This window comes from Pseudomonas sp. FSL R10-1350 (assembly GCF_009600525.1).
GTDB classification, from domain to species: domain Bacteria; phylum Pseudomonadota; class Gammaproteobacteria; order Pseudomonadales; family Pseudomonadaceae; genus Aquipseudomonas; species Aquipseudomonas helleri.
In genome coordinates this window covers 1-57,671 of the sequence record NZ_WIVR01000011.1, presented here as the reverse complement: position 1 = coordinate 57,671, position 57,671 = coordinate 1, and the positions used below count along the sequence as shown (strand labels likewise).

Annotated in this window: 45 protein-coding genes (1 of these 45 running past the window's edge); 27 read left to right on the top strand and 18 right to left on the bottom strand. The window is 57.3% G+C overall.

All coding sequences use genetic code 11. The features are described 5' to 3' along the window. Both GHO25_RS07950 and xthA read right to left on the bottom strand, forming a co-directional pair. Window positions 1–1,051: the 5' portion of a substrate-binding domain-containing protein gene (locus GHO25_RS07950; protein ID WP_153390491.1), read on the bottom strand. 266 nt of this gene lie to the left of the window's left edge; 1,051 of the gene's 1,317 nt are visible here — the first part of the coding sequence; it begins with the start codon at window positions 1,049–1,051; its stop codon lies beyond the left edge, outside the window. Window positions 1,052–1,204: 153 nt separating this feature from the next. Next, window positions 1,205–2,017 carry an exodeoxyribonuclease III gene (gene xthA / locus GHO25_RS07945; protein ID WP_048373109.1) on the bottom strand — a complete coding sequence of 271 codons (813 nt, stop codon included), beginning with the start codon at window positions 2,015–2,017 and terminating at the stop codon, window positions 1,205–1,207. Window positions 2,018–2,184: 167 nt separating this feature from the next. Between xthA and GHO25_RS07940 the strand changes: the two genes are divergently transcribed. From GHO25_RS07940 to GHO25_RS07930, 3 genes are all read left to right on the top strand, one after another. Beyond that, on the top strand, window positions 2,185–2,835 hold the full coding sequence (locus GHO25_RS07940) for an N-acetyltransferase (protein WP_048387349.1): 651 nt from the start codon (window positions 2,185–2,187) through the stop codon (window positions 2,833–2,835). Between the two features lie 63 nt (window positions 2,836–2,898). Continuing rightward, complete coding sequence (locus GHO25_RS07935; protein ID WP_048373113.1) at window positions 2,899–4,626, top strand: autotransporter assembly complex family protein; 1,728 nt, start codon at window positions 2,899–2,901, stop codon at window positions 4,624–4,626. Beyond that, window positions 4,623–8,306, top strand: coding sequence for a translocation/assembly module TamB domain-containing protein (locus GHO25_RS07930; RefSeq protein WP_178110028.1), 3,684 nt, complete (start codon window positions 4,623–4,625; stop codon window positions 8,304–8,306). Before GHO25_RS07935 ends, GHO25_RS07930 begins: the two co-directional genes overlap by 4 nt. 136 nt (window positions 8,307–8,442) lie before the next feature. Here GHO25_RS07930 and GHO25_RS07925 read toward each other — a convergent pair whose 3' ends face one another. Beyond that, complete coding sequence (locus tag GHO25_RS07925; RefSeq protein ID WP_153327739.1) at window positions 8,443–9,438, bottom strand: aldo/keto reductase; 996 nt, start codon at window positions 9,436–9,438, stop codon at window positions 8,443–8,445. Window positions 9,439–9,548: 110 nt separating this feature from the next. Here GHO25_RS07925 and GHO25_RS07920 point away from each other — a divergent pair, with 110 nt between their 5' ends. Further along, window positions 9,549–10,454: a LysR family transcriptional regulator gene (locus GHO25_RS07920; protein WP_123750108.1), complete on the top strand. Its 906-nt coding sequence runs from the start codon at window positions 9,549–9,551 to the stop codon at window positions 10,452–10,454. A gap of 96 nt (window positions 10,455–10,550) precedes the next feature. Here GHO25_RS07920 and GHO25_RS26500 read toward each other — a convergent pair whose 3' ends face one another. Continuing rightward, entirely contained in the window at window positions 10,551–10,685 is a 135-nt protein-coding gene (locus GHO25_RS26500; RefSeq protein WP_256677180.1) for a hypothetical protein, read from the bottom strand. Window positions 10,686–10,801: 116 nt separating this feature from the next. On the opposite strand from GHO25_RS26500, the gene GHO25_RS07915 reads away from it, so the two are divergent. Next, complete coding sequence (locus GHO25_RS07915; protein ID WP_048373123.1) at window positions 10,802–10,990, top strand: hypothetical protein; 189 nt, start codon at window positions 10,802–10,804, stop codon at window positions 10,988–10,990. Here GHO25_RS07915 and GHO25_RS07910 read toward each other — a convergent pair. Beyond that, window positions 10,987–11,373, bottom strand: a complete 387-nt coding sequence (locus tag GHO25_RS07910; protein ID WP_048373124.1) for a fe2+ zn2+ uptake regulation protein — start codon at window positions 11,371–11,373, stop codon at window positions 10,987–10,989. The genes GHO25_RS07915 and GHO25_RS07910 overlap by 4 nt on opposite strands. A 268-nt stretch (window positions 11,374–11,641) precedes the next feature. On the opposite strand from GHO25_RS07910, the gene GHO25_RS07905 reads away from it, so the two are divergent. Further along, the gene (locus GHO25_RS07905; protein WP_178110027.1) at window positions 11,642–13,933 is read left to right on the top strand and encodes an acylase; all 2,292 of its coding nucleotides are present in this window, start codon (window positions 11,642–11,644) and stop codon (window positions 13,931–13,933) included. A gap of 12 nt (window positions 13,934–13,945) precedes the next feature. Here GHO25_RS07905 and GHO25_RS07900 read toward each other — a convergent pair whose 3' ends face one another. Then, a complete protein-coding gene (locus tag GHO25_RS07900; protein ID WP_048373128.1) occupies window positions 13,946–14,947 on the bottom strand; it encodes a FecR family protein in 1,002 nt (333 codons plus the stop codon). A 162-nt stretch (window positions 14,948–15,109) separates the two neighbouring features. Here GHO25_RS07900 and GHO25_RS07895 point away from each other — a divergent pair, with 162 nt between their 5' ends. Further along, complete coding sequence (locus GHO25_RS07895; protein ID WP_048373129.1) at window positions 15,110–15,388, top strand: PepSY domain-containing protein; 279 nt, start codon at window positions 15,110–15,112, stop codon at window positions 15,386–15,388. Between the two features lie 75 nt (window positions 15,389–15,463). Here the strand turns inward: GHO25_RS07895 and GHO25_RS07890 are convergent, their stop codons facing one another. Continuing rightward, window positions 15,464–16,018 carry a GNAT family N-acetyltransferase gene (locus GHO25_RS07890; RefSeq protein ID WP_048373130.1) on the bottom strand — a complete coding sequence of 185 codons (555 nt, stop codon included), beginning with the start codon at window positions 16,016–16,018 and terminating at the stop codon, window positions 15,464–15,466. A gap of 341 nt (window positions 16,019–16,359) precedes the next feature. Between GHO25_RS07890 and GHO25_RS07885 the strand changes: the two genes are divergently transcribed. Further along, a complete protein-coding gene (locus tag GHO25_RS07885; RefSeq protein WP_256677179.1) occupies window positions 16,360–20,007 on the top strand; it encodes a toxin VasX in 3,648 nt (1,215 codons plus the stop codon). 365 nt (window positions 20,008–20,372) lie between these two features. After that, window positions 20,373–21,134, top strand: coding sequence for a hypothetical protein (locus GHO25_RS07880; protein ID WP_256677178.1), 762 nt, complete (start codon window positions 20,373–20,375; stop codon window positions 21,132–21,134). Between the two features lie 122 nt (window positions 21,135–21,256). Here the strand turns inward: GHO25_RS07880 and GHO25_RS07875 are convergent, their stop codons facing one another. After that, the gene (locus GHO25_RS07875; protein WP_178110029.1) at window positions 21,257–21,409 is read right to left on the bottom strand and encodes a DUF2790 domain-containing protein; all 153 of its coding nucleotides are present in this window, start codon (window positions 21,407–21,409) and stop codon (window positions 21,257–21,259) included. 18 nt (window positions 21,410–21,427) lie between these two features. Between GHO25_RS07875 and GHO25_RS07870 the strand changes: the two genes are divergently transcribed. Together GHO25_RS07870 and GHO25_RS07865 are read left to right on the top strand one after the other, a co-directional pair. Then, on the top strand, window positions 21,428–21,796 hold the full coding sequence (locus GHO25_RS07870; RefSeq protein ID WP_153390490.1) for a hypothetical protein: 369 nt from the start codon (window positions 21,428–21,430) through the stop codon (window positions 21,794–21,796). A gap of 386 nt (window positions 21,797–22,182) precedes the next feature. Further along, window positions 22,183–22,941 carry a hypothetical protein gene (locus GHO25_RS07865; protein WP_256677177.1) on the top strand — a complete coding sequence of 253 codons (759 nt, stop codon included), beginning with the start codon at window positions 22,183–22,185 and terminating at the stop codon, window positions 22,939–22,941. A gap of 20 nt (window positions 22,942–22,961) precedes the next feature. Here the strand turns inward: GHO25_RS07865 and GHO25_RS07860 are convergent, their stop codons facing one another. Then, window positions 22,962–23,219 carry a DUF2790 domain-containing protein gene (locus GHO25_RS07860; protein ID WP_153333633.1) on the bottom strand — a complete coding sequence of 86 codons (258 nt, stop codon included), beginning with the start codon at window positions 23,217–23,219 and terminating at the stop codon, window positions 22,962–22,964. 367 nt (window positions 23,220–23,586) lie between these two features. Here GHO25_RS07860 and zapE point away from each other — a divergent pair, with 367 nt between their 5' ends. After that, window positions 23,587–24,705, top strand: a complete 1,119-nt coding sequence (gene zapE, locus GHO25_RS07855) for a cell division protein ZapE (RefSeq protein ID WP_153390488.1) — start codon at window positions 23,587–23,589, stop codon at window positions 24,703–24,705. A 44-nt stretch (window positions 24,706–24,749) separates the two neighbouring features. Here the strand turns inward: zapE and dkgB are convergent, their stop codons facing one another. Further along, on the bottom strand, window positions 24,750–25,553 hold the full coding sequence (gene dkgB, locus GHO25_RS07850) for a 2,5-didehydrogluconate reductase DkgB (protein ID WP_153390487.1): 804 nt from the start codon (window positions 25,551–25,553) through the stop codon (window positions 24,750–24,752). A gap of 191 nt (window positions 25,554–25,744) precedes the next feature. Here dkgB and GHO25_RS07845 point away from each other — a divergent pair, with 191 nt between their 5' ends. Further along, the gene (locus GHO25_RS07845) at window positions 25,745–27,364 is read left to right on the top strand and encodes a PvdJ/PvdD/PvdP-like protein (protein WP_153390485.1); all 1,620 of its coding nucleotides are present in this window, start codon (window positions 25,745–25,747) and stop codon (window positions 27,362–27,364) included. A gap of 62 nt (window positions 27,365–27,426) precedes the next feature. Here the strand turns inward: GHO25_RS07845 and GHO25_RS07840 are convergent, their stop codons facing one another. Genes GHO25_RS07840 through GHO25_RS07830 form a run of 3 tightly spaced genes read right to left on the bottom strand, consistent with a single transcriptional unit; the run spans window position 27,427 to window position 31,972 of the window. Continuing rightward, window positions 27,427–28,821, bottom strand: a complete 1,395-nt coding sequence (locus GHO25_RS07840) for an efflux transporter outer membrane subunit (RefSeq protein ID WP_153390483.1) — start codon at window positions 28,819–28,821, stop codon at window positions 27,427–27,429. A 7-nt stretch (window positions 28,822–28,828) separates the two neighbouring features. Further along, a complete protein-coding gene (locus tag GHO25_RS07835) occupies window positions 28,829–30,799 on the bottom strand; it encodes a MacB family efflux pump subunit (RefSeq protein WP_153390481.1) in 1,971 nt (656 codons plus the stop codon). Then, complete coding sequence (locus GHO25_RS07830; RefSeq protein ID WP_153390479.1) at window positions 30,800–31,972, bottom strand: efflux RND transporter periplasmic adaptor subunit; 1,173 nt, start codon at window positions 31,970–31,972, stop codon at window positions 30,800–30,802. Between the two features lie 309 nt (window positions 31,973–32,281). Between GHO25_RS07830 and GHO25_RS07825 the strand changes: the two genes are divergently transcribed. The 7 genes from GHO25_RS07825 (at window position 32,282) to GHO25_RS07795 (ending at window position 42,987) form a co-directional block, all read left to right on the top strand. Continuing rightward, the gene (locus GHO25_RS07825; protein WP_048373154.1) at window positions 32,282–32,761 is read left to right on the top strand and encodes a sigma-70 family RNA polymerase sigma factor; all 480 of its coding nucleotides are present in this window, start codon (window positions 32,282–32,284) and stop codon (window positions 32,759–32,761) included. 117 nt (window positions 32,762–32,878) lie between these two features. Continuing rightward, window positions 32,879–34,216, top strand: coding sequence for a lysine N(6)-hydroxylase/L-ornithine N(5)-oxygenase family protein (locus GHO25_RS07820; protein ID WP_153390477.1), 1,338 nt, complete (start codon window positions 32,879–32,881; stop codon window positions 34,214–34,216). A gap of 748 nt (window positions 34,217–34,964) precedes the next feature. Beyond that, entirely contained in the window at window positions 34,965–37,727 is a 2,763-nt protein-coding gene (gene mgtA, locus GHO25_RS07815; RefSeq protein ID WP_153390475.1) for a magnesium-translocating P-type ATPase, read from the top strand. 353 nt (window positions 37,728–38,080) lie between these two features. After that, window positions 38,081–38,707: a response regulator transcription factor gene (locus GHO25_RS07810; RefSeq protein WP_048373160.1), complete on the top strand. Its 627-nt coding sequence runs from the start codon at window positions 38,081–38,083 to the stop codon at window positions 38,705–38,707. Next, complete coding sequence (locus GHO25_RS07805; RefSeq protein WP_153390473.1) at window positions 38,708–41,977, top strand: transporter substrate-binding domain-containing protein; 3,270 nt, start codon at window positions 38,708–38,710, stop codon at window positions 41,975–41,977. A gap of 112 nt (window positions 41,978–42,089) precedes the next feature. Next, on the top strand, window positions 42,090–42,419 hold the full coding sequence (locus GHO25_RS07800; RefSeq protein ID WP_048373162.1) for a hypothetical protein: 330 nt from the start codon (window positions 42,090–42,092) through the stop codon (window positions 42,417–42,419). Window positions 42,420–42,501: 82 nt separating this feature from the next. Continuing rightward, a complete protein-coding gene (locus GHO25_RS07795; protein WP_153330709.1) occupies window positions 42,502–42,987 on the top strand; it encodes a GNAT family N-acetyltransferase in 486 nt (161 codons plus the stop codon). A 151-nt stretch (window positions 42,988–43,138) separates the two neighbouring features. On the opposite strand, the gene GHO25_RS07790 is transcribed toward GHO25_RS07795, so the two are convergent. Next, the gene (locus GHO25_RS07790; RefSeq protein ID WP_153390471.1) at window positions 43,139–44,878 is read right to left on the bottom strand and encodes a phosphoethanolamine transferase CptA; all 1,740 of its coding nucleotides are present in this window, start codon (window positions 44,876–44,878) and stop codon (window positions 43,139–43,141) included. A 425-nt stretch (window positions 44,879–45,303) separates the two neighbouring features. Between GHO25_RS07790 and gnd the strand changes: the two genes are divergently transcribed. The 5 genes from gnd to nudC all read left to right on the top strand — a co-directional run bounded on the left by gnd (window position 45,304) and on the right by nudC (window position 50,428). Further along, entirely contained in the window at window positions 45,304–46,284 is a 981-nt protein-coding gene (gnd, locus tag GHO25_RS07785; protein WP_048373167.1) for a phosphogluconate dehydrogenase (NAD(+)-dependent, decarboxylating), read from the top strand. Next, entirely contained in the window at window positions 46,281–47,804 is a 1,524-nt protein-coding gene (gene zwf, locus GHO25_RS07780; protein ID WP_048391404.1) for a glucose-6-phosphate dehydrogenase, read from the top strand. Before gnd ends, zwf begins: the two co-directional genes overlap by 4 nt. After that, window positions 47,801–48,625 (top strand): Cof-type HAD-IIB family hydrolase, encoded by an 825-nt coding sequence (locus tag GHO25_RS07775; protein WP_153390470.1) that lies wholly within the window; start codon window positions 47,801–47,803, stop codon window positions 48,623–48,625. The genes zwf and GHO25_RS07775 overlap by 4 nt, the downstream gene beginning before the upstream one ends. A gap of 116 nt (window positions 48,626–48,741) precedes the next feature. Beyond that, window positions 48,742–49,554, top strand: a complete 813-nt coding sequence (locus tag GHO25_RS07770; RefSeq protein WP_123750124.1) for a crotonase/enoyl-CoA hydratase family protein — start codon at window positions 48,742–48,744, stop codon at window positions 49,552–49,554. 43 nt (window positions 49,555–49,597) lie between these two features. Continuing rightward, a complete protein-coding gene (gene nudC, locus GHO25_RS07765) occupies window positions 49,598–50,428 on the top strand; it encodes an NAD(+) diphosphatase (RefSeq protein WP_153390468.1) in 831 nt (276 codons plus the stop codon). Here the strand turns inward: nudC and GHO25_RS07760 are convergent. Then, on the bottom strand, window positions 50,396–51,181 hold the full coding sequence (locus GHO25_RS07760; protein ID WP_048373180.1) for a TSUP family transporter: 786 nt from the start codon (window positions 51,179–51,181) through the stop codon (window positions 50,396–50,398). The two genes, nudC and GHO25_RS07760, sit on opposite strands and share 33 nt — an antisense overlap. A gap of 187 nt (window positions 51,182–51,368) precedes the next feature. Further along, a complete protein-coding gene (locus tag GHO25_RS07755) occupies window positions 51,369–52,478 on the bottom strand; it encodes a sigma-54-dependent Fis family transcriptional regulator (protein WP_153390466.1) in 1,110 nt (369 codons plus the stop codon). Window positions 52,479–52,811: 333 nt separating this feature from the next. On the opposite strand from GHO25_RS07755, the gene GHO25_RS07750 reads away from it, so the two are divergent. Together GHO25_RS07750 and GHO25_RS07745 are read left to right on the top strand one after the other, a co-directional pair. After that, entirely contained in the window at window positions 52,812–53,981 is a 1,170-nt protein-coding gene (locus tag GHO25_RS07750) for a cysteine desulfurase family protein (RefSeq protein WP_153390464.1), read from the top strand. A gap of 55 nt (window positions 53,982–54,036) precedes the next feature. Next, a complete protein-coding gene (locus GHO25_RS07745; protein ID WP_153390462.1) occupies window positions 54,037–55,848 on the top strand; it encodes an aminopeptidase P family protein in 1,812 nt (603 codons plus the stop codon). 61 nt (window positions 55,849–55,909) lie between these two features. Here the strand turns inward: GHO25_RS07745 and GHO25_RS07740 are convergent, their stop codons facing one another. Next, the gene (locus GHO25_RS07740; protein WP_048373188.1) at window positions 55,910–56,191 is read right to left on the bottom strand and encodes a hypothetical protein; all 282 of its coding nucleotides are present in this window, start codon (window positions 56,189–56,191) and stop codon (window positions 55,910–55,912) included. A 165-nt stretch (window positions 56,192–56,356) separates the two neighbouring features. Continuing rightward, on the bottom strand, window positions 56,357–57,244 hold the full coding sequence (rhtA, locus tag GHO25_RS07735; protein WP_153330701.1) for a threonine/homoserine exporter RhtA: 888 nt from the start codon (window positions 57,242–57,244) through the stop codon (window positions 56,357–56,359). Window positions 57,245–57,671 lie beyond the last annotated feature (427 nt).

Genomic DNA, 57,671 nt, shown 5'->3' with positions numbered 1-57,671 from the left:
CCTGACGCGCCTTGTTGTCGAGGGTGGCGCTGCCTTCTTCAAACCGGAAATTGACCGACAGGCGCTGGGCTTCGCGGGTCAGTTCCAGGTATTCCTCGGGCATGTGCGCACCGGGCTGCACGTGGCTGGCCTGCACGGTTTGGGCAATAAAACCGTTTTGCGCGACGATGGCCTGGCCTTGGGCACTTTGGGTAAACGCCACCAGCGCCTTGGCCAGCGAGTTTTGGCTGGTGGGCGGCAGGTAAAAAAACAGGCGGCGTGACAGGGGGTAATCTTCACTGGCGATCAGGCTGTTGAGCGGCAGCATGGGCTGCGACGCGCCATCCACAATGGCCAGGGATTTCGCTTCGCGCACGTAGGGCAGGCCGATAAAGCCAATGGCGTGGGGGTCTTTGCTCACCGCATCAGACAGCGCTTCGCTGGACTCGAAACGCTGGGCCGTGCTGCTCAGCGGCCGACCGGCGCGGCTCAAGACCAACTCTTTAAAGGTATCCCAGGTGCCTGACTGATCATCCCGGGCATACAAATTAATCGAACCGCCCACGCCGCCCAGTGCTTCCCACGTGGTGATGTCGCCGTTGAACACTTTGGCCAGTTGCTCGGTGTTGAGTTTTTTCAGCGGGTTATGCGGGTGCACAATAATTGCCAGGCCATCGATGGCGATGACTTGCTCGGCCTCGGGGCTTTTCAGATCGCCGAGGGCTTCCAGTTCGACCAGCTCGCGGTCCTTGATCGGCCGCGACGAGGCCACCATGTCGGCTTGCCCGGCCTTGAGCGCACTAAAACCAGTACCGGAGCCGTGTGCGGACACATCGACACGCACCTGCTGGCCCAAGGTTTTGGTGGCGACGATGCTGTATTCGTTGGGGGGGACGACCGGGATGCTGTGAACATCATGAAAACCTTGCTCGATCAGCATGGCCGTCACCAATGCCGGGCCGAGATTGGCCCCGATGGTGTTAGAACCCTGGATGTGCAAATCCGCCGCAGGCCGTGCAAAGGCCAGAGGGGTGATTACACACAGCAGGATCAGTGACTTAAAGCGCAACATCAGCGGGCACCTTCCTGGAGCCATAGAATTGCCAGCAGTTTAAGTCAGAAACGTTTCAATACAGTTACGCACACTCTGTAGGAGACGAGCTTGTCTCGCGATCTTTTGATCTTTTAAAAGATCGCGAGGCAAGCTCGCTCCTACAAATTTAGATCAGTTCAGTTCGAGCCAGATCGGTGCGTGGTCTGACGGTTTTTCCATGGCGCGCAGGTCGTAATCGACGCCAGCGGCCTTGATGCGCGGTACCAGCGCCTGAGAGGCCAGAATCACGTCAATGCGCAGACCACGTTTAGGCTCGTCTTCAAAGCCGCGGCTGCGGTAGTCGAACCAACTGAAGCGATCCGCCACTTCGGGGTGCAGGTAACGGAAGCTGTCCACCAGGCCCCAGTTTTTGAGGCGCTCAAACCACTCTCGCTCTTCCGGCAGAAAGCTGCATTTGCCGGTTTTCAGCCAGCGCTTGGCGTTGTCCGGGCCAATGCCGATGTCGCAGTCTTGCGGGGAGATGTTGACGTCACCCATCACCACCAGCGGCTGTTCGTTGCTGAACTGGCCTTCCAGCAACTGTTGCAGGTCGCTGTAGAAACGCTGCTTGGCCGGGAATTTTGTCGGGTGGTCGCGGCTTTCTCCCTGTGGGAAATAGCCGTTCATGATGGTCACCGGCTGGCCATTGTCGTCAGCGTAGGTGCCCCAGATAAAGCGTCGTTGCGCGTCTTCTTCGTCGCTGGCAAAGCCCTTGTGCAGCTCCAGCGCGGGCTTGCGTGACAACAGGGCAACGCCGTAATGGCCCTTTTGCCCGTGAAAGTGCACGTGGTAGCCCAGCGCTTCGATATCAGCGAAGGGGAATTGCTCGTCGCTGACCTTGGTTTCTTGCAGGCCAATCACGTCCGGCTGGTGTTTTTCGATCAGCGCTGCCAGCTGATGCGGCCGAGCGCGCAGGCCATTGATGTTGAAAGAAACGATTTTCATGGGCGGGCAGTCCTGAGGAAAACTGCGATGTTAGCGGCCAGCGTGCAGTGGGGCAAATGGACTGCTAACGTAGGAAGCATCCAAGCAGATGGAACTGTTGCGGCCCTCGCGAGCTCGTACTCTCGAGAAGTGCCGCAACCCAAGCGACGCCAGGGAGATTGACCGTCATGACGCAAACGTTGAATGCCACTTGCCAGATCCGCCAGCTCGACAGCGGTTACTCCAAAGAAACCCGGGCTTTGCTGTATGAGGCGTATATGCATGACCCGACCTTCCGTTATGTGTTTGAAGCCCATCGCAAGGGCTACGCGCAGCGGGTGCGGGCCACGGTTCGTGCGCTGGTCAAACAGCATTTTTTCCAGCAGTTACCCGCCTTGGGTTTGCTGGTCGATGACCGCCTCATCGGTGTCGCCCTGATTGCTCCACCGCAACGGCGCCTGGGCATTACTGAGAGTTGGGCGTGGCAACTGCGCATGGTGCTGACGGCGGGCTTGCGCGGTACACGACGCTACCTTGAATACCATCAGGCGGTCTTGGCCTGCGTGCCGGGCGATGCCGTGCATATGCTGCCTTTGTTGGCGATTCATCCTGATTTTCAAGAATTGTCCTATGGCGAACAGTTGCTTGAGGCGGTACATAACTGGTGCGCCGTGGACGAACATTCAGAAGGTGTCGTCCTCGACAGCAGTAACCCGCGCTATCAGGAGTTTTACAAGCGTCATGGTTATGTCGAAATTGGTCAGGTTCCCTTGGGGCCCATCGTTGAGCACGTTTTCTTTCACGCCAACCCTCAGGTGTTACAAGCAGCAACGGCTTAAGGGCAACTTTTTGCCCATTGGCGCGCTCTATGACCCCCTCAGCCCGTGATAGCATCCGCTCCTATGAAGTTTCCAGGAAGATTTACCAGTGGTGTTGTCCTGCTGATCAGCAGCTTTGCGGCGTATGCCCAGAGCGAATTGGTGGTGAAGGTCAAACCGGCAAACGATGCCCTCAAGGCCAACGTGGAAGGCTATATAGGCAGCCTCGGCGATCGCGACGAGGCTGCCTTGTTGCGTTTCAAGCGTGGCGCCGAGGAGCAGGCCCTTAAAGCGTTACAGGCCTTGGGCTATTACCAACCCAAGATCGAAGCCGATGTGCCCGAGGGCGACCCGCCGCGCCTGGTGTTGCACATTGACCCCGGCGAGCCCGTGCACCTGCGTAACGTGACCGTGCGCGTCGAAGGCCCTGCGGCCTCGCTCAAAGCCTTTGAAATCCCGGTCAGTGATGACCTTAAACCTGGCGCCGTGCTCAATCAGGGCAACTACGAAGACGCCAAGCGCATGATCCAGAACCGTGCGCTGCGCTATGGCTTTTTTAACGGCAAGTTCCTCAAGCACGAACTGTTGGTGGACCCTAAAGGCGGGTATGCCGATATCAATCTGGTTTATGAAAGCGGCCCGCGTTACCTGCTGGGCAAAGTCACTTTTGCCGGTGACGCACCGTTTGACCAGACCTTGCTCGACCGTCTGGTGCCCTTCAAGCCCAATACGCCTTATGACTCCGAGCTGGTTGCCGAGTTAAACCAGAACCTGCAATCGAGCGGTTACTTTGAAACCGTGCGCGTTGATGCCGCGCCGAGTACGGCGGTGGGGCAAGTGATCCCGGTGGATGTAGACCTGGATACCCGCAAGCCACGCACCATGACCCTGGGCCTTGGCTACTCGACCGACACCGGCCCGCGCGGCAAAGCCAGCTGGACCCGTCACTGGGACAACCCTCGGGGCGACAGCTACGGTTTTGAGTCTGAAATCTCCCAGCCCAAGCAAAATATCGGGGCCTGGTACGACATCCCGCTCGATCCGCCATTGACTGACAAACTGCGTTTTGCCGCCGGTTATCAGTACGAAGAAATTGCCAACACTGACACCTTGAGTAAATTGCTCACGGTCGGCCCTGAGTGGCACAGCAAACTGGACAACGGCTGGACGCGGATTGTCTCGCTGAGATGGCAGCACGAAGAATATCGCCTGGGTGATGACTCGGGCCTGAGCACCTTGTTGATGCCGGGCCTGTCCTACGCAGTCTTGCGCAGCGATAACCGGATTGACCCCAGCCACGGTTACAGCGTCAACCTGAGCACCCAAGTGGCCAAGCAAGGGCTGATGTCAGACACCAACCTGCTGCACGGCGATATCCAGTTCAAGGCGCTGAAAACTTTGTGGGACAAGCACCGTTTTCTGGGCCGTATCGAGTTTGGCGGCAGCGCCACCAATGGCTACAACTCCATCCCGCCGTCATTGCGCTTTTTTGCCGGTGGTGATCAGAGCGTGCGCGGTTATGACTACCAGAGCCTGTCACCCAAGAACTCCGACGGTGACCGTATCGGCGGGCGCTACTTGCTGGCCGGGAGTGTCGAGTACCAGTATCAATTTGCCGAAAAATGGCGCTGGGCGGCGTTTGTCGACAAAGGTAACGCCTTCAAGACCCTCGACTTCCCCAGCTTGAAAACCGGGGTCGGGGTGGGCATCCGCTGGATCTCGCCGGTAGGCCCCATCCGTCTCGACCTGGCCCATGCGCTGGATGACGATGGCGGCGTTCGTTTGCACTTCTCGATGGGGCCAGAACTGTGATTCGTGGTTTGAAAATAGCGGGCCTGGTGCTGTTGGCATTAGTGCTGCTGGTGGTTGCTAGCGTCGCTGCCATTTTGGGCACGCAAGCGGGTAGCCGCTGGGCGCTGGCGCAAGTGCCCGGCTTGCATATCGACAACTTTGCTGGCCGCCTGGGCGCGCAATGGAGCGCCGATCAATTGGTGTGGGAGCAAGGGGCTGATCGTGTCGAAGTGAGTCGGCCGATTTTCGCCTGGTCGCCTTCGTGCCTGATGCGCATGACTCTGTGCATCGATCAGTTGCAGGCCGACAAGGTCAACCTGCAATTTGCCCCGAGTGAAAAAGACAGCAGCAGCGGGCCGATTGAGTTACCTGATCTGAAGTTGCCAGTGGCGATAGAAGTCGGGGTGGTGAAAGTGGGCAGCATCGTGTTTGACGGTGTTGAGCAACTTAAAGGCGTACAGATTGCCGCCAAGTGGACAGCCCAAGGGCTGCAGATTGACTCGGCGCGCATTGAGCGTGAAGACCTCAACGTCGAGCTGTCGGGTCTGTTGCAACCTGTGGGTGATTGGCCGGTGACCTTGCAGGGTACGGTCAATCTGCCGCAGCAAGACAACAAACCGTGGGCGCTGGCGTTGAAAGTTGACGGGCATGTGCGCAGCTCGATCAATCTGGTCGCTGACAGTACAGGCTACCTGGACGCTCACTTGAGCGGCGCACTGGAGCCGCTGGCCGAAAACCTGCCCGCGCACGTCACCATAACCTCGGCCCAGTTCAAGCCCAGCAGCGAACTGCCCGACACCTTGCAACTGAATCAGTTGGCATTGTCGGCCAAAGGCGATCTCACAGGCGGTTATGAACTTGAAGGCAGCGCCAGTTTGCCTGCCGAGCAGGCCCCGGTGAATCTCTTGCTCAAGGGCCGGGTTGACGCCAAGGGTGCGCAAATCAGCACCCTCGACCTGACCGCTAACGACAAGCAACATTTGAAACTGTCGGGTCAGGTGGATTGGCATTCAGGTTTGAATGCCGAGGCCAAGGTCGACTGGCTGGACTTCCCCTGGCACAACTTGTACCCGGTCATTGCCAAGCCAGACGTGGATTTGCGCACGCTCAATGGCGAAGTTTCTTATACCGACGGCAAGTACCTGGGCAACCTCAAGGCCGACCTTACCGGGCCGGCGGGCGCCTTCAGCGTCAGCAGCCCGTTCAGTGGTGACCTCGAAAAAATCTTCATGCCGCAATTGGAGCTGGTGGCGGGGCAGGGCAAAGCCCGGGGCCACGTCAATGTGCAGTTTGCCGATGGCGTAGCGTGGGATACGGCGCTGGACTTGAGCGCGATCAACCCGGCGTACTGGGTGGCTGAACTGCCGGGCACCCTGGCGGGCCCGCTGCGCAGCACCGGCGAGTTCAAAAATGAACAGCTCAAACTGGACGCCAACCTCGACCTCAAAGGGCGCCTGCGTGGCCAGGCCGCGATGCTTCAGGCTAAAGCCACCGGTGAGGGCGACGCCTGGACAGTCAGCGCTCTGGACATTCGCCTGGGTGATAACCGCATCAATGGCACCGCCAGCTTGCAGCAACAAATCAAGGCGCAACTTGATTTGAACCTGCCGCGTCTGGCCCAACTGTGGCCAGAACTGCGCGGGCAGATTAAGGGCCGGGTTGACGTGGCGGGTACGCTTCAGGCGCCGCAAGGTAAAGTCACCTTGCAAGGCCTGCAAGTGGCCTTTGCCGATAACCATTTGCAAAGCCTCACGCTGGATGCCAGCCTGGATAAGTCCCAGCGCGGGCGCTTCGACCTTAAAGGCAGCGGGATCCAGGCCGGTGATACGCAGTTTGGTGTGTTGACGGCCACGGGCAGCGGTGACATCAAGCGCCAGCAACTGCAATTGGCCTTGCAGGGGCCGATGTTGCAACTCGCTCTGGCACTGGACGGCGGCCTCGATAAAGACAACTGGCGTGGGCGCCTGCTCAGCGCTGACATCAAGTACGGCCCGCAGCAATGGATCCTGCAAAACCCGGCACGGCTTGAGCGTTTGGCTGATGGCCGGATCAATCTCGGTGCGCTGTGCCTGACCTCTGGCCCGGCCAGCTTGTGCGGTGAAGAACAGCGTTTGATGCCGGATCCCAAGCTGCGCATGCACCTCAAGCAGTTCCCGCTCGACAGCCTCGCCGAATGGTTCCCAAAAGACTTCCAGTGGCAAGGCCAGCTGAATGCCGACCTGATACTCGATTTACCCGCCAGTGGGCCTAAAGGCCAGGTGGTGGTGGATGCCAGCGGCGGCACCTTGCGTATCAAGGACAAAGGCCAGTGGGTTGATTTCCCGTATCAGGCGTTCAAGTTGACCAGCAACCTCAACCCTAACCGGGTCGATGCAAAGTTCGACTTTGATGGCGGCAAACTCGGGCAGGTGATGTTGTCGGCGCGGATCAACCCGCTGCCTAAAAACAAGCCGATTACCGGCGATTTCCGCTTGACCGGCCTGGACGTCTCAGTGGTGCGGCCGTTCGCCCCGATGGTTGAAAAACTCACCGGCCAGTTGAACGGTTCCGGGTCGATTTCGGGGGCGCTGGTCGCGCCGTACATCACCGGTGATGTGTCGCTCACGGGCGGCGAGATCTCCGGCCCGGAGCTGCCGACCAGCTTCGAAAACCTGCAGCTCAAGGCCCACATCATGGGTGAAGCCATGCAGTTGGACGGTGGTTGGACCAGCGGCAAGCAAGGGCAGGGCACGATTACCGGGAATGTCGCCTGGGGCCAGACGATGGCCGTGAATGTCTTGCTCAAGGGCAACCACTTGCCGGTCACCGTTGAACCCTACGCCAAACTGGACGTTGCCCCGGACCTGAGAATCTCCCTCAAGCCGGACAACACCTTGTTGATCGCGGGCACGGTGAATATCCCCAAAGGTGAAATCACCGTGCGTGAGTTGCCGCCTTCAACGGTCAAGGTGTCGGATGACACGGTGATCGTCGGGCAAGGCACTGGCGATGAGTCCGCCTCGCCACCGATGGTGGTCGACATGGACATCAACGTGGTGGTGGGCCAGGAGTTGCTGACGTTCTCCGGTTTTGGGTTGAACGCCGATCTGGCGGGGCAGTTTCATATCGGCAACGACTTGGACACCCGCGGCGAACTGCGCCTGATCAATGGCCGCTACCGGGCCTATGGCCAGAAACTGACCATCCGCCGGGCTCGCCTGTTGTTTGCCGGGCCGATTTCTCAGCCTTACCTGGACATCGAAGCGGTGCGCCAGACTGATGACGTGATTGCCGGGATTCGCCTCACCGGCAGCGCCGAACAGCCGACCACGCAGATCTTCTCCGAACCGGCCATGAGCCAGGAACAGGCGTTGTCTTACCTGATTCTGGGGCGCCCGCTGACCGGCACCGGTGAAGACGACAACATGCTCGCGCAAGCGGCGTTGGGGTTGGGCTTGATGGGCAGCTCGGGGGTGACCACCAGCTTGGCCAACCACCTTGGGCTCAAGGATTTCGAGTTGGATACCGAAGGCAGCGGCGACAACACCGCCTTGGTGGCCAGTGGCAAGATCAACGAGCGCCTGAGCGTGCGTTACGGGTATGGCGTGTTTGAGCCGGCCAGCACCATTGCTTTGCGTTACAAACTGAGCAAGCGGGTGTACGTCGAAGTGGCCAGCGGCCTGGCCAGTTCGCTGGATATTTTCTACAAACGGGATTTTTAGAGCAACCCCCCCCCGTAGTCGCTGACGAGGTACGAAGGCTGCGATGGGTTGCGAAGCGACCCTGGACGGCGGTCCTGCGGCCCGTATCGCAGCCTTCGTGCCTCGTCAGCGACTACGCGGTTTACGCCGTGCTGTTTCAGCGATTCAAATGCTTCATCGACTCTTCGCCATAACGCAAGCCCGACACCGCGCCCGCCGGGAAGATGGCGGCCAGGGCGGCCCATTCGCTTGAACTCAACCGTACGTCCAGTGCAGCAACGTTTTCTTCCAGGTATTTGCGTTGCTTGGTGCCCGGAATCGGGATCAGGTAGTCGCCCTGTGCCAATACCCAAGCCAAGGCTAATTGCCCGGCGGTGACGCCTTTGTCAGCGGCCAGCGCTTGTACTTGCTCCACCAGCCGCAGGTTTTTGCCGAAGTTGTCACCTTGAAAACGCGGGTTGGTGCGTCGGAAGTCGTCTGCGGCAAAGTCATCCGGGCTTTTCAGGGCACCGGTCAAAAAGCCTCGCCCCAGCGGGCTGTATGGCACGAAGGCAATGCCCAGGCGCTCACAGGTGGCCAGACAGCCGTTTTCTTCCTGGTCACGGCTCCACAGCGAGTACTCGCTTTGCAGTGCGCTGATGGGGTGCACCTTGTGTGCCCGTTCAAGGGTGGCCGCCGAAGCTTCGCTCAGGCCCAGATAACGAACCTTGCCTGCCTTGACCAGATCCGCCATCGCACCCACGGTCTCTTCTATCGGTACGTTCGGGTCCATGCGGTGCTGGTAGTACAGGTCGAGGGTGTCGACCCCAAGACGTTTCAGGCTGCCTTCGACAGATGCCTTAATGTAGTCGGGATGCCCGCTGATGCCGCGGGCCGACGGGTTGGCCGGATCGCGCACAATGCCGAATTTAGTCGCGAGAAATACCTGGTCGCGCTTGCCACGAATTGCTTGGCCGATGAGCTCTTCGTTGGTGTGCGGGCCATACATGTCGGCGGTGTCGAGCAGGTTGATGCCCAACTCCAGCGCGCGGTGCAAGGTGGCCACGGCTTCACGGGTATCGCTACCGGTGGTGTAGAAGTCAGTCATGCCCATGCAACCTAAACCGATCGCGCTGACGTGCGGGCCGTTGTTGCCGAGTTGGCGAGTGTGCATGTGAGGTGCTCCTGAGTGGGGGTGGCGCTATTGTTTACCTCGACACGCAGCGGATAAACCGGGTAGAAACGCTATCACTGTTCGTATTTTCTAAATAATAGGGGTGAGGCATGGACCGATTTAACGCGATGCTGGTGTTCACCCGCATCGTCGAGCTGGGTGGTTTTGCCAAGGCTGCAGACAGCCTGCAAATGCCCCGGGCATCGGTAACGGTACTGATCAAACAACTGGAGGCGCATGTGGGGGTGCAGTTGCTGCATCGCACCACGCGGCAGGTGAGCCCCACTCTCGATGGCGCTGCGTATTACCAGCGTTGTGTGCGGTTGTTGGCGGACCTCGAAGAGTCCGAGGGATTGTTCCGTGGCAGCCAGCCCAAGGGCACCTTGCGGGTTGAGATGCCAGCAGCCGTCGGGCGCCTGGTGGTGTTCCCGGCGCTGCCGGAATTTACCGGTCGTTACCCGCAGATTGATTTGGAAATCGGTCTTAATGATCGGCCCGTCGACCTGATTCGCGAAGGCGTGGATTGCGTAATCCGCGGTGGCCTGACTGTCGACGATTCACTGGTGGCGCGACCTTTGGTGCAGATGGACCAGATGACCTGCGCCAGCCCGGATTATTTGCGTGCCCATGGCGTGCCGCAATCGCTGGACGACTTGAACGGGCATCGCATGATTGAGTATTTTTCCAGCGCCTCGGGCAAGCGCTATGGGCTGGAGTTTCAGCTTGGCGATGACGTACGTTTGATCAACCTGCCCAAGCAAGTCTCGGTCAACAGTGCCGAGGGCTACCTGGCTGCGTGCGTGGCCGGTTATGGATTGGTGCAGACGCCGCGTTATCACGTGGCGCAGCAGGTGCGGGAGGGGAGCTTGCAGGAGGTGCTAAGTGATTGCTTGCCGCCGCGTCTGGCGTTGACGGCGTTGTATCCGCCGCACCGGCAACTGTCACCGCGGGTGCGGGTGTTTGTCGACTGGCTGGTAGACCTGTGCAGCCGGCCCGACAGCGGTTTTAAACGGTAAACCGCTGTAGGAGCGAGCTTGCCTCGCGATCTTTTGATCGTTAAAAAGATCGCGAGGCAAGCTCACTCCTACAGGGTTAGCAGACGCAGTACAGGCTTAACGCTGGTAATACCCAGGGCCACCACCGTAATAGCGGTGATCGTGATGCCATCCATGGTCAGGGAAAAATACGCACCCGCTCATGGCCAGGATGAGCAACAGCGGAACCAGCCGAATGACACGACGTAACATCTGTAAATCCTCAGGGTTGAGCCGGTGGCAGCTAAAAAGCTTCCCCGGCTGTAAGATGAGACCCTGTTTGTTTCAATTCATCTCCGGCAATTCACATTATTTTTCAGGAACAGGTAATGACTCCTAAGCAACGATTGGTGTACTCGATTTTGATCGCTCTGGTGGTGCTGGGCATCATGTTTGGTCTGTCGTATCTGCAAAACACCGGCGTGATCACCGAAAAAACCTTCCAGTACATCGCCATTGGCGTGGCTGTGGTTGTGGTGGTGATCAACGGTGTGATGCGCCGCAAGACCAAGCTTTAAGCCTCGATTTTACCCATCAGCACGGCTTCAGCCTGTGGATGCAGGCTGTAGCTCTTGTCGCTGTTGAGGACCACCACGCCTTCGCTGCATAAGCGCTTGAGCACTTCACGCACACTCAGAAACGACAGCGGGATATCCAGCGCCAGCAAGTGGCTGTGCATGCCACGCACTCCCAGCCTGCGGTCGTTACCGGCGGCAGTCAGCAAGGCATCGATGACCTTGAGACGTACCAGACTGGTTCGCAGCCCGAAGCATTTGAGTAGCTGGCGGATCCGTTCATTACCTTGCAAAGGCGCAAGCGCTTCCAGCAGGCCTGGGTCAGGCTGAAAAGCGGTATTGCGACGCTGTGGGTTGCCATCCGTTGGCAATTGCGGGTTCTGCATGCAAAAACTCCTTTCAGAGCCTGATCAGGAAAATAAAAAAGCGCTCTTACTTAACTAGACGAATGAGCGGCGTAAATCATGAACATCAAAATGTAGAAATTTTGTCGTGAATTATTCTCAATCGCGATTCGGTCCCGTGTGGCCGGGGGGGTTAGGCGATTATTAATTTTTTTTAACCTGCTTCGTTTCTTGTACAGGCTGTTCCCGGCCCGCGGTTTTCAATCGATGACGCAGCCGGGCCTTTTGTACTGATCGAGCAGGAGTCCGCGTGAGTATTTCCAAGCCGCTGAGCAAGTCGTGTTGTGCTGCGTTATGCCTGAGCCTGAGTGTGTCCGTATTGGCTCAGACACCTGCCAGCGAGGTGAGTGCCGAGATTCGTCGTACCACGTTTGGGGTGCCGCATATTCGCGCGGCCGATGAGCGCGGGTTGGGCTATGGCATCGGTTATGCCTACGCCCAGGACAACCTGTGCCTGCTGGCCAATGAAGTGGTTACCGTCAACGGCGAGCGTTCGAGGTACTTTGGCCCAGAGCAGATGACCCTCGAAGAGCGCGATAACCTCTCCAGCGACCTGTTTTTTACCTGGCTCAATACCCCGCAGGCCGTGGCTGCTTTCTGGCAAGCGCAAACGCCTGAAGTGCATGACCTGATCGAAGGCTATGTGGCCGGTTACAACCGTCAGCTAGGCGAACGCAAAGGCCTGCCTGAGCAATGTGATAACCCGTCGGTGCGGCCGATCACCACGGCTGATGTGGTCAAGTTGACCCGTCGCTTGCTGGTCGAAGGCGGTGCCGGCCAGTTCGGGGAAGCGTTGGTGGCTGCTGCGCCACCGCTCACAGCATCACACGCTGCAACTCACAATCCGGGGGCTGAGCGCTTTGCCGTGGCGAGCGAGCGGATGCAGCGTTTTGCCCTGGATCGCGGCAGCAATGCGGTTGCCATTGGCAGCGAACGCTCGCAAACCGGCCATTCAATATTGCTCGCTAACCCGCATTTTCCGTGGGTGGGCGGCATGCGTTTTTATCAGATGCAATTGACCATCCCCGGCAAGCTGGATGTGATGGGTGCGGCTCTCCCGGGCTTGCCGATGATCAACATCGGCTTCAATGCGAACGTGGCCTGGACCCATACGGTGGATACGTCCAGGCACTTCACCTTGTATCGACTTGAACTCGACCCCAAAGACCCGACGCGCTACCTGCTAGACGGCCAGTCGCGAGCGCTGGACAAACAAACCGTGACGGTCAACGTCAAGCAGGCCGATGGCAGCCTGGTGCCGGTGTCGCGAACCCTCTACAGCTCGGTATTCGGGCCGGTGGTGCAATGGCCGGGCAAGCTCGATTGGGATAACCACGTGGCGTTCAGCCTGCGTGATGCCAACCTGAACAATGACCGTGTCTTGCAGCAGTGGTACGCGATGAATCAGGCGCGCAACCTCGATGCCCTGCAGGCATCGGTAAATACCCTGCAAGGGATTCCGTGGGTCAACACCTTGGCGGTAGATGATCAAGGGCAGGCGTTGTACATGAACGTGTCGGTGGTGCCCTACGTGGACAAGGCCAAGCTGGCGGCGTGCAGTGACCCGCGTGCGGGCCTTGAAATGATTTTGCTCGATGGTAGCCGCAGTGCCTGCGACTGGACGATTGACCCGAGCGCGGCGCAGCCGGGTATTTACCCGGCCAGCCAGTTGCCGCAGTTGCGCCGTAACGATTATGTGCAGCACTCCAACGACTCGGCCTGGATGGCCAACCCCAACGCGCCGCTGAGCGGGTTTTCACCGCTTATCAGCCAGGACGGCCAACCGCTGGGGCCGCGTGCGCGTTTTGCCCTGCAACGCTTGAGTCAGCCGGGGCGTGTCAGCGTCGCAGATTTGCAAGGCATGGTGATGGACAACCGGGTGTACCTCGCGGGGCAAGTCATGCCCGACCTGCTGACCGTGTGTGAAGCCCGGCAAGGGCCCGTGTGTGCCAGCCTCAAGGCGTGGGATCAACAAGCGAATCTGAACAGCGGGATGGGGCTGGTGCATTTCCAGAACATCATGGCTCAGTTGCTTGATGTCCCGGATGTGTGGCGGGTGCCTTTCAATCCGGCAGACCCGCAGCACACCCCGCGTGGTCTGGACCTGGAGCAACCGGCCGTGGTTGAAGCCGTGCAGCACGCGCTGCAAGCGTCAGCAGCTACCGTGGCAGAGCAGGGTTTAACGCCGGAGATGGCTTGGGGTGATATCCAGGGGGTCAACAGCGCAGGTCAGCGGATTGCGATTCACGGCGGCCCGGCCACGCTGGGGGTGTACAACGCCATGCAAAGTGTTCCGGTTGAGGGCGGCAAGCGTGAGGTGGTCAGCGGCACCAGTTACTTGCAAACCGTGACCTTCGACGAGCACGGCCCACAGGCGCAGGGCTTGCTGGCTTTTTCAATCGCCAGCGACCCGGCTTCAAAGCATTCGCGTGATCAGACTGAGGCGTTCTCAAACAAGCAGTGGCCGCGCTTGCCCTTCACCGAGGCGCAGATCAAGGCCGATCCACAGTATGAACTGACCACGCTTCGGGGCCATTTGTAATTTTGCAGCGCTCTAGCCGCGAGGCAGGGCGTTGATCACCGGCAGGCCGTTTTGATCGACGCGCACATACACCGGCAACACCTTGGGCAAGGACGCCACCAGGTTCGGGATCTCTTTGGTGTTGAAGACCCCGCCAATCCGCAACTGGCCAGTGGCGGTGTCGGCCAGTGACAGCGGCGTGCTCAGGTAGCGGTTGATCATGGGCAAGGCGTCGGCCAGGGTCAGGTTGTCGAGAATCAGCTTGCCATTACGCCAGGCCAGGTCGGGGGCGTTGGCATAGGTCTGGCTGATTTGCGGCGCGTAGTCGCCCCCTCTGTAGCTGGCCTGCATGCCGGGCTCCAGACGCAAGCCGTCGCCACTCAGGTTCTTGTTGCTGGTGACCAGAACTGACCCTTCCAGCAGCGTGACCCGCACCTGATCTTCGTACATCCACACATTGAACTGGGTGCCGGTGACCCGGATACGCCCGTCAGCCGCCTGAACGACAAACGGGTGCGTCACATCGTGGCTCACCTTGAAAAACGCCTCGCCTTTGTTCAGGGTGACCTGGCGCTGGTCTTTGTAATTGAGGTAGGTCAGTTGGCTGCCCAGGTTCAGTTCGACCTGGCTGCCATCGGGCAACGTCGCGTTGACCACGCTGTTGTCTGCCTCAAGGCGTTTGTACGCGCTGGGGATGACGCCGAGTTGCCAGCCGCTGTAGGCCGCCACAGGCACCGCGACAAGAGCAATGGCGGCCGCTATGGCCACACGCTGCCAAAGGCGGCGCTGAGCCTTGCGGGGCAGGGGCACGACCTGTGCGACAGCGGGTTGTGGCCGTGGCAAATGCTCGCTGGTGTCCCAGATGTCGAGCATTGCTTCATATTCAAAGGCGTGCAGCGGATCAGCGTTTAACCACACAGAAAAAGCGGCACGTTCCTGGTCAGTACAGTCAGGCTCGTGCAAGCGCATGCACCACTGAGCCGCAGCCTCGGTGATGGCATCGTATTCAGCTTCTGTGAGGCGTGTTTCGCTCATGTGCGCTCCTTGGTGAGGTGCATTCTAACCCTGCGCTTGTGCTAACGAGAACATGAGCCATGTCAAAAGGATGTCATTTATTGCGATGCCAGGTTTTTTCTCTGCTACGGTTACTTCGGCATCTTAGTACCAGACGCAACATCAATTAATGGAGTTAAGAACATGTTGAAGAAAACTTTTGCTGCTGTGCTCACCACTGCTGTTTTGCTGGGCTCCAGCGTTGCGATGGCGCAGCCGAATCTGGATCCGAACTGGGCGTTCTCCAAAGAGCTCGTTGAAGTGCTGAAGAACAAAAACGGTTACACCGTGATCAAGAAAATTGAAGCGGAAAACCCTGCCAATGGCCTCTGGAAAGCTGAAGGCATCAAAGCGGCTGATGGTGTTCAGTACGAAATCATTTTCGACTCGACAGGCAAAGTGATCTCCGAGAAGAAAGACTGATTCTCGCCGATTTCAGTCCAGGCACTCACTGAGTGTTTGCAGCCCGATCCTGCCTGTGCGGATCGGGCTTTGTTTTTAGCGCCTGGCTCTGTGTGCGAGCCATTGTTCGCGAGTAATTTCCCATAAGTCGCACGCAAATTTGCCACCGACAAAGCTGCTTTCCTGAGTGCTCACCAGACGCATTGCGCCACGCTCCGAGATACGCCGAGATCCCGCGTTAGGGGCCGCCTTAGGCACGCGCATCACTTCGCGGCCCAGCGTCTCAAACCAGTAAGCGTCCACCACAGTGCAGGCTTCGCTCATCAGTCCTTGACCTTGCCAGGGCGGTGACAGCCAGAATCCCCGGTGGTTATCGACGTGATCCATCAAGCTGATACTGCCAATGACCTCTTCTGGCCGGGTGCGCAAACGCAGTGTCCAGTGCCATTCTTCGCCGCGGGCCATGGCCGGCAGAGCGACGTCACGCAGGTAACTGAGGGCGCCGTCATCCGGGTACGGCCACGGCACGACATCGTTCAGGTAACACACCACTTCCCAATGCGGGAAGCGTTGCTGGATGGCATCAGCATCCGCCAGGCTCAAGGGCTGCAGGATCAACCGCTGGGTTTGCAAGGTGGGCGGCGCGTCCATGTGAATGGCTCCTTGCCATTAATTTGCATCGAGATTAACTCTGAATACACATCTGCGCTTTACGAGTGCGCAAAAACTTGCGCAGTTAAACGCTGTTTTTACATGGATTAACGTGCTGTAAGCCCCGTGAATAAAGGGCTGTAGCGAACTGCGCAACTTCTTGCGCAGTACTGAGCAGCTTTTTGCGCACTTTTAACCTGTTTGTGCCAGTTTCGGTGGTGGTTTTGGCCGTTAGTTAGCGCCAAACGTTTGTTTTATATGGAGTGTTTTGTTTCTGGCACGGTGCTTGATATCTCGTATGGATCTAGTAGGCGAGCGTTGCGTTCGCCGGAGGCTCCAAGATGTCAAAGCCCTTCTGGCCCAAAAACCCCAATAACGTCAACCTCTCCCGCGATGATGCGCGAAACAGTATGGGCACCTGCCCGCTGATGAAAACCACCGTGCAGTTGATCCCGCTGCGCTACGCCATCGTCGACAATCCGGGACTCGATCCCGCGAGCGAGGTTGCCATGCCCTACAGCCTCGACGCCCGGCCGCTGGGTATCCGGCTGTTGCGCGATGGCTGGTTGTACGTGATTGAGGGCAGCAGTGGCACCTTGTCCGAGTACCGTATTGAAGACGGTCTGGTCAGCGCCATGCTGTGGCAAGGTCGTGAGGTATTCGAAGACGACCGTGAAGCACCGATCCATGAACCGAGGCTGATTTACGCCAAAACCAGCACGCTGTACGTCACTTATTCTGAAGTTCCGTGGACCGCGAAAAAGTGCCAGCAGGTGCTGAGTTCAACGTCCGAGCGTAATCACTTCATGCAAGCGGTCGACTTGAGCAAGGCCAAGTGCGACACCGGCGGGCCCCACCTGCTGACCCCGGACATGACCGAGCATTGGCTGGCCGAAGTCGCCACCGAACGAATCGAGGCAGAACAACAGAACCCTGCCACCACGCTGGCCGAGCACACCAGCAGTACCCAACAACGGCTGGACGCGGAACTGCCCGAGCACGAGCGTTTGCCCTACCTGTGGGAAACCCCCGCGCGTTTCTCCCAAACCTCCATGAACCGCCTCACTGGCTGCATTCATCCACAGTACCGGCACGACACGCTGTATCTGGTGCTGGAAGACACCTTGGGGGTGATGCGCGACCTGGCCAATTATCAGGACCACGTGGTTGGCTGGATCGACGACTGGAGCAATGGCGGGGCGAAACCGGGCCACAACGAACGCGACTATGTACTGGCGTGCTACATCGAATCCCTCAGCCAGCTCAATGCGCGGGATGTCAAAACGCTGATCGGTGAGAGTACGGACCCTGCGCACAAAGCACTGCTGGATGATTTGCTGTGCATGGCTCAGCCGCAGTACGGTGTGACAGATGCCGCGATTATTGAGTACCTCGAAAGAGGTGGCTTGATGACGCCGCCCGCGGGCAGCCCGGTGCCGGCGGAGCTGGAGGTGTTGCGTCAACGGGCGCAGGCGCTGGCCGAGAACATTGACTATTCACGTGGCATGAGCAACAGCGCTGATGCGCTGAATGTACTTGAAGACGTTGATCGTCGTTTCTTCACTCGTGAACACTTTCGCGTAGCGCCACCGGCATTTGTCGATGAACACTTCGAAGCGTTGATTGCTCTGGGTAAGCAACAGAGCCAGCAGATCACTGGAGTTTTGTATGGGACCAAGCTGGGCCAACGCGGCGTCAATGAACTGATCGACCGCGAAGCAATGGACCGAGAATTACTCGCCCATCGAGCCGGGCTGGCGCGCTGGAACCACCTGCTCGATGCCATCACTGCCGACCGGGTCAAACTGACGTGTTCGGGCGCGTTTCATAAAGCGGGCTGGTACTTCGACCCGATGGACATCGGCCACGCCGGGCACGCGTTTGCCACTGAATATGCCTGCCTCAAAGACATTTGCCGCAGCGACGACGCTTGTGAACAACTGCTGGCGTACAGCGAGCGCAACCCCCAATTCAGCCGCCCGCTGTATTACACCTTGCCCTACAGCGACCAAACCACGCTGTGGGTGCACTACGCATTTTTGCTGGCCGCGGGCATGGTCCTGTTCAACAACAGCCCTGAACTCCTGGCCCGCCTGCGCAGCATTGAACAGAGCCGTTTACCGGCACTGGACGATCTCCCCGACAGCACCCGCTCAGTGGCCAATGCCGCCCTCAACACCCTGACCCCGGCGCTTAATCGCGGGTTGGAAAACGTGCTGGTCAACTTTGACGAGTTCTTCAAAAACAACGCCATGCCCGACGTTGAAGAACTGCTGCGCAAACTGCCCGTGGCCCTGAAGTCGCGGATAGTGCAGGCCGCCAAAACCGAAGGCGTGACGTTCCATTTTGCGACACCGCAAGAACAGGCCGCGTTACGCGAAACGCTGAGTGAAACCTTCAAGCTGCGCCAGGAAATAGCCCTGCTTAAAAAGAAGCGGGCCCAATCCAATCGTCAACACGGGCACAAATCGCAGACCTCTCGGGAACTGCTGGAGAAAATCCAGTACGACAGCCAACGGCTGGATCTGGAGCAAAGACGGCTGGCAGCCAGCCTGAGCCCCATCCCGGAGTTGCCGGATGAACATGCGCGGATTTTCGGTTCGACGCAGGGCAAAGCAGGGCTGATGGTGATCTTCCCGAATGAAGGCAAACGGCAAGTGGCCGGGTTGATGGATAACTTTCGTAAAGGTGTCCATCGCGCGCCGGTAATGAACGTGCTGGGGGATGGCGCGGCGTTGTTGCTGTTTGTGGCGCAGGCGGTGAATTTGGTTCAGGTGTTTAGAGAGGTTAGGGCTAAGGGCATAGATAATCAGGATTGGGGGGCTTTCAAGAGTGCGCTTGCTGCCACTGGAGCAGTTGGGTTTGCTGCTGCTCAAGGCGTGTTCGATACGGCGCTAAGTGCTCAGGCTAAAAATCTAGGGGAAGGCTTAGTTCGAACTTCACTCAGCCGACTGCAAGTCACGATTGGCAATTTGCATGTTGGATTAGGTTTTTTAACTTACGCATTCGGGTTTGCAGCAGCAGTTTTTAGTTTGAATACATACCGTGACAACTGGGTGCAAGCAGTACGTAGCGGCAATCGCGGAGCCCAAAATGGTGCTTTGATCACAATGGGCGCATCGGGAGGTTTGGCCGCCACTAATGCTTATGGTTTTGGTCATACCGCAAAAGCCGGTTATCAAGTACTGATGGCAGCCAAAGGTGAGGCCCGTAAGACGGCGTGGAAGGTTGCTGGCGCTCGCCTTGGCAGCGTCTTTTTCCGTTCCAGTTGGGCCGGTGGGTTTTTCACGATACTGGAGCTGGCCGGCACCTGGCTTTACAACCGCTACAACACCAGTGGCCATGATCAGTGGCTGCAAAGTACCCCGTGGGGGCTGGATGTTGATAAACGTAAAGATCTCAACCTTCATGAGTTCCAGCATTACTTGACGTTGCAGCAGCAGGCGCCCTTTGTAGAGGTCAAACGTTCAGATGATGAATCGTTTTGGCAAAGCATGTTGTGTGGCACTAAGCCGGGCGAGATTTTCGTGATACTGCCGGGTGTGACCCTGGCCGATTATCAAGACAGGCTGGATGGACGGGCCAGTCATGGCCTTAAGATCGGCGCACAGCGAATTACAACGTTTCTTCGGGGGGATCGAGGTATTCCCGTTGAGCAGCGCGAGGTTGTAACCGAGCAGGTGCAGGCAGGGTTATATCGTATGGTGAGCAAGCCCGAAAAAGAGCAGAGCGGACCAGCCCCCTTATTGATCAAACTGACTTATCCACGCAATTCTGAACGCACTATCGGCAATATTTCTGAGGAGTTATTGATTGAGCTTGAGCTCCAATCTTTAGATGACGAGGGGCAATTGGTTCGGTGTAATTACCGTATTCGCTTTAATCCTCTTGAAGGCGGGCGCTTTCTCTCGGCGAAGCAACATTTCGATTCGAACGTAGGAATGCCTTTGTTGGGGATTGATGTCATGGCAATGGAGCCTTTGCAATGACTTCTTCCATATTGACAGCACCTCAACAATCAGTTGAAGAACCCCCCAAAAAAGCGGGTGACATAGAGTTTTGTCTTGCTGGGCGACAAACCTATTTGGCCCCTTTGCCGCTGCCCACAGCTGCAGAACCTTGCTGTCCGTATATCAGCGATTACAACGATATTTACTTGGACTTTGGAGGAGGTGAGCCAAATGTATTCTCATATCAGATTAATTTAGGAGGCCCTTTTACGTTTGCCTGTTTAATGTCTCTGGGAGGTTCACTATTAATCTGGCTAATGGGATTGGCTCTAGGGGACAGTGCTGCAACAAGTTGGGTTTTTTCGATAAGCTACTTCCTCTCTGCCTGGAAATTTTCAGCATGTATGTGGCTAGTAACCTCAGCTGTCTGCTTCGCCATCTGGCTCCACCACCACAAACTCTTCACCAAAGTCATCCCCACCCGCTTCAATCGCCAGCGCCGCGAAGTCTGCTTTATGCCCGACGGCGCCACAGAACCCTTGTTCGTCCCTTGGGAATCCCTGTCTGCCTGGGTGGTTCAAGGCCAAAGCGCGACTCAATACGGCATCACCCGCCATTACGGGATGGGCATGGGCTTTATGCATGAAGGTGAGCTGGTCAGCGTCGAATTCCAGTGCGGCGCTCTGCAACTTGCGATTGCCAATTGGGAGGCCGTGCGCGGCTATATGGAGTACGAACTCAACGACCTGCACGCCATCCAGGATCCGCTGGAACTTCAGGCTCCCGGCGACCCGCCCCATGAAGGTCTGCACACGTTTCGCAATGCTCGCGCCAGTTTGCATCGGCGTATCCGCGAGAAAGAAGTGGGGTGGGTCTACGGCTTTTTTTGGTACGTCTACCACGTCATGACGTTATGGACCTTGCCCAACCATTTGGTTGAGTGGGAGATAAAACGCATCGCCAAGGTCGGCCGCAAAGCGCTGCCCGAGGCGATGCGTGAATGGTCCGAGCCGTTGCCGCCCGAGCAATGGGCCAAGCCCAGCGCCGAGTTGCTCCGATTGAGCGCCAAGGTCAAGGCGTTGATCAAACGATCACCGCGCAAGCCTATTACTGAGGTGTTTGCTGAGGCGTATCGCAGCGAGCCCAACTCGCGGCAGCGTGGTTAAGCGGCTATGACGACTCAAATCACTGGGCTGCAACCTGTTCAAACAGAGCCCCCGGTATGCGGCAATGCTGTTCACTTATGCAATTTCTGCCTCTGTGGGAGCGGGCTTGCTCGCGATGGTCATTAACGATGATGCGTATTTGCCGAGTAAATGAGGCGCTCTTGAGAGCATCGCGAGCAAGCCCGCTCCCACACTTGATAGTCTTCATAAGTCATTTTTGCCGGAATTACTTCACCTACATAGGTCACAGGCGACACGTTAATGACTTTAGTGATGTCTAGGTAGACAGCCCCATGGGAGTAAGTGCAATCAAATGTTTATTTGAGGGGGGGCGAGCTTTTGCCGTGGAGCAGGTGCAGGCAGGGTTGTATCGAATGGTGAGCAAGCCCGAAAAAGAACAGAGCGGGTCAGCACCCTTATTGATCAAGCTGACTTATCCACGCAATCCTGAACGCACTATCGGCAATATTTCCGAGGAGTTATTGATTGAGCTTGAGCTCCAGTCGTTAGATGACGAGGGGCAGTTGGTCCGGCGTAATTACCGTATTCGCTTCAATCCTCTTGAAGGTGGACGCTTTCTCTCGGCGAAGCAGCATTTCGAATCGAGCGTAGAAATGCCTTTGTTGGGGGTTGATGTCATGGCAATGGAGCCTTTGCAATGACCTCCTCCATATCGACATCACCTCAACAATCAAATGAAGCCCCACAAAAAAAAGCGGGTGACATAGAGTTATGTCTTGTTGGGCGACAAACCTATTTGGCCCCTTTACCACTGCCGACAGCGGCAGAACCTTGCTGCCCCTATATCAGTGATTACAACGATATTTATTTGGACTTTGGTGGGGGTGAGCCGAATGTTTTCTCGTACCAAGTAAATTTGGGTGGGCCATTTAGCTGTGCATGCTTAGTCTCTTTTGTATTTCCACTTTCAACAGGATTATTAGCGGCGTCTTTAGGATTGGGTAGTGAGGATATTTTAGATTCGATTCAAGGAACCTTTGCAGTGTTCTGGAAGTGGGGCCTCTTCGGAGGAGGATTCTTTTTAGTCATGGCTTTTTGCATCTGGCTCCACCACCACAAACTCTTCACCAAAGTCATTCCCACCCGCTTTAACCGCCAGCGCCGCGAAGTCTGTTTTATGCCTGACGGCGCCACACAACCCTTGTTCGTCCCTTGGGAATCCTTGTCTGCCTGGGTGGTTCAAGGTCAAAGCGCGACGCAATACGGCGTGACCCGCCACTACGGGATGGGCATGGGCTTTATGCATGAGGGCGAGTTGGTCAGCGTCGAGTTCCAGTGTGGTGGCCTGCAACTGGCGATTGCCAATTGGGAGGCCGTGCGCGGCTATATGGAGTACGAACTCAACGACCTGCACGCCATCCAGGATCCGCTGGAACTTCAGGCTCCCGGCGACCCGCCCCATGAAGGTCTGCACACGTTTCGCAATGCTCGCGCCAGTTTGCATCGGCGTATCCGCGAGAAAGAAGTGGGGTGGGTCTACGGCTTTTTTTGGTACGTCTACCACGTCATGACGTTATGGACCTTGCCCAACCATTTGGTTGAGTGGGAGATAAAACGCATCGCCAAGGTCGGCCGCAAAGCGCTGCCCGAGGCGATGCGTGAATGGTCCGAGCCGTTGCCGCCCGAGCAATGGGCCAAGCCCAGCGCCGAGTTGCTCCGATTGAGCGCCAAGGTCAAGGCGTTGATCAAACGCTCCCCACGCAAGTTGATTATCGAGGTGTTTGCTGAGGCGTATCGCAGTGAGCCCACCCATAAAAAAGCCCCCGTCAAGCGGGGGCTGATATGAGGCTGAGGTTGCTGCGGGTGTTAGCCGTTGGTGCAACCGTTACCCATCACGCGGTATTCGATGATGTGACGCTGACCTTGATGGTCTTCGTACGTCATTTTTGCCGGAACTACTCCACACACATCGGCGACAGGCGACACATTAATGACTTTGGCGATGTCCAGGTCGGTGGCGTAGGTGTATTGCTCAACGGCAGGTTGGGGTTGTGCAACTTTAAGGTCGTCGGCCATCGCCAAAGTAGACAGACCCATCAGAGCAAGTGCAATCAAACGTTTCATTTTCAATAAGACCTTAAAACAATCACGACTAACTGACTTCAAGTGCCGGATGGCGGTAGAAGTTGCCAGACCACTGAGTGTGTGTCTGCCACGAAGTACCGTGCCCTGTTTCAATGTTGTTTCTAGGGGGTGGTTCAATCATAAGGTTTTGCCGGGCAGGTTAAAGACCGAATGCTGCCATGCACTTATGCAGGATCGGTAACAATCCTGTAGGAGCGAGCTTGCCTCGCGATCTTTTGATCGTCAAAAAGATCGCGAGGCAAGCTCGCTCCTACGCAGGGTTGGTTCAGCAATTAATCGTTTAAGTGCCTGTCGGACAAAAACCGCTGGCATACTGCCGCGTCTGATTCAGGAGCCAAACCCAACAATGAATGTCGAGTCCCCCCTCAGTGCCTGGCAACGGGCCGTTGAACAGCAAGGTTTTGTCCAGGATCCTGCGCAATGGCAGGCGGTGCAGGTGTTGCAGCGCTGTCACGAGGCTTTGCACTCAGGGGCTCGTTCGGTCAGAGGCGTGTACCTGTGGGGGCCGGTCGGACGAGGTAAAACCTGGCTGATGGATCAGTTTTACCAAAGCTTGCGCGTCCCGGCGCGGCGTCAGCATTTCCATCACTTTATGCAATGGGTGCATCAACGGCTGTTTCAGCTGACCGGCGTCGCCGACCCGCTCAAGATCATCGCCAAGGACTTGGGCAAGGAACTGAAAGTGCTGTGTTTTGACGAGTTGTTCGTCAATGACATTGGTGATGCGATCATTCTCGGGCGGCTGTTTCAAGTGATGTTTGACGAGGGTGTGGTGCTGGTGTGCACCTCGAACTTGCCGCCAGAACAGTTGTACAGCCACGGCCACAATAAAGAGCGTTTTGCCCCCGCGATCACCGCCATTCTCAAGCACATGGACATCGTGTCAGTGGACGGCGCTGAAGACCATCGTCTGCACCCCGGCATTGCGCAACAACGTTATTGGGTGAAAGCAGCGGATCAGTCGAGTGTGATCGGGCAGGTGTTCACGGAACTGACAAAAGGGCAGGAAACTTCGGATGCTCCGATTGCTGTAGGCCATCGCTCAGTGAACGTTGTGCGGGCCGGTGCGGGAGTGTTGTGGTGCAGCTTTCATGAATTGTGTGAGCAGCCGTTGGCGGCCACGGAATTTATGCAGATCTGTGATCAATACACGGTGATTTTGCTCAGCGACGTGCCTTGCCTGAGTGCCGAGCAACGCGAAGGCAAGATCGCCCGTGGTACGGAAGATGGACCGGTGAAGGTCGAGGCGGGTGATCGCGATCTGCCGCAGTTGTCGATCTATGACGACAGCGTGCGGCGATTTATTGCGCTGGTCGACGAATGCTACGACCGCAAAGTACCGCTGTGTATTGAGGCGCAAGTGCCGATGGACCAGTTGTATACCCAGGGCTACCTGGAGTTCGCTTTCCGCCGGACCTTGAGCCGCTTGCAAGAAATGCAATTGCAGCGCTTTGGTGTGCATTGACCCGGTAGCCGCAGCCTGCGGCAGCGGCTACAGGTGTTTAGCGTTTAATCCCACTCAGGCGCCACGCTTTGCGGGTTGGTCAGGCGATGCCCGCGGTCCAGCTTGGCAATCTGCGCCATGTCTTCTGCGGTCAGCTTGACCGATTGTGCCTTGAGGTTGCTCTCAAGGTTGGCGCGCTTGGTTGACGACGGGATTACCGAATAACCCAGTTGCATCGCCCACGCCAGGGTCACTTGTGCCGGGGTGGCGTTGTGGCGTGTGGCAATTTTGACAATCACCGGATCTTTCAGCACTTCGCCGTAGGCCAGGGTCATGTATGAGGTGATATGGATCCCGTGGCTTTGTGCGAACTCCACCACTTTGCGGTTCTGCAAGTACGGATGCAGTTCGATCTGATTGGTGGCGATGTTCTCGGCACCCACCGCGGCAATCGCTTCTTTCATCAGCGCGATGGTGAAGTTGGACACGCCGATGGCCTTGGTCAGACCTTGTTTCTTGGCTTGTAGCAGTGCACCCATAAATTCTGCGACCGGTACTTCATGCTTGGGTGAAGGCCAGTGAATCAGCGTCAGGTCCAGGTGATCGGTGCGCAGTTTTTTCAGGCTCTCTTCGAGGCTTGGAATCAACTTGTCTTTAGTGAAGTTGCTGACCCAGATTTTGCTGGTGATATACAGCTCACCACGCGCAACGCCGCTGCTGGCAATGGCCTGGCCGACGTCGGCTTCGTTCTCATAAATTTGCGCCGTGTCGATTGCCCGGTAGCCCAGTTCAAGGGCGTTGGTAACCGAATCAATAACCACTTGGCCCTTGAGGCGGAAGGTGCCGAGGCCGAATGCTGGGACTGTCATGGATAACTCCTGGGTGGTCGTAAGAATGGGTTGAGTATCTACGGCTTGAGCGGTGGGAAAAACCATAGCCCACGCAAAGCAATCTTGACCGCAAGGCATGAATGAATGATCCCCGTGCGAGTTAAATTTCATCGTTGAGCAAACGTTCTAGCTTGGATAACGCCTGCATTCAGGCTTGGACAGGTAGTGCAATGACGATTTCTCGACGATGGTTTATCGCTGGTTTGGCGATCACCGGCGCAGCAGCGCCTGCGGTGTATTTTGGGCATCGCGAGCTGACCCGGGTCGATGAGCCGATTACGCCCGGTGAAGCAACTGTCGATTTGGCGGACACGGCGGGCCAGCAGATCGCCGATCAATTGCGTGGGTTGTGGACGATCCGTTTCACTGGCCGTGATGCCGGGCTGGACGGTTTGCCTGCGGATGACCTTGAAGTGTGGCTGGATATTGCGCCGCGTGGGCGTGGGGTGCGCGGTTATCTGGACACAGCACAGGTGCTGCACAGTGAGCAAACGCCGCGCTATCGCATTTTGGCTGATCTGGTTGAGCCGGACCCCAAGCACATGTACTGGCGCCTGACCCGCAGCGCCGCCGCCAACGGTCAGCCAGATTACGAGTTCAGTTTCAGTCTTGATGAGGTCTGGGGCATGTTCGGCAACGCTGGCAGTGGCACCCTGAGTGGCCGTGTGCAGCGTCTGGACCGAGCACTGGCGTTGCCCGAGCAAGACAACCGTTTTGTCGCGCTCAAGCGCACCTTTCCCGAGGCCCGGCAACGTATCCCGCTCAACCCCACATTGCTGGACTGGCTGGTATCGCCTGAGCACCGCTTGTTCCACCAGCTGTGGCATGCCTCGCGTGATACTTGGCATGAGCTGTCCGAGGACAAGCGCAATGCGCTGCGCGGTATTGGCTGGCAGCCCGGTCAGCGTGACAGGGAGCGCGATGCGCGTGGCCCTCGTAAAGACCGTAACGGGTCGGGCGTCGACTTTTTTTTCATGCACCGGCACATGCTGATGGCTGCACGCTCGATGCAGGACTTGCCGTCGTGGCCTTCGTTCCCGATGCCGCAGCCCGAGCTTGAACGCGACCGGGCCGGATTTGCCCGTTATTTCGACAACCATGATGGCAGCGCCTTGCCGCCGACCTGGCTGGCAGAAGGCGATGACACCTACACCCAATGGCTGAGTGACATCAAACAGGCCGAGACGTATCACAGCAACTTCGAAGTCTGGGAGTCACGCTATAGGGACCCGCGCTATCTGTCGACGCTGACCTTGGGTCAATTCGGCTCTGAGGTAGAGCTGGGCCTGCATGACTGGTTGCACATGCGCTGGGCGTCGGTGCCACGTGACCCGTCCAATGGCGCGCCAGTACCCTTGGCGCGGGATCCGGCAGACTTCGCGGCACGTTGGTACGTGGCGGAAAACGATTTTCTGGGCGACCCGTTTTCGTCTCATATCAACCCGGTGTTTTGGCGGTTTCATGGCTGGATCGATGATCGTCTGGAGGACTGGTTTCGTGCCCACGAACGGTTTCATCCCGGCGAGTTGACGCGTCTGGAGGTCAACGGTGTGCCGTGGTTTGCGCCGGGGCGCTGGGTGGAAGTTGATGACCCGTGGTTAGGCCCGGACACCCACGGTTGCAGCACCACACCGGGGTTGAGTGTGGGCAAAAGCGTCGAGATGGACCCGGAAACCATGAAGCTCGCGCTGCGCATTACCTTTGGCGATGAGAAGAAAATTGACGACTTGCTGCGCCGGGTACCGCGTCGGCCGTGGTATGCGCGGCATTTGGTGGTTAAACCCGTGTGAGCCCCAGGGAAGATCAAAAGATCGCGAGGCAAGCTCGCTCCTACATCGCGATCTTTTGGTTGTTATTGCACCTGCCAGCCCCCGCCCAACGCTTTGTATAACGCGATGCTGGCTTGCAAGCGAGCCATGCGCAGTTGCACGTGCTGGTCTTGTGCCTGATACAGCGTGCGTTGGGTTTCGAGTACCGTCAGCATGACTTCGGCGCCGGCTTTGTAGCGGCTTTGGGCAATGTCGAAGGCCTGTTGCGCCTGTTGCAGTTCTTCGTCTTGCCATTGCCGTTGCTGGTCCAGGCCGCTGGCGCTGTTGAGGGCTTTTTCAACGTCGGCAAAGGCGCTGATGATGCTCCCGCGATAGGTTTGCAACAGCTCCTGCTGACGCGCCACAGTTTTGTCGCGTTCTGCGCTGAGGCGCCCGTTGTTGAAGATCGGTGCGGCCAACCCGGCCGTCAGGTTGTAGAAAGGGCTGCGCAACATGTCGCCAAAGCGGTCCGCGCCTGAGCCCAATGTCGCGCTCAAGGTCAGGCTGGGCAGCATGGCCGCACGCGCGACGGTGATATCGGCTGAGGCCGCGGCCAGTTTGGCCTCGGCGCTGGCAATGTCGGGGCGTCGGCTCAGCAGTGCACTGGGCAGTCCGCTGCCGATGTCTGGCCACTGCAATTGGGCAAATGCTGTGTCGCCCAAGGTGAGGCGTTGCACGGGTTCGCCCAACAAGACCGCGAGGGTAATACGGGCTTCCTGAGCTTGCTGGGCCATCAGTGGCAATTGCCGTTGTTGAGCAGCTACCAGGCTTTTTTGCTGAGCCAGCTCGAGGGCCGTGGCAGAGCCTGCGTCATAGCGGGTCTGAACCACGTGCAAGACGCTTTGGGCGTTGGTCAGGTTGAGCCGCGCAATGCGCAGTTGCTCGTCAAAGGCCAGGGTTTGCACGTAGCTGGTGGCGACACCGCTGAGCAAGGTCAACTCGACGGTGGCCTGGTCAAACTCGCTGGCATTGAGCGTGTGCAGAGCGCTGTCACGGGCTGCGGCTTTGCCGCCCCAAAAGTCCACTTCGTAGCTGGCCGTCAGGTTGGCGTCAAAGGAGTCCACTGCCTTGTTGTTGTCGGTGGCGTCCAATTGGCTGTAACCCTTGCCGCGCAGCAGTTTTTCACGGTTGGCGCTGCTGGCGAACTTCACTTCGGGTAGCAGCGGGGCGCCAGCAATAACGGCTGTGGCGCGGGCTTGCTGGACGCGGGCAATGGCTGCGGCCAGGTCGTAACTGCCGACCCGTGCTTGAGCGATTAGACGGTCCAGGGCCGGGCTATGAAAATGACTCCACCATTGCTGGCTGCTCAGTTGGCTGGCCTGCGTGTGGGACGATTGCCAGGCCGGGGGCGGTTGCACCGGGTGCGCGTCGCGCGGCGGGGTTTGGCTGCACGCGCCCAGCAACAGGCACGTGGTCAACAGACTCAAAGACGGCTTCATCAATCGATCATTCACTGGTAAGGGCCGTGACCGGGTCAAGCCGGGCAGCTTTGCGGGCGGGCATAAAACCGAAAATAACGCCGGTCACCAGCGCACAGGCAAACGCGCCGAAGACCGCAACCATTGAAAATGCCACGGCCACATCACACAGCAGCAAAACCCCGCCGATGATAAAGGCCAGGGTGATGCCCGCCAGGCCGCCGACCACCGACAGCATCAGGGCTTCGGTCAGGAACTGGCGCAGAATGTCACGCTGGCGGGCACCGGTGGCCATGCGAATGCCAATCTCACGGGTGCGCTCACGCACGGTCATCAGCATGATGTTCATCACCCCGATGCCGCCGACCAACAGAGAAATGGCGGCAATTGAGCCGAGCATCAACGACAGCGTGTTGCGGGTTTTGGCTTCGGCCTGGATCATCGCGGCGTTGTTGGTGATCTCGAAATCACGCTTGCCGTGGTGGAGCTTGAGCATCAATTGTTCGATGGATTTTTCGGTCTGTTTGACCTTGCTCGCATCGGCGGCAGCAATCACCACGTATTCCGGATTGTGCGTACCGAACAAACGCACGCTGGCGGCGGAGTAGGGCACCACGATGCGCGAGTCACTGTCTGAGTCTGCTGAGCTGGCGCCTTTTTCAGCGAGGACTCCGACCACGCGAAACGGCACGTTCTCCAGCAGGATGTATTGCCCGATGGGGTTGGGCACGTCCTTGAGGACCTTGTCGCGGACCTTTTTACCGATCACTGCCACGGCGGCTGCGGCGTCTTCATCGGCCTGGCTGAAGAAGCTGCCTTGCACCACCGGCCAGTTGAAAATGGCCGGGAAGTCGATGCCGTTGCCGCCGGTGTACATCGTGTGGTCGACGTTGCCATAGCGCACGCCGATCTCGGCGCCGTTGATGGGCATGATCATCTTTACTTGAGGCAAGGTCGACAGCGCGGCCACGTCATTGAGCGTGACAATTCCCAGCGGCGCCCGGGGGCGGGGTGACATGCCGCTGAGGTAGATGATGTTGGAGCCAAACGCACCCATTTCGGCCATGACCTGGCGTTTGCTGCCTTCGCCGACAGCCAGCATCACCACCACCGATGCCACGCCGATGACGATGCCGAGCAAGGTCAGGGCGGTGCGAAAACGGTTGATCCACATGACTCGCCAGGCCGCGTGAAGGGCGTCGACCAATTCGCCTTTCCAGGCGCCGCGGGCTTCACTGCCTTCATTCAGGCGCTGGCGCAAGTCAATCGCTTGCAGTGCTTTGGGGTTTTCGCTGGCCGCTGCTGCGGTGCCATTGGCGCAGTCGCTGATGATCTCGCCGTCGCGCACTTCAATGATCCGGTTGGCCCGCGCTGCGACTTCGCGGTCGTGGGTAATCAGGATCACCACATGGCCCTGGCTGGCCAGCTCATCGAGCAGCGCCATGACTTCTGCGCCGCTGTGGCTGTCGAGCGCACCGGTGGGTTCGTCGGCCAGGATGATGTGCCCGCCGTTCATCAACGCGCGGGCAATCGATACGCGTTGTTGCTGACCGCCCGACAGTTGATGCGGACGGTTGCCGGTGCGTGTGCCAAGGCCCAGGCGGTCGAGCAGGGCGGCGGCGCGGGCATGCCGCTCGGCCGCTGGAGTGCCGGCGTAAATGGCGGGCATTTCGACGTTTTCCTGGGCCGAGGCCGAGGGGATCAAATGGTAGCCCTGAAAGACAAAGCCGAACGCCTCGCGGCGCAGCCAGGCGAGCTCATCGCTGGCGAGGTGGGCAACGTCTTCGCCGGCAAACAGGTAGCGCCCTGAGGTGGGCCGGTCGAGGCAGCCAAGGATGTTCATCAAGGTGGATTTGCCCGAGCCCGACGCGCCGACAATGGCGACGAATTCACCAGCTTGAATCGACAGGCTGACGCCTTTGAGCACGTGAACTTCGGGCGTGTCGATACCGCCGTAGACCTTGCGGATGTCTTGCAGCTCGATCAGGGGAGTGCGCATTTAGCCTCCGTTGCCGGTGGCCGGGCCGATCAGCAAGTGATCGCCCTCGTTTAGCCCTTCGAGCACTTGCACGCGCAGGCGATCACTGATGCCGGTACGAATGTCGCGGTGTTCGATCTTGCCGTTTTTGCTCACCACGTTTGCGCTTTGCCGATTGCCCTCGGTGCTGCCTTGAAGCGCGACAATCGGGGCCAGCAACACGTCTTTGGCTTGATCAGCAACGAAGAACACTTGCGTGGTCATTTCTGCCATCAACGCCTGGTCGCTGTTGTCGACATCCAGCAGCACGGTGTACAGCACCACTCGCGCGCTGCCGCTTTTGCCCGAACTGGCCGGGCTGCCGCCGCCCTGGCTGACTTCATTCAGCGGTTTGGGCGGGACCGGCAGAATCTGCCGCACGGTGCTGTTCCAGCGCCGATTACCGCCACTCAAGGTGGTGAAGTAAGCCGGCATGCCCGCTTTGACGTGGCCGATATCGGCCTCAGAGACTTCGGCCCATACGGTCATCGGTGAGAGTTTGGCGATGCGCAGGATCAACGGGGTTTGCTGTTGTGCATTGAGGGTCTGGCCTTCGCGCGCATCAAGGGCGACCACGGTCCCCGCCATGGGCGCGTAGATGCGCGTGTAACCCAGCTCGGCTTCATCGCTGCGCAGGCTGGCCTGGGCTTGGCGGATTTGCGCCTGGAACATGTCAATTCGGGCCTGGGTGGTTCGCACTTCAGCCTGTGCTGACTGAATGTCTTCTTCGCGGGTAGCGCCGCCTTTTGCGAGGTTTTGCTGGCGCTGGTATTTCTGTTTGGCCAGGTCGTGCAAAGCGCGTTGTTCCTGGAGCTGGGCCGTGAGGTTTTCAACGGCATAGCGGCTGGCGTCGAGCTTGGCTTTTTGAGTGGACGGGTCAATTTCGACCAGCAATTGGCCTTCTTTAACCTCGTCACCGACCTCAACGTGAATCGTCCTGATTTGCCCGGAAGCCTGCGCGCCCACGTCTACATATTGTCGGGGTTGCAGTGTGCCCAGCGCCGTCACGCTGCTTTCAATGTCGCCGCGGGTAATGGGCACGGTGTCATAAGCGTCGCGGCCAGTGGTCAAAAAGGGCCATGCCGCCAATGCGACAACCAGCATTAAAAACAGGGCAACAAAGAGCGCACGGCGGGTCTGTCGAGGGCGTTTCATTCAGGGTTCCGGCCAATGGGGATCGGCCCGTCTTCGTTGCACTGGCACAAAAAGCCCGGGGCAATCGCTGTCGAGCAATCGACAAACACGGGGAGCTGTTGAGTAAACGAAGGATTTAGCTAGATATTTAGGCGTTTAATCCTGTGTCTGTGACTAAATATTTCGAGGCTGTTTTTTCAACAGGCCTTAAATCTATATGAGAATTACTATAAATTACGGCCGCAAAAGTGCCATCATCATGCCGCTTACTCATTCGGTCTGTTTCTGCGCTCATGGAATGTTGCCGCGCTGCTGCGGCCGGGAGTCCTGTTGGAAAACTACTATCGCGAACTGGTGAGCTTTTTGAGTGCCAGATTGGGCAACGCTCAAGCGGCAGAAGATGTGGTGCATGACGCTTATGTACGGGTGCTGGAGCGCACCAGCGATGAGCCGATTGAACAGCCACGGGCGTTTTTGTATCGCACCGCGCTTAATCTGGTGATCGACGGTCACCGCCGCAGCGCCTTGCGCCAGTCTGAACCGCTGGAGGTGCTGGACAGCGAAGAGCGTTTTTTCAGCCCGTCGCCACAGCTGCTGATGGACCAGAATCAGCGCCTGCAACAGATCCAGCAGGCGCTCTCGGAATTGCCGGCGGCGTGCCGTGAGAGCTTTTTGCTACGCAAGCTGGAAGGCTTGTCCCACGTTGAGATCGCCGAACGCCTGGGCGTGTCGCGCAGCGTGGTCGAGAAGCACATCGTAAATGCCATGAAGCATTGCCGGATTCGAATTCGGCAGTGGGACAAGTCTTAAATTTTTTTTCCGTGTCCTCGTCCCTACTCAACAGACGACCTGCTGATCTGTCACAGAACAGTCGGGTTACGGGTTTTTTAATCCCTCTGTTGAGGGGCAATCCAGAGGACACTGGAAATGACACAGGCAATCGCTTCGGCCGTCGTTCATGATCTGATCGGCATCGGTTTCGGGCCTTCCAATCTGGCCCTGGCCATCGCCCTGGAAGAGAGCGGGCAGGTGCACGGTCCCTTGGATGTGCTGTTTTTAGACAAGCAGGCGGACTACCGCTGGCACGGCAATACGTTAGTGACCCAGAGTGAGTTGCAGATTTCCTTCCTCAAGGATCTGGTGACGCTGCGCAATCCCACCAGCCCTTATTCGTTCGTCAATTACCTTAAAGCCCACGATCGTCTGGTTGATTTCATCAACCTTGGGACCTTCTATCCTTGCCGGATGGAGTTCAACGACTACTTGCGTTGGGTGGCTTCACACTTTGAAGCGCAAAGCCGGTATGGCGAAGAAGTGCTGGCCATCGAGCCGGTGCTGCACCAGCAGCAGGTTGAGGCGCTGCGGGTTATCTCCCGCGATAGCCAGGGCCAGCACCATGTGCGCACGACGCGTTCAGTGGTTGTCAGCGCCGGGGGCACGCCGCGCATTCCGGCCGCCTTCAAGGCGTTGAAAGACGATGCGCGGGTGTTTCATCACTCGCAGTACCTTGAGCGCATGAGCCGTCAGCCCTGCGTTAATGGCCAGCCGATGCGCATTGCAATCATTGGGGGCGGGCAGAGTGCTGCCGAAGCGTTTATCGACCTGAACGACAGCTACCCGTCGGCGCAGGTGGATTGGGTGTTACGCGGTTCGGCGTTGAAACCGGCGGACGACAGCCCGTTCGTCAACGAAGTGTTTTCGCCGGAGTTCACCGATCTGGTGTACCAGCAGGGCACTGCTGAGCGCGAGCGGTTGATCACTGAATATCAGAGCACCAACTATTCGGTGGTGGACATCGACTTGATCGAGCGCATCTACGGCATTTTTTATCGTCAGAAAGTGTCCGGTATTGCCCGCCATGTGTTCCACAGCCTGACCAGCATTGAAAGTGCAACCTCAGACGAGCAGGGCGTCAAGCTGGTCTTGCGCAACAGCGCCAGCGGTGATGTCAGCGAGCAGCACTACGATGCAGTGATTCTGGCCACCGGCTATGAGCGGCAAATGCACCGTCACCTGCTGGCGCCGCTGGCGCAATACCTGGGTGATTTTGAGGTGGATCGCGACTACCGGATCGTCACGGACAAGCGCTGCAAGGCCGGGATCTATATGCAGGGTTTTTGCCAGGCCAGCCATGGTTTGAGTGACACCTTGCTGTCGGTATTGCCGATACGCGCGCAAGAAATCTGCGCTTCGTTGTACGCCCATGACCAACATCACAAGCAGGGCAGCCTGACGGATGAGCGGGTGTTGGCGGCGGCGATATAACCATGTAGTCGTTGACTCGCAGCGCGAGGCTACGTCCGATGGCGCAGCGATCGTGAATCCCGAACCTGTGTCTTTACTGAAAGACTGCGGTTACCTGATTTACGACTGCTATGCAGCCGGACGTAGCCTCGCGGTGCTCGTCAACGACTACGCAGAGATGTAGGTACGCGCAAACTGAACCCTTCCTGAAGATACATCTGATTCATAAAACGCAAGCTTTCCTGCGGTTTACTCAGCGAAATGCCGGGAGTAAGCTTTCCACGTTTTCATCAAGAGCGCAGATCCTAAGTGGGTAACAGTTCGAGTGACAGTAGTCGGCCGGTTTTGAAGACCGGCACATTCTCGGCAAGCTAACGCGCAGATTCCCCTGTCGTCGCTTGCTGACCAGCGAGCAGCGGCATCCTGAACGGGGTTGTGACCCCGAACCCGAAGCCCTCTCCCAGACACTGAAACGTGTTGCGCAGTGCAACACGACGTTCGCGCGTGCCTTCGGCACGGGGCGCACGTTCGGCTGTGCCTTCTTCAAGGCTGCGTTGACCGTTAGGGGAAGCACCATGAAGCACTTTTTTACGCCCGTTCGCCGTCGCCAGCACCGTCCAGCCTTACCTGGTTGCGTGTACGCCAATAATTGACGGCGGGCATCAGGCCCGCTGACCGAGACTAAAAAATGAATGACGGTTCGAGTTTAAGGCTGCCTGGGTAATCACGCTGAACAGGGTGACTACGCAGGCAGCGCAGGAGTAGCACCATGAAACACACCCTGAAAGAGTTCTTCGCAGGCTTTCTACGCACTCGCCACATTGGACGGCACTTTCGCCGTCTGGCCTTGCTCGACAGCCTGACCAACACCACGGTCAGCCGTGAAGTACCACCTACCCTGGCGCAAACCCTGGTGGCTTCGGCCAACACCGAAAGCGCGGCGTTGATCGACAAGCTCGGCACCCATACCGATGGCTTGAGTGAAGCTGAAGCGCAGACACTGCGTGACCGCCACGGCCTCAACGAGATTGAACACGAGCAGCCCCTCAGCCGCTGGGTGCACCTGTGGCACTGCTACAAAAACCCGTTCAACTTGCTGTTGACCTTGCTCGCGGCGGTCTCGCTGGCCACCGATGACATCCAGGCGGCAGTAGTGATCAGCACCATGGTGGTGCTGTCGACCCTTCTGCGTTTTTGGCAAGAAGCCCGTTCGAACAAAGCAGCCGACGCCCTCAAGGCGATGGTGAGCAACACCGCCACGGTCATGCGCCGGGACTTCAGCGCAGAAGCGTCACCGATGTTTGGCAAGTTCTATGGTGCAGCCCAGCTAATTAAAGGTGCGCAACGCATTGAGTTGCCGATCAAACAATTGGTTCCGGGTGACCTGATCGTGTTGTCGGCAGGGGACATGATCCCGGCCGATTGCCGGGTATTGAGCGCCAAGGATTTGTTTGTCAGCCAAGCGGCCATGACCGGTGAGTCGATGCCGGTGGAGAAGTTTGCGCATCACTCTGACAGCCAGACTATCAACCCGCTGGAGCTGGAAAATATTTTGTTCATGGGCACCAACGTGGTGTCCGGCGCCGCCTCCGCTGTGGTCCTGACCACTGGTAATAACACTTACTTTGGTGCGCTGGCCCAGCGTGTCGGGGCCACCGACCGTGGGCCGACTTCGTTCCAGACCGGGGTTAACAAGGTCAGCTGGTTGTTGATCCGCTTTATGTTTGTGATGGCGCCGCTGGTGCTGTTCATCAATGGTTTTACCAAAGGTGACTGGACTGAAGCGTTGCTGTTCGCGCTGTCGGTGGCGGTGGGCCTGACCCCTGAAATGCTGCCGATGATTGTGACCTCGACCCTGGCCAAGGGCGCGGTGTTTCTGTCGCGCAAAAAAGTCATCGTCAAACGTCTGGACGCTATCCAGAACTTTGGCGCGATGGACGTGCTGTGCACTGACAAAACCGGGACCCTGACCCAGGACAAAATCTTCCTGGCGCGCCATGTGGATGTGTGGGGTGAAGAGTCCGACGACGTGCTGGAAATGGCCTACCTGAACAGCTACTACCAGACCGGCCTGAAAAACCTGCTGGACGTGGCGGTGCTGGAGCATGTGGAAGTACACCGCGAATTGAACGTGGGCACGGCGTTCAACAAGGTTGACGAGATTCCGTTCGACTTCACCCGCCGTCGCATGTCGGTGGTAGTCGCCGAGCAGGATCAGCCGCACCAGTTGATCTGCAAAGGCGCGGTCGAAGAAGTGCTGTCGGTGTGCAAGACCGTTCGCCACGGCGATCAGGAGGAAGCCCTCAGCGACGAGCTGCTGGCGCGTATTCGCCAGGTAACGGCGGCCTTCAATGAGGAAGGTTTGCGTGTGGTCGCGGTGGCTGCGCGTTCGATGGCTGCGGGCCGTGACACCTACAGCCTGGCAGATGAGCAGGAACTGACGCTGATCGGTTATGTTGCGTTCTTGGACCCGCCCAAAGAAAGCACCGCGCCTGCGCTCAAAGCGCTGGCCGAGCATGGCGTGGCAGTCAAAGTGCTGACCGGTGACAACGAACTGGTGACGGCCAAAATTTGCCGTGAAGTGGGTCTTGAGCAACAAGGCTTGCTGATGGGCAATGACATTGAGCGCATGACTGACGCCGAGCTGGCGGTTGCGGTCGAGACCACCAACGTATTTGCCAAGCTGACACCCACTCACAAGGAACGCATTGTGCGTTTGCTCAAGGCTAACGGCCATGTGGTGGGCTTTATGGGAGACGGGATCAACGACGCCCCGGCCCTGCGCACTGCTGACATCGGGATTTCAGTGGACAGCGCGGTAGACATCGCCAAGGAAGCGGCCGACATCATTCTGTTGGAAAAAAGCCTGATGGTGCTGGAGGAGGGCGTGCTGGAAGGCCGTCGCACCTTCGCCAACATGCTCAAGTACATCAAAATGACCGCCAGCTCGAACTTCGGTAACGTGTTCTCGGTGTTGGTCGCCAGTGCGTTCATTCCGTTTCTGCCGATGTTGCCGATGCACCTGCTGGTACAAAACCTGCTGTACGACGTGTCCCAGATCGCGATTCCATTTGATAACGTCGATGACGAAATGCTGAAAAAACCACAACGCTGGCAGCCAGCGGATGTCGGACGTTTCATGCTGTTCTTCGGGCCCATCAGCTCGGTGTTTGACGTGCTGACCTTCGCCCTGATGTGGTACGTGTTCAAGGCCAATACTCCTGAACATCAAACCCTGTTCCAGTCGGGCTGGTTCGTGGTCGGGCTGCTGACGCAAACCCTGATTGTGCACATGATCCGTACACCGAAAATTCCGTTCCTGCAAAGCCGTGCAGCGACGCCGTTGATGGTGATGACCGGGGTGATCATGGCCATCGGTATTTTCCTGCCGATGGGGCCGCTGGCCAGCTACTTCAAACTTGAGGCGCTGCCACCGCTGTACTTCATTTTCCTGCCGGTGATTTTGCTGGCGTACATGGCGCTGACCCAAGCGGTTAAGGGCTTTTACATCCGTAAGTTTGGCTGGCAATAAGGGCTTTCAAAGCGTGGGCTGCGGTCATGTAACGATCGCAGCCCATGCCCCTTGGAGGCATTTAATATCGGGCGCGCCCCATCATTTAAGAAATTTCCTACATCCTGTGTGGTACTTTCCCTTCTCGTAAGTTGCACCCGAATGGCGATTATTCGCGGCTTGATTTCAATCGGGTATCGCGATGTTGCGTTCAAGTAGCGGTGAGGACGCACGGGAGGTTTGTAGGAAATATCCTATACTTTCCCTTGTATTCATAAGCATGTTAATCATGAGGAAGTTACGGAGTTATCTATTCAAAAAAATAGATAAAGCCGCCCACGTCCTGTTATTGGCAGTTTTTGGCAGGGGTTCAAATGTATAAAGTCTTGATTGCCGATGATCACTCCTTGATTCGCACGGCTGTGCGACTCCTGTTGGAGAATCAGGGTTACACCGTCGTGGCCGAAGCGACTAACGGAATTGATACGGTGCAGTTGGCGCGCCAGCATGCGGTCGATCTGGTGGTCCTGGACATCACCATGCCGGGTCTGGACGGTCTGGAGGTGATCAGCCGGATCAAGGCCTCAGGGCTGAGCTGCCGGATTTTGGTGCTGACCTCCCAAGCGGCGTTGTTTTATTCGCAGCGATGCATGAAGGCCGGTGCAGCAGGGTTCGTGACAAAAAACCAGGAGCTCAGCGAGTTGCAACGGGCGGTCAGAACGATCATGGACGGTTATACGTTTTTCCCTAACTTGGCGATCAGTTCGGTTCGAAACAGTGATGCAACATTGACGGACATCGAATTGATTGAAAGTTTATCAGCCCGCGAATTAACTATTTTGCAGCAACTTGCTCGAGGTATCAGTAATAAACAAATTGCACTGGATATGACCCTGAGCAGCAAGACAATCAGTACCTATAAGGCACGGTTAATTGAAAAGTTAAACATGAAGTCAGTTGTTTATCTGGCAGAGTTTGCCAAACGTAATGGCTTGATTTAAATGAAGCTTTTTGTGCGGCACGGGCTGTTGATCGTGTCGCTGGTTCTGGGATGGCCTTACGCACTGGCGCAGCCGACGGTGCAGTCGTTGCAGTTGTTGGGCCGCTCAAATGTTGAAGCCTACAGCGTGGTGCTTGAGGCGCCCGACTGGCAATGGCTTAAACAGCACGACACCTTGCGGCTGGGCATTTCGGCACCGGATTACGCACCCTTTGACATGACCGGTAATGACCAGGACTTTGAAGGGCTGACGGCGGATTACATGCAGCTACTGTCCGAGTTGTTGCACGTTAATGTTGACGTTAAACGGTATGCCTCAAGGGCGCTGGCGATAAACGCGCTCAAGCGCGGCGAGCTGGACTTGCTGAGCAGCGCCAACGGCTTTGAAGCGCAAGATCGCGCACTGGTGCTGAGCCAGGCCTATGCCGACGACTCGCCCACACTGGTAACGCGCAGCGCTAACCAACCGGTGATGCCGACTGATCTGGCAGGCAAGCGCTTGGCCATGCTAGATCACTATTTGCCGCCGCAAGAAGTCCGGGCGTTTTACCCCAAGGCCGAGTTGCAGCTTTATCCCTCAACACTGAGTGCTATTGGCGCTGTGGCGTTTGGTCAGGCTGATGCTTACCTGGGGGACTTCATCAGCGCCAATTACCTGATCAATAAAAACTACCTCAACAATGTGCAATTGGCCGACTTCTCGCGCATCGATGTCAGCCCTTTTGCGTTTGCGCTGGCGCGCGATAACGCCCGGTTGCTGCGCATAGTCAATGCGGGGCTGGCGGCGATCCCGGCCAGTGAGCGGATGACGATTCTGCGCCGCTGGAGTTCGGAAGGGCCGCAAGTGAGTAGCCATTCGCGGCTGAACCTGACCGCCAGTGAACAGCGTTGGCTAGATGCGCATCCGCGTCTGCGGGTGGCGATCAATGATCAATACTTGCCGCTGTCGTTTATTGACGAGCAGGGTGTGTTTAAAGGCGTCAGCGCCGATGTGCTGTTTAATATCAGCGCGCGCACCGGCATTGAGTTCGAGGTGGTTAAAGGCCACTCGGTGCAGGACCTGATCAGTCTCGTCAGCAGCGGCAAAGCCGATGTTATCGGCGCCTTCACCCCTAGCGTCTATCGCGAAGCGCAGTTGCTGTTTACCCGGCCTTATCTGACCACGCCGTTTGTGCTGGTGACCTCTACCCGACTTGAGAGCCCTGACACGCTGGATGAGATGGCGGGGCAACGCCTGGTACTGGTGCGAGGCAATGTGTTGCGCGAGTTTGTATTGCGGCACTACCCCCGCATCCAATTGCTGGAGGCAGACAACGCTGCCGATGCCATGGCGATGGTGGTTGCAGGCAAGGCGGATGGCGCCATCAACGCGTTGATCAGTGCGCGCTACATGATTTCGCGGCGTTTTAACGGGCAGTTGCACATCACCAGTACGGTGGGCACTCAGCCTGCACAGATCGGTTTTGCCACCGCGCGCGATGCACCTGAACTGCATGGAGTTCTGGACAAGGCGTTGCTGAGTATTTCTCCTGAAGACATGAGCGTGCTGACCAATCGCTGGCGCGATGACTCGCCGGAAGGCGAAAGCTATTGGTTGCGCAATCGGGCTGCGATTCTCCAGGGTTTTGCCATTGCGGCAGTGCTGTTGTTGCTCGCGTTTGGCTGGATTGCCTATTTGCGTCGCAGTGTCGCCAGGCGCCAGCAGTTGCTGGAGCAAGTGCAAATTGCCAAACAACAGGCCGATGAGGCGAATCGCGCCAAAACCACGTTTTTAGCCACCATGAGCCATGAAATCCGCACGCCCATGAATGCGGTGATCGGCATGCTTGAGCTGGCGATGAAAAAAGCCGATCAGGGCGTGATGGACCGACTGGCCATTGAAGTGGCGTCGGGGGCTGCTCGCGAATTGCTGGAGTTGATCGGCGATATTCTGGACATCGCCCGCATTGAGTCCGGGCATCTGTCATTGAGCCCCAAGCGCGCCAATGTGCAGGCGTTGGTGATGTCGGTCGTGCGTATGTTTGATGGTTTGGCACGGCAGAAACATCTGAGCCTGGTGTATGAACCCGCTACATCGGCGGCGGATATCGACGTGTTGATCGACCCAATGCGCTTTAAACAGATTGTTTCCAATGTGCTGAGCAATGCCATCAAGTTTACCGAGCAGGGTGAAGTCCGCCTGACGTTGACCTTGCAGCCTCACCCTGACGGGTCGCAGGTAGCGATTGGTATACGGGTTGATGACACCGGAGCAGGCATTGGCGAGGAGGATCTGCGTCGACTGTTTAGCCCGTTTGTTCAGGCCAGCAACAATCATCAATCGGCGCGCAGTGGCTCAGGGCTGGGGCTGGTGATTTGCCGCACGCTCTGCGAAATGATGGGCGGGACGATTCAGATGAGCAGTGAGCCGGGCAAAGGCACCCACGTTGATATCAGCCTCAGCGTGCCGCGCCTTGAACCCGATGCCGGGCAGGCCGATGACGAGGTAGAAGGGCTGGCCTCGCCGGGCTCGATGAGCATTCTGGTGGTGGACGACTACCCGGCCAACCGGATGCTGCTGGCTCAACAATTGAGTTACCTGGGACACCGCGTTATTGATGCCGAGAACGGTGCTCAAGGCCTGGCGGCGTGGCGCGCGGGCAGGTTTGACGTGGTTATTACCGATTGCAACATGCCGGTCATGAATGGCTACGATTTGGCCCGCGCCATACGCAGCGATGAGGCCGGTCGGGCGCTTGAGCCATGCCTTGTTTTGGGCCTGACGGCCAATGCCCAGCCCGAAGAAATTGAACGTTGTCGGCAAGCCGGTATGGATCAATGTCTGTTCAAGCCCATCAGCCTGCAGGACTTGAGTCTGGGCCTGGCCGCCGGAACTCCTGGCCTTGAAAGCGTGTCTTACGCCGAACCTCTTGCCGAGGGCAGCGATGAAATTGACTTGGCCTACCTCCAACAATTGGCTCAGTGCGATGACGCGCTGGTGCATCAGTTGCTGACGGATATGGCCGTCAGCACCGATGAGGATCTTGCGCAGTTGATGCAGCTTTTTGTCAGCGATGATTTTGAAGGGCTGGCTGCGCTGGCGCACAAGATCAAAGGCGGCGTTGCCCTGGTCCAGGCCAAAGGCTTGATGCGTTGTTGCGAGCAACTTGAGGCCGCGTGCGCATTGGGCGATCCGCCGTTAATCCTTCCGTGTGTGGATGCGTTGCATGCAGAGATGGAGCGCTTTGCCCAGGCACTGGAGGAGCATATGCAGCATCAGGGAACGCAGTGATCCGCAGACAAGCGGTGCTTTGAAAAACAGGGCACGCCACCTATTAATCGTTGAAACGGGCTGTTTTGTTTAAACATTCAACGCAACGACGTGTGACGACGGTTAAAGCACTATGCCGAATAAGTCTTTACGAATATTGATCGCTGACTCCGATACCGAGCAGGCGTTAAAAATAGACAGGGCGCTCAATCTGGCGGGATACCACCGGGTCGCCCCTCTGCGCGCAGTTGATGCGCTAAAAGGGCTTCGCGACGCCAAACCTGGTGAGTTCGACTTGCTTTTGATCAGCCAGAAGATGGCCGGTGGTCCGGCTGTCGATGCAGCGCAATACCATCGCGATAACGCGCAGTTTCGGCATATCCGCATTTATCAGGATGCCGACGCGCTGGCCGCGAATATTGTTGAACTGATGCAGAGCATTGACCCGCCAAAGCGCCCTTGAGACGAATACTTGTTTGCGTCACTGCTGGCACGCTAAGGTCGCAGGCTATCAAAATAAAATCAGACCTTGGGGAAGATGCGCGATGTCGCAAGTGGTAATCGTACAAGCAAACTATACGGACCCGGTTCACGCTCAAGCACTGCGAGACGTTTTGAACCACTACGCGCAGGACCCGATGGGTGGCGGCGAGGCGTTATCAGCCCAGGTGCTGGAACAACTGCCGGGCGAGTTGGCCAAGCGTGCACATGCATTCAGCGTGCTGGCTTTTGTGGATGGCCAGGCCGCCGGGCTGGTTAACTGTTTTGAAGGTTTTTCGACGTTTGCCGGGAAGCCGCTGGTCAACGTGCACGACGTGTCAGTGGTCGATACCTACCGTGGCTTGGGCCTGAGCCAAAAAATGCTGGACAAGGTCGAGGCCATTGCGCGGGAGCGCGGCTGCTGCAAAATCACCCTCGAAGTTCTCGAGGGCAACCCTGTGGCTCAGGGTTCTTACCGCAAATTCGGGTTTAGCGCAGGGCAACTGGACCCGGCCCACGGGCGTATGCTGTTTTGGAACAAGCCCCTGTAACAGCGCGATGCTGTTCTTTTGAGCGATATTTTGCGCCTGTGGGAGCGGGCTTGCTCGCGATGGTCTTCAGAGCACCTGATTTACTCAGTTAATACGCGTCATTGTTAACGACCATCGCGAGCAAGCCCGCTCCCACTTTGAGTAGCATCTATTAATTGACCGCGCTTTGCACCGGCGCCGCTTTGGGCTTGATCAGGCTGAAATCAATCAGGGCTTTTTGCGGGCGAGAGTAGGGGTCGCCTATCAATTGCGGGCGCACGACAAACTCGTCGCTGACCAGGCTCTTCTTGTCATCCAGCTCTTTAGCGCTTAACCCGGCAAGATCCGCCCAGGTGTGGATGAACTGTGAGCTGCTGTAAGGGCGGTCCAGATCACCGGCGAAATCCCAGGTGTGGTCTTCACGCCATTTGGGTGAGGCCCAGGCCAAAAAGGGGATGGTGTACATCGGCGCGGTTGGCTTGGCCTCGTTGCGTCCCAACGTGTCGTGGCCCACAGAGTCGAACACGTCTTCACCGTGGTCGGACAAATACAGCAGAAAGCCGTTCGGGTCAGTTTTTGCGAAGTCCTTGATCAGGCTCGACACCACGAAGTCGTTATACAGCACCGCGTTGTCGTAACTGTTGTAGGTGGGGATCTGGTCATCACTCAACCCGGCAGGCGCGCCGGTACGATCGGTGAATTTGTCGAAGGTCGGCGGGTAGCGGTACTGATAACTCATGTGAGTGCCGAGCAAGTGAATCACGATGAGTTTGCGCGGTGCGCTGTCGGCCAGGATCTTGTTAAAGGGCTCCAGGACATCGCCGTCATATTGGCGGGCATTCTGGTTGCGGTTGTTATTGAGGTAGACCTGTTGGTCAGCCTGCTCGGAGAAGGTGGTGAGCATGGTGTTGCGTTTGGTCATGGTCTGCTGGTTGGTGATCCAGAAGGTTTTGTAACCCGCTTGTTTCATCACGCTGACTAGCGACGGGGTGCTGAGGTACAAGTCCGGGTTTTCTTCGTCGGCGAAGGTCAGCACTTGTTGCAGGGCTTCGATGGTGTAAGGGCGTGGCGTGACGACGTTGTCAAAGATCGCCAGCTGGTCGCGCAATTTGTCCAGGTTGGGCGTGGTTTCGCGCGGGTAACCATACAGGCTCATGCGCTGGCGGTTGGTGGACTCACCGATGACCAGTACCAGGGTTGTCGGTTGGCCTGCTTCTTCGTCTGTGAGGTTGGTGAGCGGCGGGATTTTGCTGGCGCTGGCGAGCATGCCTTGCATGCTGTCCAGTTGTTGCAGATAACGACGATAGGCGACCACCATTTGCCACGGCACGGCGGGTTCTACGCGGCTTTCAAAGCTTTCAAGGGCTGAGGCGAAGGTGTCGTGTTTAAGGGTCTGTTTGATCAGCGGGTAGCCGACCACTGCAAGCACGATTGCCAGGGCTGCGGCCCAGGCTTGGGCGCGGGGCAGGTACACCGGGCGCAGGCGTGTCCAGAGGAAAACCGCGAACGCGGTATGTGCCAGGAAGGCGAGCACCATCCACCAGGCAAAGTATTGCGTCATGTACTCGCCGGCTTCAGAGGTGTTCGACTCGAACATGATGAAGATGACGCTTTGCGAGAACTCTTGCTGGTAGATAAAGAAATAGCCCAGGCTGGCCATGGAACAGGCCCACAGCACCACGCCGATCACCGCTGCCATGATCCGGGTGCGGGCGGGGAATATCAGCATCGGCGCCAGCCATACAGCGCTCATCACGAATGCTTGGCGAAAGCCTGAAAAGCCCGAAGTGCCGGTGAGCTGTATCAGCAGTTGAGTGATACCGGAAAAGTACCAGAAGAATAGAAACAACCAGCCCAAACCAGCCCAATCGAACCCGTTCGCAGATGCCTTACTGCGTTTAAACAACCCCATACAACACTCCAGCGCAATACAGCTTGAATGGTTGACGCCGGACGACCCGGTACAACGCGTGTGGGCTGTCTGAAAATAAAACAGCCAAAAAGTGATCAATTGTCACAAAAGTCATGTGAAAACTTTGTGCGGGAGATGAAACTTCGAGGGGTGATGGTCGTGGGAGCGAGCTTGTCTCGCGATCTTTTGATCTTTTAAAAGATCGCGAGACGAGCTCGCTCCTACAGGCTGGGGAGGGGTTTTTAGTGTTTTTTTACGCAGATCGCCGTTCATCCGTCCGCTGAGTGGATTCAATCGGGAATCTGCCCCGCTGCTTGTGCGAAACTATGCGCCATGCGATAGGACTAATCCTTAGCCGAGCACCTTAAGCATTGCTGAACTAAGGTGCTGTACACCTATTTATTTGCCGTTGGGAGCAACAGTACATGCAGTTGGGAATTATTGGATTGGGCCGTATGGGCGGGAACATCGCACGGCGTCTGATGCTCAATGGGCATACCACCGTGGTTTTTGACCGCAATACCGATTTCGTCAGTGCTCTGGAACAGGACGGCGCTACCGGCGTTGCTGACCTGCCTGCGCTGGTGGCTGGCCTGGCCAAGCCTCGCGCTGTGTGGGTCATGCTGCCGTCTGGCGCACCGACCGAAGACACGATCGATACCCTGAGCCAACTGCTCGACGCCGATGACATCATCATCGATGGCGGTAACACCTTCTATAAAGACGATATTCGTCGCTCCAAAGCGCTGGCTGAAAAAGGCATTCGTTATGTCGACGTCGGTACTTCGGGCGGCGTCTGGGGCCTGGAACGCGGTTACTGCATGATGATCGGCGGTGACACGCAAGTGGTTAAACACCTGGACCCGCTGTTTGCTGCGCTGGCCCCGGGCCTGGGCGATATTCCACGGACCAAGGATCGTGTGTCTGATGACGATCGCGCCGAGCGCGGTTACATCCACGCAGGCCCGGCGGGTGCAGGGCACTTCGTCAAAATGGTGCACAACGGTATCGAGTACGGCTTGATGCAGGCGTATGCCGAAGGCTTCAACCTGATGAAGATGAAAGGCGGTGAAAACCTGCCTGAAGACCAGCGTTTTGACCTGAACCTGGGCGATATCGCTGAAGTGTGGCGTCGTGGCAGTGTGGTGTCGTCCTGGTTGCTGGACTTGACCGCCGACGCACTGGCCGTTGACGCACCGCTGGACGGTTACTCGGGCGCCGTGGCTGACAGCGGTGAAGGCCGCTGGACTATCGAAGCTGCCATGGAGCAGTCGACGCCGGTGCCTGTTCTGTCCAACGCCCTGTTTGCCCGTTATAGCTCGCGCCAGCAAAGCCTGTATGGCGACAAATTGTTGTCGGCCATGCGCTTTGGTTTCGGCGGCCATGTGGAGACGCCTAAAAAATGACCGAACCGTCCAGCAAATCCAACGTTAAACCTGCGCCTCCTACCACTCTGTTTCTGTTTGGGGCCCATGGTGATCTGGTAAAGCGCTTGTTAATGCCGGCGCTGTACAACTTGACTCGGGACGGTTTGCTGGACGATGGCTTGCGCATTGTGGGCGTTGACCACAATGCGATCAGTGATGAGGGCTTTGCCAAGAAGCTGGAGGACTTCATTCGCACGGAGGCCGCCAGCAAGGTCAACCATCCTGATGGTCAGGGCCTGAATGCTGACTTGTGGGCCCGCTTGGCGAAAAACATCAGTTATGTGCAGGGCGATTTCCTTGACGACAGCACCTACGCGGCGCTGGAGCAGAAGATTTTCGCCAGTGGCACGGGCAATGCGGTGTTTTACCTGGCCACTGCCCCGCGCTTTTTCAGCGAAGTGGTGCAGCGGCTGGGTGCCAGCGGGCTGCTTAAAGAAACCCCGGAGGCTTTTCGCCGGGTAGTGATTGAAAAACCTTTTGGCTCGGATGTCGACACGGCGCAAGCCTTGAACGCTTGCCTGTTGAGTGTCATGAGCGAGAAGCAGATCTACCGGATTGACCATTATCTGGGCAAGGAAACGGTCCAGAACATTTTGGTCAGCCGCTTTTCCAACGGGCTTTTTGAGTCGTTCTGGAACAACCATTACATCGACCACGTGCAGATCACGGCCGCTGAAACGGTCGGGGTCGAGACCCGTGGCAGCTTTTACGAAAACACCGGTGCCTTGCGCGACATGTTGCCTAACCATCTGTTCCAGTTGTTGGCCATGGTGGCGATGGAGCCACCGGCGGCGTTTGGCGCGGATGCGGTGCGCGGCGAAAAGGCCAAAGTGATTGGCGCGATTCGGCCGTGGTCGATTGAAGATGCGCGCAAAAACTCGGTGCGTGGTCAATACACGGCGGGCGAGTCGGGTGGTAAGCCTGTGCCCGGTTATCGTGAAGAAAACAACGTGGCCGCAGACAGCTCGACGGAGACCTTTGTCGCCCTCAAAGTGATGATCGACAACTGGCGTTGGGTGGGTGTGCCGTTTTACCTGCGCACCGGTAAACGCATGAGCGCGCGTGACACCGAAATTGCGATCTGCTTTAAACCCGCGCCTTACGCACAGTTTCGCGATACCGAAGTGGAACGCTTGAAGCCCAACTATCTGCGTATCCGCATCCAGCCCAATGAAGGCATGTGGTTTGACTTGCAGGCCAAGCGTCCTGGTCCGGGTCTGAACATGGCCAATATTGAGCTGGGTTTTGCCTACAAGGACTTCTTTGAGGTGCAGCCGTCTACTGGCTACGAGACCTTGATTTATGACTGCCTGACCGGCGATCAAACCTTGTTTCAGCGGGCCGACAACATCGAAAACGGCTGGCGCGGCGTGCAGCCTTTTCTCGATGCGTGGCGTGAGCAGGCGGATGTGCACTTCTATAAAGCCGGTGAAGACGGGCCGCAGGCCGCCAGGGATTTGTTGGCCCGCGATGGCCGCGTATGGCTGGACATCGAATGAGCAAGCCGACGCAAGAGCCGATTCAGTTGGTGCTGTGCGACATGGACGGCACCTTGCTCAGGCCCGATCACAGCATTAGTCCGCGCACGTTGGCGGCGGTAAAAGCGCTGCAGGCTGCGGGCGTGTACTTCACGCTGGCCACTGGGCGGCCGCCGCGAGGCATGCGTGAGCAGATCAAACAACTGGGTATCGAATTGCCCACGGCTGCCTTTAACGGCGGGGTGCTGGTTAACCCTGATGGCAGTTACCTGCAAACGCATCCCGTGCCCTATGAGGCAGTGAAAACGACGTTGAATGTTCTGGCTGACCACGACGTTGAAGTCTGGGTGTTTGCCGATGATCAATGGTTGTTGCGCGACCCCGATGGCCCCATGGTGGCGCAGGAGCAGAATGCGCTGGGCTTTGCTCCGCGGGTGGTCACTGACTTTGGCGACTATTTGCAGCGGGTCGACAAAATTGTCGCGGCCAGTCGTAATGCTCCGTTGCTGGTTGAACTTGAGCATCAGCTCCAAGGTGTATTGGGTGACGAGGCGCTGGCCAGTCGCTCGCAGGCGTTTTATCTTGATGTGACAGCCTTGCATGCCAACAAGGGCGAGGCGCTTGCTACCTTGGCTGCGCGTTTAGGGGTGCCGCTGGAGCGCACCATGGCCTTGGGTGATGGCGGCAATGACCCGGCAATGTTCAAGCGTGCCGGGCTGTCGGTTGCAATGGGCCAGGCAGACGAGGCAATCCGCAAGCAGGCGATGTATGTCACCGCAAGCAACGAGGATGATGGCGTGGCGCAGGCTCTTGAGCATTTTGTCCTGAAGCTTGATGGCTGATCGAAGACGCCACTTTGTCCGGTTTTTGGCGTAATCACGGTCTTTTTCGGGACGCGCTGCTTGTTATAGTCGCTCGCTCATTGACCGGCGACAACGCCCCAAAAAGGATTCAGGTTATGCCCGAGTACCAGGCTTTCAAGGTTGAGTTAAACGACAGCATCGCCCACGTGACGATCAATCGACCTGAAAAGGTCAATGCGATGAATGCGGCATTCTGGACTGAGATCATTGAGATTTTTCAGTGGATCGATGAAACCGATGCCGTGCGAGTGGTGGTGATCAGTGGCGCCGGCAAGCACTTTTCGGCCGGCATTGATTTGATGCTACTGGCGTCGGTGGCCAATGAGCTGGGCAAGGATGTCGGGCGTAACGCTCGCCTGCTACGGCGTAAAATCCTGCAAATGCAGGCCTCGTTCAATGCTGTTGATCAATGTCGCAAGCCTGTTCTGGCCGCTGTCCAGGGTTATTGCCTGGGGGGCGCCATTGATTTGATCGCGGCCTGTGACATGCGCTATGCCGCAGAAGATGCGCAGTTTTCGATCAAAGAAATCGACATGGGCATGGCCGCCGATGTCGGCACTTTGCAACGTTTGCCGCGCATTATCGGTGACGGCATGCTTCGGGAGCTGGCGTATACGGGCCGCATGGTCGACGCTGAAGAAGCGCGCAGTATTGGCCTGGTCAACCGGGTCTACAGTGATCATGAGCGTTTGCTGGAGGGGGTCATGGCCATTGCGCAAGACATCGCTGGCAAATCGCCGATTGCGGTGGGCGGGACCAAGCAAATGATCAGTTACATGCGCGATCACCGTGTCGATGATGGCCTTGAATATGTTGCCACCTGGAACGCGGCCATGTTGCAATCCACGGACTTGCGTTTGGCCATGGCCGCACATATGAGCAAACAAAAGCCTGAATTTCAGGATTGACGCGGTCGCCGCGTCGCACCTCAACTTGACCTGGGATGTTGTGATGACTTCGCGTTGGACTACGGCAGTACTGGACACCGATTTTGCTGGCGGCTTGGCAGTGGCGCGTGGCCCAGAGGGTTTTTTGCTCGACGACAATGGCCCATTGTTTCCACGTGAATGGCTCAAGCGCCAGGACCTGCCGGTTTTGGCTGAGCATGGCATTGGCCATCTGGACGGCGAGCCGGTCTACCTGCTGGAACTGAAGGGCAGTGCTCAGGTTCAGGGCTGCCAGTGGCAGGGTTTGCGCGCGTTTATGCTGCAAGGCGACCACACGCTGTACAAGGTGTTGGGTTACGCCGCGCAAATTGGCACCTGGGCCCGTGAGCACCGTTTTTGTGGCAGTTGCGGACAGGCCATGACGCAGGTGCCGAGGGAACGGGCGATGTATTGTGCGCCGTGTGACTTGCGCAGCTATCCGCGTATTTCGCCGAGCATGATTGTGCTGATTACCCGTGGCGATGAAGTCTTGCTGGCGCGTTCGCCACGGTTTGTGCCGGGTGTTTACAGCACTCTGGCTGGTTTTGCCGAGCCGGGTGAGTCGGCCGAAGACTGCCTGATTCGCGAGGTGCACGAAGAAGTGCAGGTCCAGGTCAAGAATATTCAGTATGTGGGCAGTCAGTGCTGGCCGTTCCCGCACTCGATGATGCTGGGTTTTCATGCGGAGTATGCGGGCGGTGACATCGTGCCCCAGGCCGACGAGATTGAAGATGCACAGTGGTTCAATATTCACCACTTGCCGCCATTGCCGGCGTCGCGCTCGATTGCGCGTTATCTCATCGACCTGTACGTGGCGCGGCGTTTAGGCCATGTCGAACCAGTGTTGCCAGGCTAGGCGCACAGTCAGCCCCAGGACCACGGTGATGAACACCGGGCGAATGAATTTGGCCCCGCCGCTGATTGCGCTGCGGGCGCCAAAGAAGGCGCCGATCATGACCGCAAAGCCCATGGTCAGACCGATGATCCAGTCCACATGCCCGGAGAAGATGAATATTGACAGTGCCGTGATGTTGCTGACGAAGTTCATGCTGCGGGCCACCCCGCTGGCCTTCACCAGGTCGATGGGGTAGAGCAGCATGCTGCTGACGGTCCAGAACGCACCGGTTCCCGGGCCCGCTACGCCATCATAGAAACCCAGGCCAATACCTTGTGGCAGTTGCCATTTCTTTTTGATCGGCGCGTCGTTGTCGATCGGGGTTTTAGGCGTGCCGCCAAACAGTAAGTACAGCCCGCAGCCGAAGACGATCACCGGCAACATTTTGTTGAGCCATTCAGCCGGCATGTAATGGGCGGCGATAGCGCCGATCAGGGCGCCTGTCAGGGTGCCGAAAATAGCCAGCTTCCACTCGCGTGGATGGAACAGTTTGCGCCGATAAAAGGTGAAGCTGGCCGTGGCTGCACCGAATGTCGAGCTAAGTTTGTTGGTCCCCAATACCAGGTGCGGCGGTAGGCCGGCGGTCAGCAGGGCAGGGGTGGTCAGCAAGCCGCCACCGCCCGCAATCGCATCGATAAAACCGGCGACAAACGCAACGGCGGCCAAAATGGCGAGGGTGGTCAAATCTACGCTGAGGCTGAGATCAAAAGGCATGAGGTCGACTTAATTCGGCGGGACGTATGCGCGATGCGCTGAAGGAAGCAGCCATCTTACCCATAACCGCAGGAAGCGGCGACAGGCCTTTTATTACGGGCAAAGGTTGCTCAGGTGAAGGCTGATGAATACGTCTGCGCTATACGTTCGGCTCAGCAGCAGCCGTCACAAGGCTGCTGCTGTTTAACTAGATGGACTGCTGCAAATAGGGGGAGGAGGCCGGTGAGTCAGAGCGGCGGGTGTTCACTGATAACGCGCCAAGCTTGATCAGGCGTGTCCGTGTGACATTGCGGCTCAAGCCCAGCAGTTTGGCGGTATGTACCTGGTTGTGATGGCAAAACTCGTAGGCAGCGCGCAGCAGGCTGTCTTCAACCGTTTCATGCAACGCGCCGGGTTCTTCTTCGAACAGCCTGCGAAACGCGCGTTGCAGCAGGTCTTGGGTGCTGTCTTGCGAATGCGTGTGTGACGGCCCGGGTGTTTCCTGGCGCCTTACGCGTGAAGGTGACAGTCGCAGGTCTTGCACGGAGATGGTCTGGTTGCGGCACAGCAACAAGCTGTGATGCATGACGTTTTCCAGTTCGCGGATGTTGCCCTGCCATGGGTGTTGGGTGAGGGCTTCTTCGGCGCATGGGCTGAGCGTCGACGGGCCGTGTTGCAGACGTTGCCGATAGGTGTGCAGGAAGTGTCTGGCCAGTGGCAGGATATCCCCTGGTCGCTCGCGCAATGGGCGCAGCACCAGGCTCACGACATTCAGGCGGTAGTAGAGGTCTTCGCGAAAATGCCCCGCTTCGATGGCCTGCTCCAGGTTGACGTTGGTGGCGGCCAGTACGCGGACATTAATCGGCGTGCTTTTGCGCGAGCCGAGCCTGACGACTTCCTGCTCTTGCAATACACGCAGCAGTTTCACTTGAATGGGCAGCGGCAAGTCGCCGATTTCATCCAGAAACAAGGTGCCGCCGTCAGCTTCTTCAAACCAGCCCGCTTTGGCGGCCAGTGCGCCGGTGAAGGCGCCTTTTTCGTGACCGAACAATTCGGCTTCAACCAGCGACTCGGCAAATGCGCCGCAGTTGACGGCGACAAAAGGCTGCTGATGGCGGTGGCTGAGTTGATGAATGTGACGGGCTACCAGCTCTTTGCCAGTACCTGTTTCGCCAATGATCAAGACGCTGGCGTCGCTGGGAGCTATTTGTTGCAGATGCGTCAGTAACGCTTTGGACACGGGGTCTTCAAACACTTGGGCTGTGGCCCTTATGGAGGTCGCGAGTGCCGGAGTCGACGGTAATGTTAAAAGCTGCAAGGACAGCTCCTTTTATCGGGGGGCTCTGCCCACAAAAGGAAAGCCGAAGGCGACTTTATAAGGGGATTTTGATATTCCGTAAACTAACGTAATTCCATATTTATATATCCTTATGGCATATCAGACTTGCAAAACACCCTACTTTTAGCGCTTTATAAGGCCATGTATTAGCGTTTGACCGAGTTTGGGAAGGCTCCTACAGGTTTTCTCAGCGCTGCCTCTTTGTTTGGGCTGTTCAATCGGTTATTTCTAAATGCCGCGCTTTTTACGCGGTTTCACTTTTCTGCTATCAAGCACTGCCTGATTCCGGAATGCGCTCAGTGGGTTTGCACAATGAACAAACGACCTCTTTATTTCGATTACGCCGCCACCACGCCTGTGGACGATCGTGTCATTCAGGTGATGGTCGAGTGCCTGGGATTTGAAGGCAATTTTGGGAACCCCGCTTCTGGCTCACATGCTTTCGGCCAGTCTGCCCGGCAGGCGGTAGAGCTCGCCCGTGAGCAGGTCGCGCAGTTGGTCAACGCAAAGCCAGAGCACATCATCTGGACGTCGGGCGCTACCGAGTCCAATAACCTGGCCTTGAAGGGCGTTGCCCAGGCCAGCCGCGAATCGCGCGGGCACATTATTACCAGCCAGATCGAGCACAAGGCGGTACTGGATACCGCGCACTTTTTAGAGGCGTCAGGTTTCGATGTGACGTACCTGGCTCCTGACAGCGACGGGCTGGTCAGTGCTGAAAAAGTCCGTGCTGCGCTGCGTTCGGACACGCTGCTGGTGTCGCTGATGCTGGTCAATAATGAGCTGGGAACGGTGAATGACGTTCCTGCTATCGGGCGACTGGTTCGTGAGCACGGTGCGTTGTTTCATGTTGATGCGGCGCAAGGGGCAGGCAAGGTCGCCATCGACCTGCAAGAGTGGGCGGTGGACTTGATGTCGTTCTCGGGGCACAAGCTCTACGGGCCCAAAGGGATTGGTGCCTTGTATGTCGGGCCACGTGCGCAGGATCGATTACAGGCGCAGATCCACGGTGGTGGTCATGAGTCCGGGCTGCGTTCCGGCACCTTGGCAACCCATCAGATCGCCGGCATGGGCGCAGCTTTTGCCATTGCTCGTGAATCGTTTACCCAGGAGCTTTCGCATATCCAGGGCCTTCGCCAGCGGTTGCTTGAGCAGTTAGCTGATGTGCCGGGTGTGCAGTGTAATGGTTGTCCGATCCAACGAATCCCTCATACCCTGAGCCTGACGTTCGGTGAAGGGCACTTTAATAGTTCGGCACTGAGTGCAGTGCTGGCCTACTCGGCAACCTCGGCGTGCAATTCGGCCAGCAAGGCGCCGTCTCACGTACTGCTTGCTGTGGGCCATGATGCAGACAAGGCGGCGAGAACCATTCGCTTGAGTCTTGGGCGTTTTACCCGCGAGCAGGACATTGATGTTGCGGTAAACGCCATCAAGGCCGCTATTGCAGCGCCTGCCCCTTTTTGGGCGGTTGCCCAGTCTTGATGACTGCTCCATTATCCGCGACGAAGAAACACAACCGTGGCCAGCAGGAGAGAGGATGAGCATTCAGTCGTTGAATCAGGAATCTGTGGTGCAGCGTTTGGCGCGGACTCGCGCCTTGATGAAACAGAACAGCATTTATGCGCTGTTGGTTCCCTCGGCAGACCCACACCTCTCCGAGTATTTGCCTGCCTACTGGCAGGGGCGTCAATGGCTGTCGGGCTTTCACGGTTCAGTCGGTACGTTGATCGTGACGCCGACCTTTGCCGGATTGTGGGCAGACAGCCGTTACTGGGAGCAAGCTGGCAAAGAGCTTGCCGGTAGTACTATCGAACTGGTCAAGTTGCAACCGGGTCAGCCAGGCCCTCTGGACTGGTTGGCAGAACAAGCTCCGCAAGGGTCGACAGTATCGGTTGATGGTGCTGTTCTGGCTTTGGCATCCGCGCGCACTCTGGAGACCAAGCTCAAAGAGCGTGGTGCAGTTCTGCGTACCGATATCGATGTGTTGAGCCTGGTGTGGGCTGATCGTCCCGCGCTGCCTAAACAGCCGGTGTATGAACATTTACCACCTCAAGCCACCGTGAGCCGAGTAGACAAGTTAGCGAAGCTGCGCGAAACGCTTAAGCAGCGTAACGCCGATGCACACTTTATCGCCACGCTGGATGATATTGCCTGGCTGTTTAACTTGCGTGGCTCTGATGTTTCTTTTAACCCGGTCTTTGTCTCGTTTGCATTGATTGAGCCTGACCGGGCCACGGTGTTTGTTGATCTGGAAAAGGTGGGTGTTGAGCTGCGTGACACCCTTCAGCGCGATGGCGTCAATTTGCGTGATTACACCGAGATCAATTCGGCTCTGGCTGCGCTGCCGGCAACGACCCGTCTGCTGATAGATCCGGCACGCGTCACTTGCGGTTTGCTCAACAACGTGAATCGTGAGGTGACGTTCGTTGAGGGACTGAATCCAACTACGTTCGCCAAGTCGCAAAAGAGCCTTGATGATGCGGTTCACATCCGCCAGGCCATGGAGCAGGATGGCGCTGCGCTTTGCGAGTTCTTTGCCTGGCTCGAAGCGGCCTTGGGTCATGATCGCATCACGGAGCTGACCATTGATGAGCAGTTGAGCGCTGCGCGTGCACGTCGACCGGGTTTTGTATCGCTGAGCTTCAATACCATTGCGGCTTTTAACGCTAATGGCGCAATGCCGCATTACCACGCGACCGAGCTAGAGCACGCCGTCATTGAGGGGAATGGCTTATTGCTTATCGACTCGGGTGGTCAGTATCTGGGGGGTACCACCGATATCACTCGCATGGTGCCTGTCGGTACTCCTGCCCGCGAGCAAAAGCATGACTGCACGCGTGTACTTAAAGGTGTGATTGCTTTGTCGCGTGCCCAGTTTCCAAAGGGGATTCTGTCTCCTTTGCTTGACGCCATCGCCCGGGCACCGATTTGGGCTGATAACGTTGATTACGGGCACGGTACCGGGCATGGCGTCGGTTACTTCTTGAATGTGCATGAGGGGCCGCAGGTGATTGCCTACCAGGCAGGTGTAGCACCGCACACTGCGATGCAGCCCGGCATGATTACGTCAATTGAGCCGGGTACATACCGTCCGGGTCGTTGGGGCGTGCGAATTGAGAATCTGGTGTTGAATCGCGAGGCTGGCGCCTCGGAGTTTGGTGAGTTTCTGAAGTTTGAAACCCTGACGCTCTGCCCGATTGATACGCGTTGCCTTGAGGCTTCTCTGCTGACGCATGAGGAGCTTAAGTGGCTTAATGATTATCACGAGCAGGTTCGTGAGCGGTTGAGCCCATTGCTTGAGGGTGATGCTTTAGCGTGGTTGCAGGCTCGAACAGCAGCACTTTCTTAAAGCGCGAGGGCGCTCTGTCACGTACTCGACTGAGTGGGTTACGTGACAGAGGCTTGGGCTGTTATCTGCAAAGGACGATCATGCTTCGACTGGTATAGCCGGCGGGGTTCAATCCGAAAGGGTAATCCCCAGGTTCTTCAGTGCCATCACCTGACTTGGCAACAACGCGGTATCCCTTGTCTCCGCACGCCTTTACGGCCTCCGCGTAACATTTATCCCAGGATGACGATAATCCAGAGCAGTTGATGTGCAAGCCACGCTTGCCACGTTTGACGGCGGTTTCGGAGGTCGCAGCGCAGCCGGATATCATGAGCACGGCCAAAACTACCAAAAATCGTTTCATTCCTGTCCTTAAAGCGTTTACGTCAGATTTACGTGGTGCGGTGAGCGGTTGATCATTCAGTTGCTCCTTTGGATGTCCTTATCCGGAATCGCCCCAAGTGACACGTTCGGCGTATAAACATCCTCTAAATGAGAGTCAATTACCAGAACTGTGTCAATCAGGTGACTAATTGTCAGTACTAACGGGTGTTGAGTGACCGCGCATTGTGAGGGTTGCGCCAACAGAGGCCATGATAATGCACAGAATAGCTATCCATTGTGTGACAGACAGAACTTCATGCAGAAACAGCAGCCCCGACAGCGCTCCAAAGGCAGGCTCAATGCTCATCAGGGTTCCAAACGTTCGCGTTGGCATGCGTGTAAGAGCAATCATCTCTAACGTGTAGGGCAGGGCAGTGGACAATAACGCGACAGCAAGGGCAATTGGGATCAGGGCTGGGGTCAATAGCGCGCTGCCTGCATGAACAATGCCCACAGGGGCAATAAACAGTGCCGCAATAATGACGCCCAAGGCTGCTGTCTGGACGCCATTATCTGCGCCTGCTTTCTGCCCGAAGAGGATATACAGCGCCCAGCACACGCCTGCTCCGAGTGCATAGGCTGTACCGACGAGGTCAATGCCTTGTGCGCCTTCTCCTAGAGGGATAAGCAGTAAAAGCCCGGTAATTGCCAAGCCGATCCACACAAAGTCGATGGCTTTGCGCGAAGAGAAGATAGCAACCGCCAGCGGGCCAGTGAATTCGAGTGCAACAGCAATCCCCAGCGGGACAGTACGCAGCGACATATAGAAGAGCAGGTTCATGCCGCCTAGAGCTATCCCGTAAACAATGACGGTCTTGAGCGATTTAGCGGTGAGCTTGGCTCTCCAGGGGCGCAGTATCAGCAGCATGATGATGCTGGCAAATATCAAGCGCAGGGTTGTTGTGCCTTGTGCGCCCACAATGGGGAACATGCTTTTTGCGAGCGATGCACCTGATTGGATTGAGGCCATGGCGATAAGGAGTAGGCCAACAGGTAATAGCGTCGATACGAGGCTACGAGAGGACTGTGTCATTGCGGGGTATGCCTGGGCGATAAGTGTGTAGAGGTCAGGCATCATGATCAAGTGGCGCGCGGTGTGCAATATAGTGCGCAATATGCTTTGAGATTGTCTTAAATATAGAAGGTTTTAATTAACCCTTGACTCAGGATTTTTGCAGCCTATAATTCGCACCACTTCCGGCGCAGTCGAAACGGAAAACTCCTTGAATATCAATGAGTTAGATTGTTTTGACGGTGCCAGCTTCAATTCATCGAAGCAGGAAATGAGGTGTTGACAGCAGCGTGTAACGCTGTAGAATTCGCCTCCCGCTAACGAGAGATCGAAAGCGCAAGTGGTTGATGTTCCAAAGGAAACTTTGAAAACATCTTAAAATAACCGCTTGACAGCAACAGAGGCTGCTGTAGAATGCGCGCCTCGGTTGAGCGAAAGCTTAACCAAC

Bases quoted from the DNA above. Each gene is read 5' to 3' on its own strand.
- xthA (WP_048373109.1), bottom strand. From the start codon at position 2,017: ATGAAAATCGTTTCTTTCAACATCAATGGCCTGCGCGCTCGGCCGCAT.
- GHO25_RS07940 (WP_048387349.1), top strand. From the start codon at position 2,185: ATGACGCAAACGTTGAATGCCACTTGCCAGATCCGCCAGCTCGACAGC.
- GHO25_RS07935 (WP_048373113.1), top strand. From the start codon at position 2,899: ATGAAGTTTCCAGGAAGATTTACCAGTGGTGTTGTCCTGCTGATCAGC.
- GHO25_RS07925 (WP_153327739.1), bottom strand. From the start codon at position 9,438: ATGCACACTCGCCAACTCGGCAACAACGGCCCGCACGTCAGCGCGATC.
- GHO25_RS07920 (WP_123750108.1), top strand. From the start codon at position 9,549: ATGGACCGATTTAACGCGATGCTGGTGTTCACCCGCATCGTCGAGCTG.
- GHO25_RS26500 (WP_256677180.1), bottom strand. From the start codon at position 10,685: ATGTTACGTCGTGTCATTCGGCTGGTTCCGCTGTTGCTCATCCTGGCC.
- GHO25_RS07915 (WP_048373123.1), top strand. From the start codon at position 10,802: ATGACTCCTAAGCAACGATTGGTGTACTCGATTTTGATCGCTCTGGTG.
- GHO25_RS07910 (WP_048373124.1), bottom strand. From the start codon at position 11,373: ATGCAGAACCCGCAATTGCCAACGGATGGCAACCCACAGCGTCGCAAT.
- GHO25_RS07900 (WP_048373128.1), bottom strand. From the start codon at position 14,947: ATGAGCGAAACACGCCTCACAGAAGCTGAATACGATGCCATCACCGAG.
- GHO25_RS07895 (WP_048373129.1), top strand. From the start codon at position 15,110: ATGTTGAAGAAAACTTTTGCTGCTGTGCTCACCACTGCTGTTTTGCTG.
- GHO25_RS07890 (WP_048373130.1), bottom strand. From the start codon at position 16,018: ATGGACGCGCCGCCCACCTTGCAAACCCAGCGGTTGATCCTGCAGCCC.
- GHO25_RS07885 (WP_256677179.1), top strand. From the start codon at position 16,360: ATGTCAAAGCCCTTCTGGCCCAAAAACCCCAATAACGTCAACCTCTCC.
- GHO25_RS07880 (WP_256677178.1), top strand. From the start codon at position 20,373: ATGTGGCTAGTAACCTCAGCTGTCTGCTTCGCCATCTGGCTCCACCAC.
- GHO25_RS07870 (WP_153390490.1), top strand. From the start codon at position 21,428: ATGGGAGTAAGTGCAATCAAATGTTTATTTGAGGGGGGGCGAGCTTTT.
- GHO25_RS07865 (WP_256677177.1), top strand. From the start codon at position 22,183: ATGGCTTTTTGCATCTGGCTCCACCACCACAAACTCTTCACCAAAGTC.
- GHO25_RS07860 (WP_153333633.1), bottom strand. From the start codon at position 23,219: ATGAAACGTTTGATTGCACTTGCTCTGATGGGTCTGTCTACTTTGGCG.
- zapE (WP_153390488.1), top strand. From the start codon at position 23,587: ATGAATGTCGAGTCCCCCCTCAGTGCCTGGCAACGGGCCGTTGAACAG.
- dkgB (WP_153390487.1), bottom strand. From the start codon at position 25,553: ATGACAGTCCCAGCATTCGGCCTCGGCACCTTCCGCCTCAAGGGCCAA.
- GHO25_RS07845 (WP_153390485.1), top strand. From the start codon at position 25,745: ATGACGATTTCTCGACGATGGTTTATCGCTGGTTTGGCGATCACCGGC.
- GHO25_RS07840 (WP_153390483.1), bottom strand. From the start codon at position 28,821: ATGAAGCCGTCTTTGAGTCTGTTGACCACGTGCCTGTTGCTGGGCGCG.
- GHO25_RS07835 (WP_153390481.1), bottom strand. From the start codon at position 30,799: ATGCGCACTCCCCTGATCGAGCTGCAAGACATCCGCAAGGTCTACGGC.
- GHO25_RS07830 (WP_153390479.1), bottom strand. From the start codon at position 31,972: ATGAAACGCCCTCGACAGACCCGCCGTGCGCTCTTTGTTGCCCTGTTT.
- GHO25_RS07820 (WP_153390477.1), top strand. From the start codon at position 32,879: ATGACACAGGCAATCGCTTCGGCCGTCGTTCATGATCTGATCGGCATC.
- mgtA (WP_153390475.1), top strand. From the start codon at position 34,965: ATGAAACACACCCTGAAAGAGTTCTTCGCAGGCTTTCTACGCACTCGC.
- GHO25_RS07810 (WP_048373160.1), top strand. From the start codon at position 38,081: ATGTATAAAGTCTTGATTGCCGATGATCACTCCTTGATTCGCACGGCT.
- GHO25_RS07805 (WP_153390473.1), top strand. From the start codon at position 38,708: ATGAAGCTTTTTGTGCGGCACGGGCTGTTGATCGTGTCGCTGGTTCTG.
- GHO25_RS07800 (WP_048373162.1), top strand. From the start codon at position 42,090: ATGCCGAATAAGTCTTTACGAATATTGATCGCTGACTCCGATACCGAG.
- GHO25_RS07795 (WP_153330709.1), top strand. From the start codon at position 42,502: ATGTCGCAAGTGGTAATCGTACAAGCAAACTATACGGACCCGGTTCAC.
- GHO25_RS07790 (WP_153390471.1), bottom strand. From the start codon at position 44,878: ATGGGGTTGTTTAAACGCAGTAAGGCATCTGCGAACGGGTTCGATTGG.
- gnd (WP_048373167.1), top strand. From the start codon at position 45,304: ATGCAGTTGGGAATTATTGGATTGGGCCGTATGGGCGGGAACATCGCA.
- zwf (WP_048391404.1), top strand. From the start codon at position 46,281: ATGACCGAACCGTCCAGCAAATCCAACGTTAAACCTGCGCCTCCTACC.
- GHO25_RS07775 (WP_153390470.1), top strand. From the start codon at position 47,801: ATGAGCAAGCCGACGCAAGAGCCGATTCAGTTGGTGCTGTGCGACATG.
- GHO25_RS07770 (WP_123750124.1), top strand. From the start codon at position 48,742: ATGCCCGAGTACCAGGCTTTCAAGGTTGAGTTAAACGACAGCATCGCC.
- nudC (WP_153390468.1), top strand. From the start codon at position 49,598: ATGACTTCGCGTTGGACTACGGCAGTACTGGACACCGATTTTGCTGGC.
- GHO25_RS07760 (WP_048373180.1), bottom strand. From the start codon at position 51,181: ATGCCTTTTGATCTCAGCCTCAGCGTAGATTTGACCACCCTCGCCATT.
- GHO25_RS07750 (WP_153390464.1), top strand. From the start codon at position 52,812: ATGAACAAACGACCTCTTTATTTCGATTACGCCGCCACCACGCCTGTG.
- GHO25_RS07745 (WP_153390462.1), top strand. From the start codon at position 54,037: ATGAGCATTCAGTCGTTGAATCAGGAATCTGTGGTGCAGCGTTTGGCG.
- GHO25_RS07740 (WP_048373188.1), bottom strand. From the start codon at position 56,191: ATGAAACGATTTTTGGTAGTTTTGGCCGTGCTCATGATATCCGGCTGC.
- rhtA (WP_153330701.1), bottom strand. From the start codon at position 57,244: ATGACACAGTCCTCTCGTAGCCTCGTATCGACGCTATTACCTGTTGGC.